Source organism: Burkholderiales bacterium (assembly GCA_035518095.1).
Lineage (GTDB): Bacteria > Pseudomonadota > Gammaproteobacteria > Burkholderiales > JAHFRG01 > JAHFRG01.
Map to the genome: position 1 here is coordinate 1 of DATIXX010000028.1, position 56,419 is coordinate 56,419.

Annotated in this window: 59 protein-coding genes and 1 other RNA gene (1 of these 60 cut by a window edge); 42 read left to right on the top strand and 18 right to left on the bottom strand. The window is 55.0% G+C overall.

The window, feature by feature from the left end; translation table 11 throughout:
• Window positions 1-555, top strand: a 555-nt coding sequence (locus VLV32_04990; GenBank protein HUL41244.1) for an indole-3-glycerol phosphate synthase TrpC, incomplete at its 5' end; no start/stop codon positions are given.
• Window positions 556-815: 260 nt separating this feature from the next.
• On the opposite strand, the gene VLV32_04995 is transcribed toward VLV32_04990, so the two are convergent.
• Window positions 816-1,019 (bottom strand): hypothetical protein, encoded by a 204-nt coding sequence (locus tag VLV32_04995; GenBank protein ID HUL41245.1) that lies wholly within the window; start codon window positions 1,017-1,019, stop codon window positions 816-818.
• Between the two features lie 55 nt (window positions 1,020-1,074).
• Here VLV32_04995 and VLV32_05000 point away from each other — a divergent pair, with 55 nt between their 5' ends.
• The 3 genes from VLV32_05000 (at window position 1,075) to coq7 (ending at window position 4,357) form a co-directional block, all read left to right on the top strand.
• Window positions 1,075-2,391 (top strand): porin, encoded by a 1,317-nt coding sequence (locus tag VLV32_05000; GenBank protein ID HUL41246.1) that lies wholly within the window; start codon window positions 1,075-1,077, stop codon window positions 2,389-2,391.
• 78 nt (window positions 2,392-2,469) lie between these two features.
• Window positions 2,470-3,744: a (Fe-S)-binding protein gene (locus tag VLV32_05005; protein HUL41247.1), complete on the top strand. Its 1,275-nt coding sequence runs from the start codon at window positions 2,470-2,472 to the stop codon at window positions 3,742-3,744.
• A complete protein-coding gene (coq7, locus tag VLV32_05010) occupies window positions 3,734-4,357 on the top strand; it encodes a 2-polyprenyl-3-methyl-6-methoxy-1,4-benzoquinone monooxygenase (protein HUL41248.1) in 624 nt (207 codons plus the stop codon). The genes VLV32_05005 and coq7 overlap by 11 nt, the downstream gene beginning before the upstream one ends.
• Before the next feature lie 19 nt (window positions 4,358-4,376).
• On the opposite strand, the gene VLV32_05015 is transcribed toward coq7, so the two are convergent.
• From VLV32_05015 to VLV32_05025, 3 genes are read right to left on the bottom strand one after another with little or no spacing between them, the layout of a single operon-like run.
• Complete coding sequence (locus VLV32_05015) at window positions 4,377-5,030, bottom strand: hypothetical protein (protein ID HUL41249.1); 654 nt, start codon at window positions 5,028-5,030, stop codon at window positions 4,377-4,379.
• A 44-nt stretch (window positions 5,031-5,074) separates the two neighbouring features.
• Window positions 5,075-5,494: an OsmC family protein gene (locus VLV32_05020; protein HUL41250.1), complete on the bottom strand. Its 420-nt coding sequence runs from the start codon at window positions 5,492-5,494 to the stop codon at window positions 5,075-5,077.
• A 29-nt stretch (window positions 5,495-5,523) separates the two neighbouring features.
• Window positions 5,524-6,108: a YdcF family protein gene (locus VLV32_05025; GenBank protein ID HUL41251.1), complete on the bottom strand. Its 585-nt coding sequence runs from the start codon at window positions 6,106-6,108 to the stop codon at window positions 5,524-5,526.
• A gap of 622 nt (window positions 6,109-6,730) precedes the next feature.
• On the opposite strand from VLV32_05025, the gene rplM reads away from it, so the two are divergent.
• The 6 genes from rplM to erpA all read left to right on the top strand — a co-directional run bounded on the left by rplM (window position 6,731) and on the right by erpA (window position 10,291).
• On the top strand, window positions 6,731-7,159 hold the full coding sequence (rplM, locus tag VLV32_05030; protein HUL41252.1) for a 50S ribosomal protein L13: 429 nt from the start codon (window positions 6,731-6,733) through the stop codon (window positions 7,157-7,159).
• A 12-nt stretch (window positions 7,160-7,171) separates the two neighbouring features.
• Entirely contained in the window at window positions 7,172-7,570 is a 399-nt protein-coding gene (rpsI, locus tag VLV32_05035; protein ID HUL41253.1) for a 30S ribosomal protein S9, read from the top strand.
• A gap of 111 nt (window positions 7,571-7,681) precedes the next feature.
• Window positions 7,682-8,710, top strand: coding sequence for an N-acetyl-gamma-glutamyl-phosphate reductase (gene argC, locus VLV32_05040; GenBank protein HUL41254.1), 1,029 nt, complete (start codon window positions 7,682-7,684; stop codon window positions 8,708-8,710).
• 2 nt (window positions 8,711-8,712) lie between these two features.
• Complete coding sequence (locus tag VLV32_05045; protein HUL41255.1) at window positions 8,713-9,450, top strand: DUF6776 family protein; 738 nt, start codon at window positions 8,713-8,715, stop codon at window positions 9,448-9,450.
• Between the two features lie 14 nt (window positions 9,451-9,464).
• Window positions 9,465-9,872 (top strand): polymer-forming cytoskeletal protein, encoded by a 408-nt coding sequence (locus VLV32_05050; protein ID HUL41256.1) that lies wholly within the window; start codon window positions 9,465-9,467, stop codon window positions 9,870-9,872.
• Window positions 9,873-9,940: 68 nt separating this feature from the next.
• Window positions 9,941-10,291 (top strand): iron-sulfur cluster insertion protein ErpA, encoded by a 351-nt coding sequence (gene erpA / locus VLV32_05055; protein ID HUL41257.1) that lies wholly within the window; start codon window positions 9,941-9,943, stop codon window positions 10,289-10,291.
• A gap of 48 nt (window positions 10,292-10,339) precedes the next feature.
• On the opposite strand, the gene VLV32_05060 is transcribed toward erpA, so the two are convergent.
• Window positions 10,340-11,437 (bottom strand): anhydro-N-acetylmuramic acid kinase, encoded by a 1,098-nt coding sequence (locus VLV32_05060; protein HUL41258.1) that lies wholly within the window; start codon window positions 11,435-11,437, stop codon window positions 10,340-10,342.
• Window positions 11,438-11,455: 18 nt separating this feature from the next.
• Window positions 11,456-12,775: a peptidoglycan DD-metalloendopeptidase family protein gene (locus VLV32_05065; protein HUL41259.1), complete on the bottom strand. Its 1,320-nt coding sequence runs from the start codon at window positions 12,773-12,775 to the stop codon at window positions 11,456-11,458.
• 102 nt (window positions 12,776-12,877) lie between these two features.
• Here VLV32_05065 and tyrS point away from each other — a divergent pair, with 102 nt between their 5' ends.
• From tyrS to VLV32_05085, 4 genes are all read left to right on the top strand, one after another.
• Window positions 12,878-14,077: a tyrosine--tRNA ligase gene (gene tyrS, locus VLV32_05070; protein HUL41260.1), complete on the top strand. Its 1,200-nt coding sequence runs from the start codon at window positions 12,878-12,880 to the stop codon at window positions 14,075-14,077.
• 77 nt (window positions 14,078-14,154) lie between these two features.
• The gene (birA, locus tag VLV32_05075; GenBank protein ID HUL41261.1) at window positions 14,155-15,135 is read left to right on the top strand and encodes a bifunctional biotin--[acetyl-CoA-carboxylase] ligase/biotin operon repressor BirA; all 981 of its coding nucleotides are present in this window, start codon (window positions 14,155-14,157) and stop codon (window positions 15,133-15,135) included.
• Window positions 15,132-15,857, top strand: coding sequence for a type III pantothenate kinase (locus VLV32_05080; protein HUL41262.1), 726 nt, complete (start codon window positions 15,132-15,134; stop codon window positions 15,855-15,857). The genes birA and VLV32_05080 overlap by 4 nt, the downstream gene beginning before the upstream one ends.
• On the top strand, window positions 15,854-16,552 hold the full coding sequence (locus tag VLV32_05085; GenBank protein ID HUL41263.1) for an SPOR domain-containing protein: 699 nt from the start codon (window positions 15,854-15,856) through the stop codon (window positions 16,550-16,552). The genes VLV32_05080 and VLV32_05085 overlap by 4 nt, the downstream gene beginning before the upstream one ends.
• Window positions 16,553-16,561: 9 nt before the next feature.
• Here the strand turns inward: VLV32_05085 and VLV32_05090 are convergent, their stop codons facing one another.
• Window positions 16,562-17,929 (bottom strand): FAD-linked oxidase C-terminal domain-containing protein, encoded by a 1,368-nt coding sequence (locus tag VLV32_05090; protein ID HUL41264.1) that lies wholly within the window; start codon window positions 17,927-17,929, stop codon window positions 16,562-16,564.
• 154 nt (window positions 17,930-18,083) lie between these two features.
• Here VLV32_05090 and VLV32_05095 point away from each other — a divergent pair, with 154 nt between their 5' ends.
• The gene (locus tag VLV32_05095) at window positions 18,084-18,221 is read left to right on the top strand and encodes a hypothetical protein (protein HUL41265.1); all 138 of its coding nucleotides are present in this window, start codon (window positions 18,084-18,086) and stop codon (window positions 18,219-18,221) included.
• A gap of 20 nt (window positions 18,222-18,241) precedes the next feature.
• On the opposite strand, the gene VLV32_05100 is transcribed toward VLV32_05095, so the two are convergent.
• The 5 genes from VLV32_05100 to VLV32_05120 all read right to left on the bottom strand — a co-directional run bounded on the left by VLV32_05100 (window position 18,242) and on the right by VLV32_05120 (window position 21,561).
• Entirely contained in the window at window positions 18,242-18,727 is a 486-nt protein-coding gene (locus tag VLV32_05100) for an adenylyltransferase/cytidyltransferase family protein (protein HUL41266.1), read from the bottom strand.
• A gap of 126 nt (window positions 18,728-18,853) precedes the next feature.
• On the bottom strand, window positions 18,854-19,453 hold the full coding sequence (locus VLV32_05105) for a BON domain-containing protein (protein HUL41267.1): 600 nt from the start codon (window positions 19,451-19,453) through the stop codon (window positions 18,854-18,856).
• The gene (locus VLV32_05110) at window positions 19,453-20,043 is read right to left on the bottom strand and encodes a phosphoheptose isomerase (protein HUL41268.1); all 591 of its coding nucleotides are present in this window, start codon (window positions 20,041-20,043) and stop codon (window positions 19,453-19,455) included. The genes VLV32_05105 and VLV32_05110 overlap by 1 nt, the downstream gene beginning before the upstream one ends.
• 50 nt (window positions 20,044-20,093) lie before the next feature.
• Entirely contained in the window at window positions 20,094-20,444 is a 351-nt protein-coding gene (locus VLV32_05115) for a YraN family protein (GenBank protein HUL41269.1), read from the bottom strand.
• Window positions 20,428-21,561 (bottom strand): penicillin-binding protein activator, encoded by a 1,134-nt coding sequence (locus VLV32_05120; protein HUL41270.1) that lies wholly within the window; start codon window positions 21,559-21,561, stop codon window positions 20,428-20,430. The genes VLV32_05115 and VLV32_05120 overlap by 17 nt, the downstream gene beginning before the upstream one ends.
• On the opposite strand from VLV32_05120, the gene rsmI reads away from it, so the two are divergent.
• Together rsmI and pyrC are read left to right on the top strand one after the other, a co-directional pair.
• Entirely contained in the window at window positions 21,556-22,416 is an 861-nt protein-coding gene (gene rsmI / locus VLV32_05125; GenBank protein ID HUL41271.1) for a 16S rRNA (cytidine(1402)-2'-O)-methyltransferase, read from the top strand. The genes VLV32_05120 and rsmI overlap by 6 nt on opposite strands.
• A gap of 32 nt (window positions 22,417-22,448) precedes the next feature.
• Window positions 22,449-23,480 carry a dihydroorotase gene (pyrC, locus tag VLV32_05130; protein HUL41272.1) on the top strand — a complete coding sequence of 344 codons (1,032 nt, stop codon included), beginning with the start codon at window positions 22,449-22,451 and terminating at the stop codon, window positions 23,478-23,480.
• A 121-nt stretch (window positions 23,481-23,601) separates the two neighbouring features.
• Here pyrC and VLV32_05135 read toward each other — a convergent pair whose 3' ends face one another.
• Window positions 23,602-24,114: a DUF1269 domain-containing protein gene (locus VLV32_05135; protein ID HUL41273.1), complete on the bottom strand. Its 513-nt coding sequence runs from the start codon at window positions 24,112-24,114 to the stop codon at window positions 23,602-23,604.
• 209 nt (window positions 24,115-24,323) lie between these two features.
• On the opposite strand from VLV32_05135, the gene rnpB reads away from it, so the two are divergent.
• From rnpB to secA, 21 genes are all read left to right on the top strand, one after another.
• Window positions 24,324-24,647: RNase P RNA component class A (rnpB, locus tag VLV32_05140), an RNA gene on the top strand.
• Window positions 24,648-24,906: 259 nt separating this feature from the next.
• Complete coding sequence (gene mraZ, locus VLV32_05145) at window positions 24,907-25,353, top strand: division/cell wall cluster transcriptional repressor MraZ (GenBank protein ID HUL41274.1); 447 nt, start codon at window positions 24,907-24,909, stop codon at window positions 25,351-25,353.
• An 8-nt stretch (window positions 25,354-25,361) separates the two neighbouring features.
• On the top strand, window positions 25,362-26,327 hold the full coding sequence (gene rsmH, locus VLV32_05150) for a 16S rRNA (cytosine(1402)-N(4))-methyltransferase RsmH (protein ID HUL41275.1): 966 nt from the start codon (window positions 25,362-25,364) through the stop codon (window positions 26,325-26,327).
• A gap of 11 nt (window positions 26,328-26,338) precedes the next feature.
• Window positions 26,339-26,629, top strand: a complete 291-nt coding sequence (ftsL, locus tag VLV32_05155) for a cell division protein FtsL (protein HUL41276.1) — start codon at window positions 26,339-26,341, stop codon at window positions 26,627-26,629.
• Window positions 26,622-28,352 (top strand): penicillin-binding protein 2, encoded by a 1,731-nt coding sequence (locus VLV32_05160; protein HUL41277.1) that lies wholly within the window; start codon window positions 26,622-26,624, stop codon window positions 28,350-28,352. Before ftsL ends, VLV32_05160 begins: the two co-directional genes overlap by 8 nt.
• On the top strand, window positions 28,349-29,821 hold the full coding sequence (locus VLV32_05165) for a UDP-N-acetylmuramoyl-L-alanyl-D-glutamate--2,6-diaminopimelate ligase (GenBank protein ID HUL41278.1): 1,473 nt from the start codon (window positions 28,349-28,351) through the stop codon (window positions 29,819-29,821). The genes VLV32_05160 and VLV32_05165 overlap by 4 nt, the downstream gene beginning before the upstream one ends.
• 8 nt (window positions 29,822-29,829) lie before the next feature.
• Window positions 29,830-31,185 (top strand): UDP-N-acetylmuramoyl-tripeptide--D-alanyl-D-alanine ligase, encoded by a 1,356-nt coding sequence (murF, locus tag VLV32_05170; GenBank protein ID HUL41279.1) that lies wholly within the window; start codon window positions 29,830-29,832, stop codon window positions 31,183-31,185.
• A 43-nt stretch (window positions 31,186-31,228) separates the two neighbouring features.
• Window positions 31,229-32,314 (top strand): phospho-N-acetylmuramoyl-pentapeptide-transferase, encoded by a 1,086-nt coding sequence (gene mraY / locus VLV32_05175; GenBank protein HUL41280.1) that lies wholly within the window; start codon window positions 31,229-31,231, stop codon window positions 32,312-32,314.
• Between the two features lie 5 nt (window positions 32,315-32,319).
• A complete protein-coding gene (gene murD / locus VLV32_05180; GenBank protein HUL41281.1) occupies window positions 32,320-33,726 on the top strand; it encodes a UDP-N-acetylmuramoyl-L-alanine--D-glutamate ligase in 1,407 nt (468 codons plus the stop codon).
• Window positions 33,727-34,881 (top strand): putative lipid II flippase FtsW, encoded by a 1,155-nt coding sequence (gene ftsW / locus VLV32_05185; protein HUL41282.1) that lies wholly within the window; start codon window positions 33,727-33,729, stop codon window positions 34,879-34,881.
• A complete protein-coding gene (gene murG / locus VLV32_05190; GenBank protein HUL41283.1) occupies window positions 34,882-35,964 on the top strand; it encodes an undecaprenyldiphospho-muramoylpentapeptide beta-N-acetylglucosaminyltransferase in 1,083 nt (360 codons plus the stop codon).
• A gap of 147 nt (window positions 35,965-36,111) precedes the next feature.
• Window positions 36,112-37,521, top strand: a complete 1,410-nt coding sequence (murC, locus tag VLV32_05195) for a UDP-N-acetylmuramate--L-alanine ligase (protein ID HUL41284.1) — start codon at window positions 36,112-36,114, stop codon at window positions 37,519-37,521.
• Between the two features lie 5 nt (window positions 37,522-37,526).
• A complete protein-coding gene (gene murB / locus VLV32_05200) occupies window positions 37,527-38,447 on the top strand; it encodes a UDP-N-acetylmuramate dehydrogenase (GenBank protein HUL41285.1) in 921 nt (306 codons plus the stop codon).
• Between the two features lie 155 nt (window positions 38,448-38,602).
• On the top strand, window positions 38,603-39,511 hold the full coding sequence (locus VLV32_05205) for a D-alanine--D-alanine ligase (protein HUL41286.1): 909 nt from the start codon (window positions 38,603-38,605) through the stop codon (window positions 39,509-39,511).
• Entirely contained in the window at window positions 39,501-40,256 is a 756-nt protein-coding gene (locus VLV32_05210; protein HUL41287.1) for a cell division protein FtsQ/DivIB, read from the top strand. Before VLV32_05205 ends, VLV32_05210 begins: the two co-directional genes overlap by 11 nt.
• A 3-nt stretch (window positions 40,257-40,259) precedes the next feature.
• The gene (ftsA, locus tag VLV32_05215) at window positions 40,260-41,504 is read left to right on the top strand and encodes a cell division protein FtsA (protein HUL41288.1); all 1,245 of its coding nucleotides are present in this window, start codon (window positions 40,260-40,262) and stop codon (window positions 41,502-41,504) included.
• A gap of 99 nt (window positions 41,505-41,603) precedes the next feature.
• Window positions 41,604-42,755 carry a cell division protein FtsZ gene (gene ftsZ, locus VLV32_05220; protein ID HUL41289.1) on the top strand — a complete coding sequence of 384 codons (1,152 nt, stop codon included), beginning with the start codon at window positions 41,604-41,606 and terminating at the stop codon, window positions 42,753-42,755.
• A 105-nt stretch (window positions 42,756-42,860) separates the two neighbouring features.
• Complete coding sequence (gene lpxC, locus VLV32_05225) at window positions 42,861-43,772, top strand: UDP-3-O-acyl-N-acetylglucosamine deacetylase (protein ID HUL41290.1); 912 nt, start codon at window positions 42,861-42,863, stop codon at window positions 43,770-43,772.
• 74 nt (window positions 43,773-43,846) lie between these two features.
• Window positions 43,847-44,032, top strand: a complete 186-nt coding sequence (locus VLV32_05230; GenBank protein HUL41291.1) for a hypothetical protein — start codon at window positions 43,847-43,849, stop codon at window positions 44,030-44,032.
• A 448-nt stretch (window positions 44,033-44,480) separates the two neighbouring features.
• A complete protein-coding gene (locus tag VLV32_05235) occupies window positions 44,481-45,398 on the top strand; it encodes a M23 family metallopeptidase (GenBank protein HUL41292.1) in 918 nt (305 codons plus the stop codon).
• Window positions 45,399-45,489: 91 nt separating this feature from the next.
• Window positions 45,490-48,291, top strand: coding sequence for a preprotein translocase subunit SecA (secA, locus tag VLV32_05240; GenBank protein ID HUL41293.1), 2,802 nt, complete (start codon window positions 45,490-45,492; stop codon window positions 48,289-48,291).
• Between the two features lie 196 nt (window positions 48,292-48,487).
• On the opposite strand, the gene VLV32_05245 is transcribed toward secA, so the two are convergent.
• Window positions 48,488-49,612 carry an acyltransferase gene (locus VLV32_05245; GenBank protein ID HUL41294.1) on the bottom strand — a complete coding sequence of 375 codons (1,125 nt, stop codon included), beginning with the start codon at window positions 49,610-49,612 and terminating at the stop codon, window positions 48,488-48,490.
• A gap of 281 nt (window positions 49,613-49,893) precedes the next feature.
• Between VLV32_05245 and VLV32_05250 the strand changes: the two genes are divergently transcribed.
• The 4 genes from VLV32_05250 to VLV32_05265 are packed head-to-tail and all read left to right on the top strand — an operon-like array spanning window position 49,894 to window position 54,012.
• Entirely contained in the window at window positions 49,894-50,799 is a 906-nt protein-coding gene (locus VLV32_05250; protein HUL41295.1) for a diguanylate cyclase, read from the top strand.
• A gap of 33 nt (window positions 50,800-50,832) precedes the next feature.
• Complete coding sequence (gene argJ, locus VLV32_05255; GenBank protein ID HUL41296.1) at window positions 50,833-52,062, top strand: bifunctional glutamate N-acetyltransferase/amino-acid acetyltransferase ArgJ; 1,230 nt, start codon at window positions 50,833-50,835, stop codon at window positions 52,060-52,062.
• Window positions 52,063-52,069: 7 nt separating this feature from the next.
• Window positions 52,070-53,008 (top strand): ATP-binding protein, encoded by a 939-nt coding sequence (locus tag VLV32_05260; protein ID HUL41297.1) that lies wholly within the window; start codon window positions 52,070-52,072, stop codon window positions 53,006-53,008.
• Window positions 53,005-54,012, top strand: a complete 1,008-nt coding sequence (locus VLV32_05265; protein HUL41298.1) for a Nudix family hydrolase — start codon at window positions 53,005-53,007, stop codon at window positions 54,010-54,012. Before VLV32_05260 ends, VLV32_05265 begins: the two co-directional genes overlap by 4 nt.
• Here VLV32_05265 and yacG read toward each other — a convergent pair.
• The 4 genes in view from yacG to VLV32_05285 are tightly spaced (at most 46 nt apart) and all read right to left on the bottom strand, a layout consistent with a single transcriptional unit that may run on beyond the window.
• Complete coding sequence (yacG, locus tag VLV32_05270) at window positions 54,009-54,188, bottom strand: DNA gyrase inhibitor YacG (protein HUL41299.1); 180 nt, start codon at window positions 54,186-54,188, stop codon at window positions 54,009-54,011. The genes VLV32_05265 and yacG overlap by 4 nt on opposite strands.
• Window positions 54,185-54,943, bottom strand: a complete 759-nt coding sequence (gene zapD / locus VLV32_05275; protein HUL41300.1) for a cell division protein ZapD — start codon at window positions 54,941-54,943, stop codon at window positions 54,185-54,187. The genes yacG and zapD overlap by 4 nt, the downstream gene beginning before the upstream one ends.
• Window positions 54,944-54,989: 46 nt before the next feature.
• Window positions 54,990-55,610: a dephospho-CoA kinase gene (gene coaE, locus VLV32_05280; GenBank protein HUL41301.1), complete on the bottom strand. Its 621-nt coding sequence runs from the start codon at window positions 55,608-55,610 to the stop codon at window positions 54,990-54,992.
• On the bottom strand, window positions 55,595-56,419 hold the 3' portion of the coding sequence (locus tag VLV32_05285; GenBank protein ID HUL41302.1) for an A24 family peptidase. It continues 54 nt past the right edge of the window; 825 of the gene's 879 nt are visible here — the last part of the coding sequence; the start codon falls outside the window, past its right edge; the stop codon is at window positions 55,595-55,597. The genes coaE and VLV32_05285 overlap by 16 nt, the downstream gene beginning before the upstream one ends.

The window sequence follows — 56,419 nt, forward strand, 5'->3', positions numbered from 1 at the left end:
ATTGCGCGAAGTTATGCCGAACACGGCGCGGCATGCCTATCGGTGCTCACCGACCAGGAGTTTTTCAGTGGGGATGATGAATACCTGAGACAGGCGCGAGCCGCGTGCACGCTTCCGGTTTTACGCAAGGATTTTACGCTCGATGCGTACCAGGTGTATCAAGCACGGGCAATCGGGTCCGATTGCTTGCTGCTCATCGTGGCGTTGCTGGATTTAGCGCGCATGAAGGAACTGGAAACACTGGCGCACAGTCTGGGCATGGCCGTTCTGGTTGAAGCGCATGATGCCAGAGAACTGGAGTTCGCGCTTCAGCTCAAAACCCCGCTGGTCGGCATTAATAACCGTGATTTGCGCACATTTGAAACCAATCTAGATACAACTTTAAGACTTATTAAACTGATTCCGGAGGGGCGCATCGCGGTTACCGAGAGTGGAATCGTTGAAGCGGAGAATGTGCAGTTGCTGCGCGAAAATGGCGTTCAATGCTTTCTCGTCGGTGAAGTTTTGATGCGTGCGGTGGACCCCGGCGCTGAACTGGCCAGGATTTTTGCTTGAACGCAGCCTAGCGCACGCTGCAAATGTCACTTGGTACTTGGGGTACTCCAGGCTTTTTTGTTGGAGCGCGAAGCCGGAAACGGTGAATTCTGCGCCCATAACACGAGTCTCGATCGTCAAATTCCTGTAATAAAGAGCCTTTAGGATCTGTTAAAGGCCATTCAAAATTTGCAGGCGGTCGAGCATAATCAATCGGTATATCTTTGCATATAGCGCAAATTTTGCTCAATCTCACGACGTAGCTCCAGTCAGGCAGTTCATCATTTATCAGTCCTGGCTTCGATTGCACGATCAAAGCCCGAAAAAATGAGGTTTGTAATTTGTAAGCTAACTGAAAGTATTGTAACGACAATTAAACGAAGTGTTTCTTTTTTACAACACTCACCAGAAGATGTTACCTTGGTTCTTGACATTTTGGCTTTACCTGTAGGAGTATTACTTTGTAATTTCTCTTTTTGCGACATGTTTCCGTCCCGCTCAAATTTTAAGCCAGAAAAAAATTCTTCGAGGAGGAACCCAATGAAAAAGACCCTGCTTTACTTTACGGCTGCTTCCGCATTGGTATTGATTTCGGGCGCAGCACTCGCAGACAGTGGTAATGTCGAGATTTACGGCACGTTGAACGCCGACTTCGAGAATATGAAAGCGACCGGTGGAAATCAGATTGTGGCTTTTCCAGCGGTACCCGGTGTAACTTTTGTCGGGGTGGCGAATCCGGTAGGCGCTGCCCAGCCCTCCAGGAACAAAGTGACTTCGAACTCTTCAAATGTTGGTTTCAGGGGGTATGAAGATTTGGGGCTGGGGTTGCAGGCATGGTTCCAGGTCGAGTCTCAAGCCAACATCGATTCGGGTTCAACGTTCTGGTCTTCGCGCAACACGGCGATAGGTCTTAAGAGCAATAAACTCGGGACGATCTTTTATGGGCAATGGGACCTTCCGGCTAAATACTATGCGAATTCAATCGATGCGTGGTGGGCAACTTCGGATGCCGCAAGCAATGCAATTCTGGGCACACCCGGTTTTAACGTAGCCACTACAACGCAAGGCGGCCGTGCAGGTGGCGTTGGCCCGGCGGGTGCCCCTAACGCAGCAGACGCTTCATTCGACCGCAGGCAAGGCAACAGCGTGCAATATTGGACTCCTGACATTTTTGGCTTCACTGCCAGGCTCGCCTATTCCGCGAATGAGCAGCGAGCGGCTGAACCTTCAACTGCTGCGAACCCGAATATTAACCCCACCATTTATGGGCTGGGTCTACAGTACCAGCTCAAAGGGTTGCGCGTAATGTACACGTTTGAACAGCACCGCGATTACTTCGGGCTCTCCGCGATAGCCGGTGCAACCGCGTTACCAACCAATGGCACCGACACGACGTCGCGGGACAATGAAAATAAGGCCATAGTCAGCTACAAGTTTGCTTGGGAGCACTTTGGCAGCACGACACTAAGTGGCGCATGGGAAAGACTGTCTTACAACAACAGTGACAGCGTGGCGGCCCACGTGAATCATTTTGGCCGCGATGCAATTTACGTCACGTTACTGCATGAGATAGGCCCGTGGACCCTGCGCGGAGGCGTCGGTGATGCGCATAGCGGCAGTTGCACGTTAGCCGGCGGGGCCGGGTGTTCGGCAGGCGATACCGGGGCGCTGAATTTCACCTTTGGTGGCAGCTACGACTTCAGCAAGCGCACCCAAGTGTACTTGTTTTATGCCCGCATGAACAACGGGACCTACGCGGATTATGCATTGGGTAACGGCAATACGCCGACCAGCACCGCTGTTCCGGGTGGTTCGCATATTCAATCGATCGCGCTGGGAATGCGGCATTCGTTCTAATAAAAAAGATTTAGGCAATTATCTGCGGGCGCTGCGGCGCCCGTTTTTATTTCCTGCGCAAGGAGGTATGCTGGCGGGATGAGGCCAGATGATTTACCATCCCAAGCGCTGCTTCAGCTCGCGGACCGCTGCGTCGCCTGCGGATTGTGCCTGCCGCATTGCCCAACCTACCGAAAGACGCTTTCAGAAGCGGATTCACCTCGCGGTCGCATTCAGCTCATGAAAGGCGTTCTTGAAGCGCGCATTCCGCTGAATGAGCGCTTTATCGAGCACATCGATTTATGCTTGACGTGCCGCGCCTGCGAAAACATCTGCCCCAACAGTGTTGCCTATGGCGAGTTGGTTGACAGTGTGCGCGTTGCCATCGAAGCTGCTCGGCCTCGCGGCGGGATCGGAAAAATCCTGCTCAAGTTGGCGTGGGGCGGGCTGATCGCTAAACCGTCCCGTCTGCAAAAGCTTGCGCCGCTTTTGCGCTTTTATCAGCGCAGCCCAGTGCAGCGGTTAGTGCGGCGCTTCAATTTGCTGCGCTGGATCGGGCTTGGTGAATTTGAGCGGCATTTGCCGCCGATTTCCGGCAATTTCAACTGGCGTGAAGTCTATCCCGCAAGCGTGACAGTCCGTGGCGAAGTGGTACTGTTTCTGGGTTGTATCGCGCGAATTACCGACGATACTACGCTCAAAGCCGCAATTTTCGTTTTGAACCGCTTGGGATACACCGTGCGCGTGCCCAAAAATCAAGCCTGTTGCGGCGCTATACACCTGCACTCAGGCGCGGCTTCCGCAGCACGGCAATTGGCTGCGCAAAACCTCAAGGCGCTTGGCTCACCCGGGTCGGACGCGATCATCAGCACTGCCTCGGGCTGTGGCGCGATGCTGGCTGAGTATCATCTGATACTGGGCAAAGAGGCTGAAACCTTTACTGCGAAAGTTGCTGATGTTGCCGCATTTCTCGAGGTAGCCAAGGGTTGGGACGACGTCGCGGTTGCGCCGCTTGCTGAGAAAATCGCAGTGCATGACCCCTGCACCTTGCGCAATGTCATGCGCAAAGAGAAAGCACCTCATGTCTTGCTGCAGCGTATACCGCAAGCGCGGGTCGAGGCACTTGCGGGCAATGACCAATGCTGCGGAGCTGCCGGCAGTTATTTTCTTTCCCAACCGCAAATGGCGCAAGTTTTGTTGGATGATAAAATCAGTGCGATGCGGGATACGGGCGCCAATTGGCTTGCCACGTCCAACGTAGGCTGCGCCATGCATTTTGCCGAAGCGTTGGGCAAAGAAAGGCTGAACGCGAAGATCGCGCACCCGGTAACTATTGTTGCGCGACAAATGGGATTCAAAGACGATGACGCTTGATGATTTGATAATTCAGTTCGACAAGGCCCTGCGCACATTGGCGGTGACCGCACAAAGCGCGCGCCCCATGCCGGGGGAAAATCTTGAGGAAGCAGAGCTCAGCGACGCCGAAACCCGTTTCTCAGCAGCATTGATGCGCGTCAATCACAGTGGCGAGATTTGCGCACAGGCGCTGTACGAAGGACAGGCGCTTACTGCGCGCAACCTGACGCTGCAGCAAGCGCTGAGAAAAGCGGCAACCGAAGAAACCGAGCACTTGGCCTGGACCGAACGTCGCATTGAGGAACTGGGCGGGCGCAAGAGTCTTTTAAACCCATTGTGGTACTGCGGCTCGTTTGCTTTGGGTGGGCTCGCTGGGCTGCTGGGCGACCAATGGAACCTGGGCTTTCTTGCGGAAACGGAACGTCAGGTGGAACGGCATCTCGAAAAGCACCTGCGGCAATTGCCGCCACTGGATTATAAAAGCAGGGCAATCCTTGAACAGATGAAAAGCGATGAAGCGAGTCACGCCACTACCGCCGTCTCGTACGGCGCTGCTGAACTGCCCCGGCCTCTGAAGTTGGCGATGCGTCTCGTGTCCAGGGTAATGACCAAAACTGCGTTCCGGTTTTGAATTTATTCTTCGTTCGAGGCTATTTCGGGCCGGGGTTTGCTTCGCGGATAAGCAAGCCCGTGGTGGAAACAAGCAATTGCAGCTTGGCGGGCTGTGTTACGGGCACGAAAGTCGCCGAGCCGTACTCTGCGTCGAAAAGCGGTGCAAGAAACGCGTAACGTTGCCTCAAGCCAAAAAGATCCACCGGCTTTTCCTCGCTCAACGAGTAAACGGTCCGAACGGCCGCGCGTTCCTGCTCAATGGCGCGGTAGCGCCCCGCCACGCGGTCGAGTTCAAAAACGGTATGCAAGCCCAGCAGATTACCTAGCGGTTTCCACTTGAGTATATGCGCGTCGACGTAGATCTCGTCGCCGGCGAGCGAAAAAACCGCTTTGCGGCCATCGGGGAAACGAAAGGCCGCCTCAAACCGCTGCGGGCCTGTGGGGCGCACCGATATTTGCGCAGCAAGCTCCTCGCGTGTAAGCGCGCGATAGCCCTGCATGCCGAGCGCGATCGTGCCGATGAGTGCGCCGAGCGCTAGGAAAAGCAAGCCGCTCAGTGTGCGCAAAGCGAACCGCAGCGGGCGAGCCCTGGACAACGCGACCAGCGCAGCAATGATCGAAATTGCGCCGAGCGCCCCGAGAACAACGGCAAAGATGAAAAACGACGAAGATGCCAGAATCGATGACATCATTGCTTAACCAGAACGCGCGGCGTCCAAAGAATGAATTTTGTCTATCAGCCGGTTTCCACGATTTCATAATCGTGAGTGATTTTGGCCGTTTTCCCCAGCATGATCGAGGCCGAGCAATATTTTTCCGCCGAGAGGTGAATGGCCTGTTGCACCCGCTGCGGGTTAAGGCTCTTGCCGCTTACGATGAAATGAAATTGGATTCGGGTAAATACCTTCGGGTCCTGCGCCGCACGCTCGGCATCAATTTCGACTACGCAGTCGCTGACTGACTGGCCGCTCTTTTTGAGTATGAATACCACATCGTAGGCGGTACAGCCGCCGGTTCCGAGCAATACTGTTTCCATGGGGCGCGGACCCAGATTGCGCCCCCCTCCTTCTGGCGCTCCGTCCATTAGGATGGCATGGCCGCTTTCCGACTCCCCGAGGAAACTCACTTGCTCAACCCATTTGATTCGCGCTTTCATGCGGCTCCCCTCAAATGCCTGTCTCGCGATTATCTCATGAACTTTTTAACAGAGATCCTGATTTGGTACCAAAGCAATCCAACGACTTCATGGATGAACAGATAGCCCTCAAACAGCCCTTGCGGGTTAGGCACGTAAAGTTGCAGCGGATCCGGACCCAGCGTGGTGTAGCCAGTGGCCGCAGGTACGACGTCGAACCCGGCGGCTTTAAAGACAAGTTCGGCGCGGCGCATATGCCATGCGTGAGTCACCAGATAAATACGGCTGATTCCGGCAGGCTTGAGAATGCTGCGGCAATCTAATGCGCTTTCGAACGTGGTTTCGGACGCTGGCTCTTCCCACGTAACCGGAACGCCGAATTCATTTTCCAGCACAGATTTCATTTGAGCCGCCTCGGAAACGATACTGCCTTGCGCTTTGCCACCGGAAACAAGGACGGGTTTTGCGGTCACCCGATACAGGCGTGCGGCGTAACGCAAGCGTTCCAGCGCCAGACGATTTACCGTATCCGATCCGTAATCCGGCGCATGAAAATAGGTTCCGGCTCCAAGTACAACGATGGCCTGCGCCATATCCCGCGTACCAGACGGGTGCAACGGGGGAGTTTCGAGCACATTTAACCCCCGAGCTGTAAAAAAAGGCGTGGATAGCAAATAAAGCAATAGCAACGACAATGCCATGAGTAGCTTGCCGACTCGCGGCGAATTTTTTAGCAATAGCAAGCCTGCTGTGCCGAGCAGCAATGCGTTCAATGGAGGCAGCAAGAAAATAGCTAATAATTTGGAGCCAGACCAGTCCACGATAGCGTAACCATATGTTTATAAGCTGTAATAATTGATTTATGACGAAGTTTAATTGCGTTGCACAAAAAAACTTGTGGAAATCGCAAAAAAAGAGGAAAATGCTTATACGTAAGTCGTCTTCCTAGGCACTTACGTGTTGTCTCTTCCATCCTCCTCCTTTGATGGAACTAAAGCGCAGTCCTCGTGATTGCGCTTTTTTTTGCCCTTTATCGGTGAAGCTTCGTTGTCCTACGAATGGACAAGGTCGAGCGGAAGCTGTGTTGGTGCGGCGCAATAGAGCCTTCCTGATAATGCTTTCTTGCTGCTGAGCTTTGAATGGCTGATTTGCCCGCTTGGTATTATCAGCTCGATCCTTTTCGCTGTTTGACGCGGTCCTCAATCTAGCATAAAATGCGCGACTTTCTCTGGCTTATCAATCAACCGGGCTTGCATCATGAATACATTTTCGGCCAAACCGCTTGAAGTCAAACGCGGTTGGTACCTGGTAGATGCAAACGGCAAAGTGTTGGGTCGACTCGCGAGTGAAATTGCGCGCCGTTTACGTGGCAAACACAAACCCGAGTACACGCCCAATGTAGATACCGGCGATTATATTGTCGTCATTAATGCCGACAAGTTGCGCGTTACGGGTAACAAGGCTGAAGCCAAGGTGTATTACCGCTATAGCGGATATCCGAGCGGGATGTACAGCATTAATTTTGCGAAGCTTCATGCGCGTTTCCCGCGCAGAGTCCTCGAGCAAGCGGTAAAGGGGATGCTACCCAAAGGACGGCTGGGCTACGCTATGTTGCGCAAACTCAAGGTGTACAGTGGAACGAGCCACCCGCACGGCCCGCAGCAGCCGCAAAAACTGGAAGTATAATTGATACCAAGGATGCACTCAGTGGCAAACTATAATTACGGCACAGGCAGGCGCAAAAGCGCGGTCGCCAGGGTATTCCTGAAACCGGGCAAGGGTATCATTACTGTCAACGATAAACTGGCGGACGAGTTTTTTTCTCGTGAGACGGGACGCATGATTGTACGGCAGCCGCTGCAGGTGACGGGTCATATGTCTACTTTTGACATAATGGTGAACGTGCAGGGTGGCGGTGAGTCGGGTCAGGCGGGAGCGGTGAGACATGGAATTACGCGAGCATTGATTGATTTCGACGGTACCCTGAAGCCCGTCTTAAGCAAAGCAGGATTGGTTACGCGCGATGCCCGCGAAGTGGAGCGCAAAAAAGTGGGACTGCACAAGGCCCGGCGGCGCAAGCAGTATTCCAAACGCTGATAGATAGAATCTCTCGATTGATAAAAAGCCGCTGCGAGCGGCTTTTTTCATTGCCTAATCTGGCAGGCCTGTTTACCATCATTAGGTCTGCCGCGGGTCGCAAAGGAAATTATGTTGAAAGTCGGGGTTGTCGGGGGCACCGGATATACCGGAGTTGAGCTGCTGCGCTTGCTTGCGCATCATCCCAAGGTCAGCTTGAGCTCAATCACTTCGCGTAGCGAAGCCGGCATGGAAGTAAGTGAACTGTTCCCCAGCCTGCGCGGGACGATCGATCTGAAATTTGTGAATCCTTCGGAATCGGAACTCGATTCCTGTGATGTGGTATTTTTCGCCACGCCGCATGGCGTCGCCATGCAACAGGTACAGGCTTTGCTGAATGCCGGGGTGCGGGTGATAGATTTAGCAGCGGATTTCCGCCTCAAAGATGCTGCGACATGGGAAAAATGGTATGGTATGCCGCATGCATGCCCGCAACTGCTGAGTGAAGCGGTATATGGATTGCCGGAAATCAACCGCGATAAAATTAGACAGGCACAGTTGGTCGCAAACCCTGGTTGTTATCCGACCGCAGTGCTGCTTGGTTTTCTGCCATTTGTCGAGTCGGGTGTGACCGATGCTGGGCATCTGATCGCCGATGCCAAATCGGGGGTTTCTGGTGCGGGGCGCAAAGCTGAAATTGAAACGTTGTTTAGCGAAGCATCGGATAATTTCAAGGCCTACGGTGCGGGTGCCCACCGTCATTGGCCTGAAATACGCCAGGTGTTGACTGAAGTTGCCGGGAAGGAAGTGGGATTGACATTTGTTCCGCACCTGGCGCCAATGATCCGCGGTATCCACGCGTCTCTTTACGCACGTCTCACGCGCGAAGCCGACGTGCAAGCGCTGTATGAGAAACGTTACGCGGCGGAAGAGTTTGTGGATGTGCTTCCTCCCGGAAGCTATCCGGATACGCGTTCGGTGCGTGGAGCAAATTATTGCCGAATTGCCATACATCGACCGCAAAACGGAGATACCGTGGTTGTACTGTCGGTAATCGATAATCTCGTTAAAGGAGCGGCCGGACAGGCGGTGCAGAACATGAACATCATGTTTGAATTTCCTGAATCCGCAGGTTTGCATCATGTGGCGTTGCTACCCTAATTATGATCAAAACGCTGAGAACTAGGTCGGGCATCGCCACGCGCAGAGTGGCGGTGCGCACGCAAGTCGCCTGGTATTGGCGCTGGCTTGCGATCATTGCCGTAATCACCATGGTTATTGCTCTGGCATGGTGGATGTACGATAACGGCAGAAAATTCGCCGGGTTTGATAGCGATCAAGCGGCGCATGAAATGGCGCGCCAAGCTGAACTCAATGCGCGCCTGCAAACTGAAAACGCGGCTCTGAGGCAAGAAGTTGCTGCTAGCGAGCGCCAACTTCAGATCGAGCGCTCGACCTATGGGGATTTGGCAAAACAGGTTAAAGACCTGAGCGACGAGAACACCAGTCTCAAGGAAGACCTGGCTTTTTTTCAAAGCCTGCTTTCCACAGGCAGCAGGGAAGCCGTGAGCATTTACCGCTTTAACGTCGAGCCTGACTCTTTACCGGGCGAATATCGCTACCGCCTGTTGCTGCTGCAGATGGGACCCAGACAAAAGGAGTTTCAGGGTAAATTGCAATTCATCGTCGATGTACTCCAAAACGGCCAAAAAAGCGTGATGACGATCCCGGAACAAAATGATTCGGATCTTAAGGCGTATAATGTTAACTTCAAGTATTACCAACGAGTTGAAGGCAGTTTCCGGGTTGAACCGGGTGCAGTAGCAACAAGTGTACAGGTGCGGGTGTTTGAGAATGGTACGGGCGACGCGAAACTCACGCAAACCGTAAACCTGTCTTGAATGGAGAATGCCACATGTTTGGTAAAAGACCGAGCAAACCGCAGAATCGAATAGATTGCCTGATAGGCGCGGGGACCAGCATTGAAGGCAACGTAAATTTCACCGGTGGATTGCGCGTGGATGGGCATATCCGCGGTAATGTGGTATCGAATAGTGATACTGCAAGCACGTTGGTACTGAGCGAGCAGGCGCGGATCGAAGGCGAAATCCGCGTCTCGCACGTAGTGATCAACGGCAGCGTGGTTGGTCCAATACACGCAAGCGATTACATCGAGTTGCAGGCAAAATCGAATGTCACGGGCGATATATACTATAAAACCATGGAAATCCAGCTGGGGGCGGTGGTACAAGGCCGGTTGGTCTATCAGGACGGTGAGGCCGCGGACAAAGTTCTGGTGTTCAAGCCGGCAACTAGCGATTGACCGGGACGGAAACCACGACGCATAATAGAACTCTTATGTTTTTTTATTTGGCGCATTAGGAGCTTAAAATGAACACGATGACTGAAATCCCGACGCCCCTTATTTTTACCGAGAGCGCGGCGAGCAAGGTCAAGCAGTTAATTGACGAAGAAGGCAACCCGGATTTGAAGTTGCGCGTATTCGTGACTGGGGGCGGTTGCTCCGGTTTCCAGTACGGCTTTACGTTTGACGAAGTTAGGAACGAGGACGACACGTCAATGGAAAAAAACGGTGTGACGCTGTTGATCGATCCTATGAGCTTTCAGTACCTAGCGGGAGCGGAAATTGATTACCAGGAAGGAGTGGAAGGAGCGCAATTTGTGATCAAGAATCCAAATGCTACGTCCACGTGCGGGTGCGGCTCTTCTTTCTCGGCTTAAATCAATCGCGGCGTGCATGGAAGGGCGCATGCCCGCACTAGGCTCACGTTATTTTTTGTAAATTGCTCCCAGTACACGCTCGCCTTTAGCGCCGGTAGTTTGCGGAAGATTTCCAGGCTTTCCTTGCAAAGTCTGCCAGGCAAGCCATGCGAATGCATAGGCTTCAAGCGCCTGCGGATTAATTCCCAATGCGTCTGTAACACCGGTCTTAATAGCCGGCAGAGCTTGCCGCAATTTCTCAACCAGTACCCGGTTGCGTGCTCCACCTCCACACAAATAAATTTCCTCTGCGCCTGGACAGTGCTCTGAAACGGCTTGAGCGATACTTTGCACAGTCAGATCCAGCAACGTTGCTTGGACGTCCCGAGCTGCTTCCTTTCCTGACAAAAAACCGTTCAACCATTGCAGGTTGAATTGTTCGCGACCGCAGCTTTTCGGCGGCTGCTGCCTGAAAAAAGGGTGGCCAAGCAACTGCTTCAATAAATCAGGAATGATGTTTCCGCTTGCCGCCCACGCGCCGTCCGCGTCAAAGCGCTGGCCGGTTTGGACTTCGCACCAGGCATCCAAGAGCATGTTGCCGGGGCCGCAGTCGAAGCCGAAATACGCACCTTTGCGCGGCAGCGTGGTGAGATTACTGATGCCCCCAACATTCACGATTACCCGGTGAGCAGTCCGGCTGGGAAAAAGCGCGCGGTGAAAAGCCGGTACCAGCGGCGCGCCACTTCCTCCTGCTGCAATATCACGGCTGCGGAAATCAGACACTACGCTGATTTTGCACAATTCAGCGAGTAGGGCGGCATTGCATAGCTGCACGCTGTAACCTTGTTGCGGATTGTGGCGCACCGTCTGCCCATGGCAGCCGATGGCGCGGATTTGTTCGGCCTTGCGGCGCGTCTGCGCGAGCAATTCGTTGACGGTCGTGGCATAGCAACGCGCAACTTCGTTTGCAGCGAGCATGGCACGATGCAATTCATTCTCGTTCGGGTGCTGCAACGACAACATTTGGCCGCGCAGTGTGTTGCTATAAGGCTGGTAGAAATGGTGAAGTAGCCGCCATGGGTGACGGCTGAAGTCGGCGAGCACCGCGTCTACCCCATCGAGACTGGTGCCGGACATAATCCCGACAAGTAGTTCTGACGCTTTCAAGGAATGGTGTGACGGTGCTTAATCGAGCTTGGCGAAGTGAGTGCCACGCGCCAACGCAAGTCGTGTGATCAACGGGCTGACGGCAGCGTAAAAAGCCGGCATAAGCTGCGGCGTGATTGGCCGCCCTTCCGGTATCGCAACCTGCGCCGGATTCCGCTGTACGCCGTTGATGCGGAATTCGTAATGCAAATGCGGACCGGTGGCAAGTCCCGTCATCCCGACATAGCCGATGACATCACCCTGCTTTACTTTCTGACCGCGATGCAATCCGACTGCAAAACGCGAAAGATGACCGTAAACCGTGTCGTATATCCGCTGGTGTTTAAGTATTACCACATTCCCGTATCCGTTCTGCTCGCCGACAAAGCTGACGGTCCCGTCAGCGGTGGCTTTGACTCGCGTTCCAATAGGCGCCGCGTAATCTATGCCCTTATGAGCGCGCCATTCCTTGAGCAGGGGATGATAGCGCATATTGCTGAAACCGGACGTCACGCGCGAAAATTCCAGTGGTGAGCGCAGGAACGTCTTGCGCATATTTTTCCCATCGGGTGTGTAATAGCCACCATACCCGCGGCCATCGTTGAAGTACAGCGCCTGGTAGCGTTTGCCCTGGTTGACAAACTCAGCAGCTAACACGCGTCCGCTTTTGACCGGTTTTCCAGCCGCAAAAAACATTTCGTAGACTACGCTGAAGCTGTCGCCTTCCCGGATGTCACGGTGGAAATCTATGTCCGAAGAAAAGATATCGGCAATTTGCAAGGAGACGCTGTCAGGTAGATTCACCGCATCGGTCGCGGCAAACAGCGAGCTGCTGATTTTTGCCGATTTCATCACGATTAGCCGCTCTAACGCCAACGGCTGCTCACTGAACATGAAGCCGCCTACTTTTTTTTCCGCGACGAATATACTCCCATTACTTTCTATATAACGCAGCGACAGCAACTCGCCCGAATTCCCGGTAACGATCTGCACGGTCTTGCCCGGCACGAGTTGACGCAGCGGCTTGAGTTGCTTGACATTGCGCGTTAGAAAAATTACCTCTGACCGTCTTACTCCCAGTCTTGCCAGCAGGCTGATAATGGTATCCCCGCGCTGGATGCGTTCTTCACGCCAGAATTCGCCAGGCATTGCGCCATCGACCGTGTGCGGCGGCAAATCCAGTTCTTCAACGACTGTTTCCATGGGAACCGAGCGGGTCGGGGCGTAGGCGGCAATGCCAAAAGCGGCCACCATGCTGAACAATGGAATCGTGAGCAACGCCAACACCCAGCGCCGCCTGATTTTCGGTGTGAGCCGTATTACCTTTTGCGCTAGAATTATTATTTTATTGCCGGTCATCGGCTTTTTGGGGATTGCATGGTAGGCAAGTTTAGCAAAAAACAAAGCAACGGCAAAACGAACTCCTCCCAGCCCAGACTTCACCACGAATTTGTAACCGGAATGGACCTAATTGCACAAGCCATGCAGATCATCAAACGCGGCTGCGATGAGCTGCTGGTCGAAAGCGAATTGATAGAAAAATTAAAATCGGCCAAACCATTGCGCGTTAAAGCCGGTTTTGATCCGACCGCGCCTGATTTGCATCTCGGTCATACTGTGCTGCTCAACAAAATGCGCCAGTTGCAGGACCTCGGTCATCAGGCGTTGTTTTTAATTGGCGATTTCACCGGCATGATCGGTGATCCGAGCGGGAAAAATGCCACTCGGCCACCGCTTTCGCGCAAGGAGATCGCCGAAAACGCGCAGACCTATGCCGGCCAGGTTTTCAAAATCCTGAGAAAGGAACAAACGGAGGTCGTATTTAACTCCACTTGGATGGACAAATTCAGCGCAGCCGACATGATAAGACTGGCCGCGACTTATACTGTAGCGCGAATGTTGGAGCGAGACGATTTTGGCAAGCGCTATAAAAGCAATCTGCCTATTGCGATTCACGAATTCCTTTACCCGCTGGTGCAGGGCTATGACTCAGTGGCGCTTAAAGCCGACCTGGAACTGGGCGGCACGGACCAGAAATTCAATTTGCTGATGGGTCGCGAAATGCAGAAGCAGTTTGGGCAGGTACCGCAGTGCGTATTAACCATGCCGCTGCTGGAAGGATTGGACGGCGTCAACAAAATGTCCAAGTCACTTGGCAACTATGTGGGAATCACCGAATCACCCCAGGAGATCTTCGGCAAATTGATGTCGATTTCAGACGAGCTAATGTGGCGTTACGTAGACTTGCTTTCTTTCGAGCCGCTCGTTTCGATTGCACGCTGGAAAGAGCAGGTGCAGGAGGGCCGCAACCCACGCGAAATTAAGGTCATCTTTGCGCAGGAAATCGTGACGCGGTTTCACGGTAAGAAGGCGGCAGACAAGGCTGCCGTCGATTTTGAAGCGCGTTTCAAAAACGGTGCGCTTCCCGACGTGCTTCCGCAATATACATTGCAAGCCGGCGAATCAGGCATTGGAATTGCACAGATGATGAAGCAGGCAGGATTGACCGCAAGCACGTCCGCAGCCTTGCGCATGCTCGAACAGGGTGGAGTAAGGCTGGACGGTGCCAAAGTAAGCAATAAATCACTTAATCTGCCTAAAGGGAAAACCATTATCTTGCAGGTCGGCAAACGGAAATTCGCGAGAATCAAGCTAATCTGAATCAAGCGTTAAGTCCGCACACAAGCTCATGTTTGACACCTTTACATCCCCGTTGTGGATGCTATTCTAATTAACCCATGAAACCCTTGACCTTCGCGGTATTGCGGCTACTCGCGGATGGCGAGTTCCACTCCGGCGAAGATCTGGCAAACATGCTCGGTGTCTCCCGCGCCAGCATTTGGAACGCGTTAAAAGAGGCGGATGCAATGGGTTTGACGCTGTACAGAATCCGCGGGCGCGGCTACCGTTTGGCCGAACCCGTGCAATGGTTGGATAAGTCCAGGATTATTTCAGCGCTGGGCGCGCATGCAAACCGGTTTAAACTTGAACTTATTGATTGCATCGATTCGACAAATACTTTGCTAATGCAAAAGGCTTCTGGCGCAGTAGATGGCAGCGTGCTGGCGGCGGAACTGCAAACGCGCGGGCGTGGCAGACGCGGACGACACTGGCACGCGAATTTGGGTGGAGCGCTGACTTTTTCGTTGCTGTGGCGCATTGACCAGGGCGTCGGTTTTCTGACCGGCTTAAGTCTGGCAGTAGGGGTGGCGCTACTGCGCGCGCTAAAGTCACTCGGCGTAAGCGGCGCAGCATTGAAATGGCCGAATGACGTCGTGCATCATAATTGCAAACTTGCGGGCATCCTGATCGAAGTACAGGGAGATGTGCTGGGGCCGAGCCTTGCGGTCATCGGCATCGGAATGAATCTCAAGCTCTCGGAACGAACAAAGGCTGTTATTGGACAGCAGACAACAGACTTATATTCGGTTACCGGCCTAGTCCCGGAGCGCAACCATGCGCTAGCATGCATATTGCGGCACCTGGCCCAAGTACTGGATATTTTCGCGGTGCACGGATTCAGCGGTTTGCGGAAAGAATGGGTTGAGCACCACGCGTACCAAAATAAAAATGTCAGAATTCTGCTTCCAGAAAATGGCACCGATGAAGGCATTGTGACGGGCGTCGACACTGCGGGCGCGTTACTGATCAAGACAAGTGACGGAGAGCGCCGTTACAACACGGGAGAGATTAGCCTGCGTGCGGGGCATGTCCTGTGATTCTTGCAGTAGACGCGGGCAACAGCCGCATCAAATGGGGCTTACATAATGGCACCTGGATCAGTCTGGGAACAGCCGATCACGGCGATGTTTCGGGTTTGCGTGAAGCGTGGCATAACCAGCCTTCCCCTAATCGCGTCGTAATCGCCAATGTTGCCGGGAAGAAGATCGGGTCCGCTTTGCAAAAATTGATCAATGGCTTCCATGCCAAGACTCATTGGGTTAACGCGCGGGCGTTTCAATGTGGGGTGCATAATACCTATGCGGTTCCTTCGCAACTGGGCGCAGACCGTTGGGCCGCGGCGATTGCAGCATGGCACGTCTGTCGTGAGGCGTGTGTGGTGGTAAATGCCGGCACCGCGGTGACAGTGGACGCCTTGTCCGGCGAGGGTGTTTTTTTGGGAGGTTTGATTATTCCCGGAATGTCGCTAATGCGCGAGTCACTGGCAGAAAATACCGCGGTACTCGAACTTGAACGCGGAGCATTCAAGCCGTTTCCTGTCAATACTGCGGACGCGATTCAAAGCGGGGTTGTGCTGGCATTGTGTGGTGCTATCGAAAGCATAAGAAATTCTCTGCACCCAAGCGAAGTTCCACTGTGTATATTGAGCGGAGGCAACGCCAGGGATCTTCATCCGCATCTCAGGCCGCCTGCCAAAATCATCGATAATCTGGTGCTGGAGGGTTTGGTGATCATCGCTACGGAAGGCGCCGCAAAGTGAAGTGGTTTTTCTACCTTTTGTTGCTCGCCAATGTGGGATACCTTGCCTATACGCAGTTGCTTGCCGGAGGGCGCGACGAAGAGTCAGTCGCCTATCGTCAACTGTATCCTGAAAAAATAAAACTGATCAAACCCAAAGAAGTGCCCATGGCCCCGGCGACGAAACCGGCGCAAAAACCGGAAACCGCCCCGTCTGCGAGCAGGCCTTTGGGGTGTCTTGAATGGGGAGCATTCAGCGGCAATGAACAGGCACGAGTCCAGGAGGCGCTGGAAAAACTACAACTCGGCGACAAGGTAACCCTGCGTAGTGGTGAAGAAACGGTGGATTACTGGGTTTATATTCCGCCGTTGAAGAGCAAGAAAGACGCCGAAAAAAAAATCGGTGAACTCAAGGCGCGCGGAATTGCGGAGTACTTCCTCGTGCAGGACAACAGCCAGTGGCATAACGCTATTTCACTTGGGATATTCAAAAGTGAGGATTTGGCGCGAAGTTATCTCGCCAAACTTCAGGCAAAAGGGGTCAAATCGGCGGTCATCGGGGAGCGCAATCAAAAAGTCAAGCGAATTTTTTTCCAGATCCGCGGCGTTGGCGACGCCCAGGCGAGCAAACTTGCCGAACTACAGAGCAAGTTTTCGGGTAGCGAGCTTAAAACGGTAGACTGCGCCAAATTTGAGAGCGCCAGCGCCGTGCACTGATTTGCCGTTTTAAGGAAACAACTTCCCGGGATTAAGTATATTGCTGGGGTCAAATACACGCTTGATGCCCCGCATCACTGCCATTGTTGGAGCGTCGATTTCCCTGGAAACGAAAGCGCGTTTCTCGCTTCCCACGCCATGTTCACCGGAGAGCGTGCCACGAAGCTTCAGCACCAGGTCGAATATGTCGCTCAAGCAGGTTTCGGCACGCCGCATCTGATCAACATCCGCTGGGTCCACCAACAGGTTGACGTGTATGTTGCCATTGCCTGCATGTCCGAAATTGACGTTGGCGACTTTATATCGTTCGCTCAACCCAGATAATTCCTCAAGTAGTTCAGGAAGTTTTGATACCGGCACAACGATGTCTTCGTTGATTTTTTTCGGCGCGATAGCACGCAGCAGCGGCGCGAGGGCCTTGCGCGCTTCCCAGAGTGCGCGGGCATCACTTACCGATTGCGCTTTCAGCAGTCCGGGATTGCGGCAGCCAGGAAGTATCGCTTCCCGTGTTTCCGTGATTTCATTTTTCGAGCCGTCCACTTCGATCATGAGCATTGCACGGGCGTCATCCGGCAACATGCGCGGATGATGGGCGCGTATCAGGTTAAGGGATCCGTGATCCAGGAACTCCAATGCGCTTGGCACCTTGGGCTGGGACATAATTGCGATGATCGCTTGCGCGCAGCTCGCTGCGTCACGGTAATAGGCCGTGATACCTTCCGCGAACGGGGGCAACGGGCTCAACTTCAACGTGGCTTCGGTAATGACTGCCAGCGTACCCTCGGAGCCGATGATAAGTCGCGTGAGATCATAGCCCACCACGCCCTTGGTGGTATAGCAGCCGGTTTTAATTATTGCGCCAGTGCCGGTTACCGCTTTTAATCCGAGTACATGGTCGCGAGTCGTGCCGTATTTCACCGCATGCGGACCGCCCGCGCCGGTGGCAAGATTGCCGCCAATGCTACAATACGCGGCACTGGATGGATCGGGTGGCCAGAAAAATCCAATTGCTTTTGCAGCGTCCTGGACTTCCTGATTGAGCACGCCCGGTTCAGCGACGATTACACGGTTTGCGGAATCAATGGACAGAATACGGCGCATGCGTTCCAGCGAAAGCGCGACGCCGCCCTGCTCGGGAAGGCTGCCCCCAGACGTGCCCGTGCCGCGCCCGCGCGCAGTAACCGGGATCTTGAATTCGTTGCACATCTCAACGATAACTTGCACTTGCGTCGCGTCCGTGGGAAATGCCACCATTTCGGGCGGGTAGGTCTTGCGCGTGTTATCGTAGGAATACGCATAACAATCCACGGGATCGGTGAATAGATTTTGCACGGGGAGGACCTGTTGCAGACGGCGTGAAAATTCTCTGGAAAGCATGAGAAACAGTCAGAAACCGGTTGACAAACGAAGATTATAACATTAGGGAAGATTTACCCGGACGGTTCGCGGCGAGCCCGGCTAGCCCTTCCGGCATATCATTTGGCGGCGGAAATGTTTTATACTTGGCCTAAATTCATCGAGGAAAAATGTTATGTTACTCGCGGCATTCTATGTTTTAGCAATCACGCTGGTTATCATGCACTACACCGGGTGGCTGGCAAGGCATAACCTGGAATGGCTGCTGTATGTGCTGGCGCTGACCGTGTTCCCGGCGGTAATTTGGCTGTAGCAGGATTGGACTAAGCGGATTTACATACCGCGAATTTTCGCTAGCAGCGCCGTCGTCGACCTGTTATGTAGGAAGGGTATCGAAAGCACTTTACCGCCCCAGCCTGAGACTTCTTTCGCTCCTACAATATTTTCCACGTTCCAGTCCCCGCCTTTAACCAAGATATCCGGCCTGCACGCGAGAATCAGTGTCAGCGGCGTATCTTCATCGAACCAGGTGACTAGGCTTACGGACGCCAGCGCCGCGACCACCGCCGTCCGGTCAACCAGGGTCGTCACCGGCCGGCCGTTTCCCTTATTGAGGCGCTGGGCAGAAGCGTCCGTGTTGACACCCACGATCAGACTTGCGCCTAGTGCTCTGGCTTGGGCAAGGTAGGTGACGTGACCGCGATGCAGAAGTTCGAAACAGCCATTGGTGAATACCCGCGGCCGCGGCAGAGATTCGAGGCGCGTTGCGAGGAGGCCCGGCTCGCACAGCTTATGTTCAAAGTCCGGGGCGGGATACATGGCTTAAGAATAGTTAGGTCTATCCCGCCCCGGCGGGTATACCGGGGTTGGCAATAAATTCGTAGGCTGAGTTTGAAATGCCGTCCAACGGATAAATCAAAAAATACGCTCTATTTGAGCAGCCGGTTAAGAACTCTTGGCGTTGGCATCATCTGTGTACTCAAACACCTTCACCACTTTGTCGACGCCGCTGGTGGTGCTGGCAATTTCCGCGGCAGCGCTGGCTTCAGTGTGGTTCACGATGCCCATCAGGTAGACCACCTTGTTTTCCGTCACCACCTTGACCCAGTTCGGCTGGAATTTCTTGGCTTCGATGATGCGCGTTTTTACTTTGGAAGTAATCAAGGTGTCGTCCGTGCGCGAACTGAACGAAGTGGGCTCAGCGATAACCAATTCGTCAACCACATTTCGCACATTTGGAATATCTTTTACCAGATTTTCGATTCCCGATCTAACTTCTTCGGACGGTACTTCCCCGGTGAGCAGCACAATGCGGTTGTAGCTGGTGACATTAACGTGAATGGTGTCACTGTACTGCTTGAATTTCTCGGAAATTCGACTCTGCGCTTTCAGTTCAATGCCCTCGTCGTCGAGCATTGCCGCATTGGAGCGGCGATCTTCTGCAACCACCACCCCACCCCCTGCGGCAGTGCCGGCGACTAAAGCTACGCAGCCGTGCAGCATGGGAACGCTTACGACCAGGATAACAAACGTCAAGTGGCGCATCAATCGACTCCCAGCAGTAAACAATCAATAGCATCGCACAGACAATGCAGGGTCAACAAATGAACTTCCTGAATGCGCGCCGTACTGTTTGCCGGTACGCAGATATGTATGTCTTCAGAGGCAAGTATGTCGGCCAACTGCCCTCCGGACTTTCCCGTGAGCGCGACCACCCCCATTTGCCGCTCGTGGGCGGCGCGCACTGCCTCCAGAATGTTCCGTGAATTTCCACTCGTGGTGATTGCCAGCAGCATGTCGTTCGCTTGTCCCAGAGCCAGCACCTGCTTGGAGAATACCTGGTCATAGGTGTAATCATTGGCAATCGACGTGAGCGTTGAGGTGTCAGTGGTAAGCGCGATCGCCGCAAGTCCGGGACGTTCCATTTCGAAGCGATTTAACATTTCGGCTGCAAAGTGCTGAGAGTCGGCAGCCGAGCCACCATTGCCGCAACTAAGAATTTTTCCATCACGCATGAGGCATTGCGTCATGCGCTCGGCGGCTCCCGCAATGGGTACCGCCAAGGCGTCCATTGCCTGCAACTTGAGGTGCGCGCTGTCGGAAAAATGTCCGCTGATTCTGGCGATTAAATCCATTTGCTTATCCCGATTGGCTTCGCGGTATCATATTGTGCGATATTTTGCGGCTATTCTCCAAACGCGTTTTTTATCCACTCTATTTCCTGCTTGCTTACTCCGCTTAGCAATACCGCATCAAATCGGCAACGCGGGGTGTTTTTGCTGGATGCAAGGTAGTGGCGCGCGGCTCTGAGCAGCTTCTCCCGCTTTTTGGCGGTAATGCTTGCTGCGGCACCGCCGAAATTGCCGCTGGTCCGCAACCGTACTTCTGCGAACACCAGCGTATCACCATCCCGAAGAACAAGATCTATTTCGCCGAAGCGGCAACGGTAGTTAGCTTCGAGCAACTCAAGACCCTGCTTTTGCAGAAATATCGCGGCAACGCGTTCTGCTGCTATGCCGTCAGTGTTTCGGTTCATTTAGCACAACGGCTTGACCCCGATAAAATATCGCAGGGGTGAGTTTGCGTACGAACTGATGGTCGGGGTTGAGGCTAATCTTGCCGGTGACGCCATCCAGGGTATAGCGCGAATTCGGGTCAATTGTGGATAAGTCTTGGGAAATGCGGAAAGCATCTATGCCCAAAGCATAAAGCCGTTCCAAATCCACGATCACAGCATTCTTCGGACGAGGGTAGATCATTACCGCTGGATGATCGGATTGCAGAAGCCACGGCATATCGACAAAGCGTATACCATTAAGGTCCAGATTCAAAGTTCCCAAACCGTTTCCACTGAAGATCTGTGAGGTGCCGTAGATGTTTACGTCCAAATCGATGTAAGGCCGTACCAGCCGCGCATTTTTCGCTTCAAGCGCAAGGAAAATCATGTCGGCGTCGCTCGTTTCCGCTGCCTGCTTGAGCGCCAACAAGCTGTCCTGCTCACCGTTGAATACGAGCTGTCCCGCAACAACACCACCCAGTTTCTGCCATTCGTCTGCGAATGCCTCCTGCATGCGTTTGTCCAGCGGCGTGTCGGCGCAAATGATGAGCGCTTTGCGCCCGCCATCGTGCCAGGCCAAGTTGGCAACTTGCCGAGCCTCGCTTTCAACCTGCAAGCTGAGAGTAAACATATCGGGTGGCAGCACCGGAGAATCTTCCGGCACATTGAGTGCAAGTGTCGGAACGCGCACCAACCCGCTGTTGGCCAGAGCAGAAACACCGTCTCGGGTGAGCGGACCCACTACGACTTGCGCTCCGGCGGTGAGCGCGAGCTGATAGGTTGCCAGGATCTCATCGCTTTGCGCGGTTGTTGCATAGACTCGCACCGGCAGACGGCTGCCACCCTGGCCGTTGGCAGCCGCCATGAAGCCCTGGCGGACAATCTCTGCAGCGGCGCCGAACGAGTCTGATTTAAGGGGCAGGATTAAAGCAACATGCGGACTAGGCGGATTGGCTTGAGGGTTTATATCAGGAGACTTAACAGGCGCAGTTTGCCCTGCTTGCGGCACTGCATTTTCAGCGCGGGTGGCAAATGTTATGGCGCATCCGTATAGTATCGCCAACAGCGTCAGCAGAAAGGCCGGCAAGCGTTGCATTCAATACATGACAAGGCGGGTAAGCCGTTATTATATGTAGTTGCTACCCCGATTGGAAATTTGCAGGACATCACGCTGCGCGCGCTCGAGGTATTGAAACAGGTGGACATTGTGGCCGCGGAAGACACACGTGTCACTTCGCGCCTGCTAAAGCATTTTCAAATCCCCGCGAAAATGATGGCGTTGCAAGAACATAACGAAAAGCGCGCGTCTGAAAGGGTGATTGCGCTGTTACAGCAGGGAAAATCTGTCGCTCTGGTCAGCGATGCGGGGACACCCACAATCAGCGATCCCGGTGCCATCGTCGTAAGCCGCGTGCGCCAGGCCGGATTCCGCGTGGTTCCGGTGCCCGGCGCAAATGCCGCAGTGAGCGCACTGTCGGTTTCAGGGCAGGACGTGTCGCATTATCTATTTTACGGATTTTTACCCAGCAAGCCGTCGGCACGGCGCCGCGAGTTGGGAGATCTTGTGACCCTGCCTTTTATGCTAATTTTTTACGAAGCGCCGCACCGCATTGTGGAAAGCATCACCGATATGCAAGCCGTATTTGGCGGCGAACGCGGCATTACCATTGCAAGGGAGCTCACCAAATTGTTCGAGAATATTTACACCGGAACACTGAATACGGCACTCGAATGGTTAAGACGGGATCAAGATCATCAGAAAGGTGAATTCGTTTTGTTGGTTTCAGGGACCGGGAAGCCCGCGGCATCTCGCAACGATGCGACGCGCATGTTGACGATCCTGTTGCAAGAGCTATCGGTCAAGCAGGCGGTGAAACTCGCTTCCCAAATTTGCGGCGAGAGCCGCAAAACACTTTACGCAGCGGCCCTGGAAATCAAGGGTAAGCCTTGACGGCATAGCGAGACAATAAAAGGATCAGGCGATTGCAGAAAATAACTTTCACCCGTCCGGACGATTGGCACGTGCATTTGCGCGATGGCGATGCGATGCGCGCCGTGGTCGCGCACACTGCACGGCGCTTTGCGCGCGCCATTATCATGCCCAATCTTGAACCGCCGATTACGACTACTAAATTGGCAAAGGCATACCACAGACGGATTCTTGCCGCGCTTCCCAAGCGATTAACTTTCGAGCCCTTGATGACCTTGTATTTGACTGCCAAAACCGAACCGGGTGAGGTTGTCAAAGCCAAACAAAGCGGAATTATTCATGGCCTGAAGCTTTATCCTGCCGGCGCGACGTTCCATTCAAGCTCCGGTGTCACCGATCCGGGTGGTTGTTTCGCAGTGCTGGAGCAAATGGAGAAGCAAGACATGCCTCTACTGGTGCATGGTGAAGTAACGGACCCAAGAGTGGATATTTTCGACCGCGAGAAAGTGTTCATCGAGCGCGTTTTGTCACAGATCACGCAACGCTTTCCTCGGCTGCGAATCGTATTCGAACATATCACTACGAGCGAGGCGGTGGAGTATGTAACACGTGCGTCAGATAATGTCGCGGCAACGATTACCGCTCACCATTTGCTGCTCAATCGCAACGCGATGTTTTTCGGCGGCCTGCGTCCGCACCATTATTGTTTGCCGCTGTTAAAGAGGGAAACACACCGGCAATCGCTCATCAAAGCGGCGACCAGCGGTAATCCTAAATTTTTCTTGGGAAGCGACAGCGCTCCGCATTCAAAAAACGCCAAACAAGCAGCGTGCGGCTGTGCGGGAATTTATTCCGCGCATGCGGCAATCGAACTTTATGCCGAAGCCTTTGAACAAGCCGGCGCACTGGACAAGCTTGAGGCATTCGCAAGCTTGCACGGCGCCGATTTTTACCGGCTGCCGCGAAATAGTCAGAAAACTGTACTTGTCAGGCGCAGATGGAAAGTACCCGACTCCCTGCGTTTCGGGAAACAAAGCCTGGTGCCGTTGCGCGCTGGTGAATTTGTCGACTGGCGCCTGGTTTAGCAACGCATGTAGTTAGGCAGTTGAAAGCTGCGTACACCGCGGCATTCGTCGCGCCAATATCAAGCAACGGACAAGTTCTGTGAGCAGAGGGTTATTCCAACCCGCGAACATGCACACGATTTCATGGAAACGCTGGAATAGTTGGTTCCACACCGCGCGACGCTGCTTCCGGATGGCCCTTTTCAACGAGTTCGTGTATTTGTTCAACTTTGCGCGCAGGAACGTCTATCATCATGAGAATCTTTCCATCCGCGATGTCTTTTTCAAACATCTGGAGCTTCGAATTCGGAACCGCGCTAGCCACCAGGCTGGAAATCCAGGCGCCTATAAGAGCGCCAATTAAAGTCGCGATCAACACCGTTATCAATTGCAGGGTTTCACCTTCGGGCGGCGCAAATATAATCAAAATACCGACCGCCGCGCCCCCGACACCGCCCAGGATGAGTCCCAATTCCGCACCGTGCACAATGTCGGTCTTTTGCAAGGCGTTCGCCTCGTGCAGATCTCCCATTGGAGTGCCGCGTCGCGCCAGACAGTGGATATGGGTTTCTTGGATGCGTGCCAGCAAAAGATCATTCATCGTTTGCTGGGCACTCGCAACATCCGGAAGGATAAAATACAGTCTTCTTCTCATATGAACCTCCGTTGCAGTCAAGCTGGAAATTTCTTAACCACACTCACATTCGAGCGCTCAATTCGACGAAAAGTTGCGCGCTGTCGTGCTCTTTTAAGTTGTAAGATGATTTTAGTACTCTAGAAGTGGTGCGCGGATCCGATTATGTCGCATTCACAATCGCGCATTTTGCCACCCTGTGAAACTTTCCCCGTGTTAACATTAAATTTGAAGCTGGCCAGACAGTCGCTGTACGTATGTTCCATATGTATAGAGGAAAGTCCGGGCTCCGCAGAGCAGGATGCCGGCTAACGGCCGGACGCCGCAAGGCGATGAAAAGGGCCACAGAGACGAGTCGCAGCCGACGCGATCCGCGCCGCTGCGGGTGAAACGAGGTAACCTCCATCCGGGGCAAGACCAAGTAGGGAAGCGATGACGTGGCTCGCGTAGCTTCCGGGTAGGTTGCTTGAGCGTGCGAGCAATTACACGCCTAGAGAAATGACTGTCGAGGGAGCCATCCCTAACAGAACCCGGCTTATCGGCCAGCTTCTTCCAATTTCCCCAGTTTTCCCTTTAATTCTCATCGGCGCTCGACATTGCGCAGCTGTTCCCCGGTTTTCGTGCAATTCTCACCCATCTAATTATTTATAAAGGGGAATTGCGCAAGTTAGACGAAACATCACTTAAGTATTTGTCGCAAAAAAGAAAAGGCTTGATCTTATGCTTGACCTCTTGTTTTTTTTAATCTAGAGTGGGAAATAGTAGTAAAAGATGGGTTTCACAGCAAAATCCGAATCATATTTTGGGGGGAGTATGTTTCAGGGAGCGTCAACGATCAATTTGGACGCGAAAGGCCGCCTCGCCGTCCCGACGCGACATCGTGACGCTCTGCAAAATCAAAGCACGGGAAAACTCGTGCTAACTGCGCACCCCGACAGCTGCCTCCTCCTTTATCCCTACGCAGCTTGGGAACCGATTCGAGTAAAAGTTATGGGCTTCCCAAGCCTGGACCGCCAGGCAAGCCTCTGGAAGCGCTTATTGGTTGGATTTGCCGAAGAGGTGGAGCTTGACGCAGCGGGACGCGTGCTGATTTCTCCCGAGCTTCGAACTTTTGCGGCTCTCGAGAAACGCGTGATGATGGTCGGCCAAGGCAGCCATTTTGAAATATGGAACCTGGAAGCCTGGAATAAACAACTGGAGCAACTTACAACGCAAAACAACAACACGCTGCCACCAGGCATGGAGAATTTTTCGCTCTGAGTTCGTAAATGAACTCACAGCATATAGCAGTTCTGTTGGATGAAGCGATCAGGGCGCTTAACGTACGGCCTGACGGAGTTTACGTGGATTGTACTTTCGGACAGGGCGGCCATAGCCGTGCAGTTCTGGGAAAACTCGCGGCTAACGGACGCCTGATTGCGCTGGATAGAGATATGACGGCGGTTGCCGCAGGGCGCGCGATTACCGATGCTCGTTTTTGCATTGTGCACGGCGCGTTTGGCGCATTGCGCCAAACGCTTCGGGAACTGAATGTACATCAGGTGGACGGAGTGTTGTTGGATCTTGGGGTGTCTGCACCGCAGCTACAACAAGCGGCGCGCGGCTTCAGCTTCCGCATTGACGGGCCGCTCGATATGCGCATGGATACCACTCGCGGGCAAACGGTCGCGCAGTGGCTGGCTCGCGCGTCCGAAGAGGAGATCAGGGAGGTCATAGAAGAATATGGCGAGGAACGGTTTGCTAAACAGATTGCAAGAAAGATTGTTGCGGATCGAGCGCGGGGACCTATTAGTACCACACGGCAGCTTGCCCAGATCGTGGCAAAAGCCGTTCGCACGCGCGAGCCAAACCAGGACCCGGCGACGCGCACATTTCAAGCTCTACGGATTTACATCAATCAGGAGCTCGAGGAATTGTCGATAGCATTGCCGCAGGTGGTGCAAGTGCTTCGACCATTCGGCAGGTTGGTTGTCATCAGCTTTCACTCGCTTGAAGACCGGTTAGTGAAGCGTTTTATGCGTGACATGGCGAAATCCGATTCTTTACCCGAGAAGTTGCCAATACGAGCCTCGGATATGGAGCAACCCCAATTGCGCGTGATCGGGAGGCCGATCAGACCCAGCACGCAGGAAATTCGGGCTAATCCTCGCGCGCGCAGCGCGGTAATGCGCATTGCCGAGCGTACGCAAACAACAAGAAATCCGGGCGCGGCAAGCCTGGGTGAAACTCTTTAACAATCTCAGCCGTGACCAGACTGAACCTCTTATTGGCGCTTATAACCATAGCCTGTGCGCTGGGTGTCGTGACATCGCAGCACAAAGCGCGCAACTTGTTTGCGGAACTGCAGAAGCAACAAGAATTATCGAGTCAACTTGACGTGGAATGGGGACAACTTCAGCTTGAGCAGAGCACTTGGGCGACGCACGCGCGCATTGAAAAGATCGCCAGTCGAATTTTGCAAATGCACGTGCCCGATGCCAAGCATACCCAAGTGATCACGCGCGAGCCTATTCCAGCGGGGAGATCGCATGAATAGCCACGCCAACCCCGCCCTGAGGCTAAGACTGCCGGCGTGGCGGGCGCGCATGGTTCTGCTTGCGGTAATGGCCTGGTTTTGCGTCCTCGCCGGACGCGCATTTTACCTGCAAGGTATGCATAACGATTTTCTGCAGCAAGAAGGAGACGCCCGCTACAGCCGCGTAATCGAAATCACGGCCCACCGCGGGATGATTACTGATCGCTCCGGCGAGCCGCTGGCGATCAGTACGCCAGTGGAATCAGTATGGGCGAGCCCGGCCGACGTCGAGATCACGCCCCAAAAACAGAAGCAGTTGGCAAGATTGCTCGGAATCGACAACACCGAGATCAGCAAACGCCTGCATGAACGTGACCGGGAATTCGTGTACCTGAAGCGCCAGCTTTCCCCGGAAGATGCAGCCAAAATCGTGCAGCTGGGAATTCCCGGCGTGTTTTTGCAGCGCGAGTATCGACGTTATTACCCGGCAGGCGAGGTCATGGCGCATTTGTTGGGATTCACCGATATAGATGACAACGGCCAGGAAGGGCTGGAGCTTGCGTATCAGGATTGGCTTGCCGGCAAGCCGGGCAGCCGCCGCGTCATCAAGGACCGGCTCGGACACATCGTCGAAGACGTGGAGAGCATCAAAGTCCCACAGGAAGGGCACGCGCTCACGCTCAGCATAGACGGCAAAATTCAGTATCTCGCCTACCGCGAGATTAAGCAGGCGGTGGAAATGCAGCGCGCCAGGGCCGGTGGAATTGTGGTGCTGGATGCTAGGACCGGCGAAGTGCTGGCGCTGGCTAGCGTGCCTTCTTACAACCCCAACAACCGCACTAAGTTTAATCCGCGGCGCACACGCAACCGGGTTATCACTGATTTATTCGAGCCGGGTTCCACCCTCAAGCCGTTTACCATTGCGGCTGCGCTGGAAGCGGGAGTAGTCACGCCAAACAGCGTGATTGAAACTGCCCCTGGGGAATTCAACGTGGGCAACGCGACCATTCACGATGCGCACCGCGAAGGGGCGCTGACGGTGGCGCAAATCATACAGAAATCAAGCAATATCGGCGCGGCGAAAATTGCGCTGTCGTTGACGTCGCAATCACTGTGGAACATTTTCAACCGCGTCGGGTTCGGTACGACGCCGCGCTCGGGGTTTCCGGGGGAGGCGTCCGGAAAACTGCGTTCCTATAAAACCTGGCGACCGATTGAGCAGGCAACCATGTCCTACGGCCATGGCATTTCGGTGAGCCTCATACAGTTGGCACGAGCCTATACGATTTTCGCAACCGACGGCAAATTGCTTCCCCTATCCCTGTTGAAGCTGAACTCGGCGCCGAGCGGCAACCGGGTCATTTCGGCGGCAACTGCGCGCGCGGTGCGCAACATGCTGGAACTGGTCGTGGAACCGGGTGGCACCGCACCGCGCGCGCAGATACTCGGTTATCGCGTCGCCGGGAAGACCGGAACTGCTCACAAACTCGAAGATGGAAGCTATGTTGGTGATCGCTACGTGTCTTCGTTTGTTGGAATGGCACCTGCTTCAGCCCCGCGCTTGATCGTTGCCGTGATGCTGGATGAACCCTCGGCTGGCGAATATTACGGCGGGATTGTCGCCGCGCCGGTATTCAGCCGAGTTACGGCGGGAGCCCTGCGTTCGCTGGATATTCCGCCCGATGCGCCAGCCAACACCGTTTTACCGCCTGCTGATCTGCCTGTGGTGAAGGAGGAAGTATGAGTTGCGGACCGGCAGACGCCACGGACGTGGAAGCCAACGTCTTTCAGCGCTTGGGCGTAAAAGTGCAGCGTCTGGCCACCGACAGCCGCAAAGTGCAAGCAGGGGATACGTTTTTGGCGTATCCGGGCGAAACGTTAGACGGGCGCAAATTCATTGCGCAAGCGATCGCGGAGGGCGCGAATTCAGTGCTGTGGGAAAGCGAAAGTTTTGACTGGAAACCTGAATGGCATGTGGCGAATCTGGGCGTCAGGGGGTTGCGCAACAAGATTGGCGGACTTGCAAGTTACATATACGGTCAGCCGTCGCAGAAACTCTGGGTCATTGGGGTCACCGGCACCAACGGTAAAACCTCATGCAGCCACTGGATTGCGCAATGCTTGACACAACTCGGAAAAAAAACCGCAGTGCTGGGAACACTCGGTAATGGTTTTCTCGACACGCTGGAGCCTAGTCTCAATGCGACGCCCGATGCGGTGTTATTGCAGGCGCAGTTGGCAAATTTCGTGGAACAGGGGGCGCAGTGCGTGGCCATTGAGGTTTCTTCGCACAGCCTGGTGCAGGGACGGGTCAACGGCGTGGAATTTGATATCGCGTTGTTCACCAATCTTTCGCGCGACCATCTGGACTATCACGGCAACATGAAGGCTTATGCCGCGGCCAAAGCCAGGCTATTTCATTGGCCCAGTCTGCAGTACGCCATCATCAACATCGACGATCGTTTTGGCGAGGAGCTCGCCGGCGACCTGAAGCAAGCACCGGTAACGGTTCTCGGTTACGGCCTGGGGAAAGGCCAAATTTCCGGTCACCACTTAAATTTGAGCAAGCACGGGCTGAACCTGGAAATTGTTACGTCGTGGGGCCAGGCGAAGTTGCAAAGTCGCATGCTCGGCGCCTTTAACGCAAGCAATTTGTTGGGCGTGCTTGCGACACTGCTCGCGAGCGAAGTACCTCTGGTGGATGCGGTACGGGTGTTGGGCGAAGTGCGGGCAGTTCGCGGGCGCCTGCAAATGTTGAGCGAGAAGGGCAAGCCGACGGTAGTCGTGGATTACGCGCACACCCCCGATGCGCTGGAAAAGGTGCTGCACGTGCTGCGTGGAATTTTAAACGGCGGGGGAAAGGCGAAATTAATCTGCGTGTTTGGCTGCGGCGGTGAACGCGACCGCGGCAAACGCGCGCTGATGGGGGAAGTGGCGTCGCGTTTAGCGGACTTTTCGATTGTTACCAACGATAACCCGCGTGGCGAAGCGCCGAGCGCGATTATTGAGGACATCGTGAGCGGCATGCAGCCTAATCACCGTGTAATCGAAGACCGGGCCGTGGCGATCGAGCGCGCGATAGCTGAGGCGAACGAACGCGACCTCGTGCTGATCGCCGGCAAGGGACACGAAATGCATCAGGAGATCAACGGAGTGAAATTGCCGTTCAACGACCTCGAGGTGGCGAAAAACGCGCTGCATCAGAAAGCTTAATAAGCTCCATGCTTGATTTGCAGCAAGCGGCGGCGGCGATAAGCGCAGTTGTAAAAGGAGAAAATGTGACATTTTCTGCAGTGAGCTCGGATACGCGTACCCTGAAAAGCGGAGAGCTTTTCGTCGCGCTCAAAGGCGAGCACTACGATGGTCGCGATTTTCTGGTTCAGGCGCGTCAAAAAGGCGCCGTCGCCGCGCTGGTCGCCGAAGCAGAACCTGCAAATATTAGCGGATTGCCGCTGCTCGTTGTAAAAGATACGCGCGCATCGCTGGGAATGCTCGCGGCGTATTGGCGCAGCCGCTTTGACATTCCCGTTGTCGGGTTGACCGGCAGCAACGGCAAGACCACGGTTAAAGAGATGCTTGCAAGCATCTTGCGCATGGCCGCGGGATCACCGCATGCGGTACTCGCGACCCGCGGCAACCTCAACAACGACATCGGCGTACCACTTACCTTGCTGGAAATGCGCAGCCACCATCGTTATGCCGTCATTGAAATGGGTACCAACCATCCCGGAGAAATTTCCTATTTGACCCGCCTGACGAAACCTGATGTCGCGCTGGTAAATAATGCCGCGCGTGCCCATCTTTCAGGTTTGATTTCAGTGGAGCAGGTGGCGCGCGCCAAGGGCGAGATATTTGAAGGATTGTCCAAAAACGGCGTGGCGGTGATCAACGCCGACGATCAATACGCGGAATTGTGGCGCAGGTCTTGTGCGGACAGACGCGTTCTCGATTTCGGCTTCGACCGTCCTGCGGCGATCAGTGCGCGCTGCGCGCTGCGCGGCAGTGGAGCGGATCTCGAAGTGGAAACCGGCGCGGGTGAAATTCATATCAAGTTGCAAGTCGCCGGACAGCATAACGCCAGGAACGCTCTTGCTGCAGCCACTTGCGCGCTGGCTCTGGGTATCAAGCGCGAAGCAATCAGCGCCGGACTTTCCGCATTCGCCGGAGTCAAAGGAAGGCTGCAGCGCAAGCGCGGCAAAAGCGGCGCGCTGTTAATTGACGACACCTACAACGCCAACCCCGAGTCGGTGCGCGCCGCGGTAGACGTATTAAGCGCAGAAGCAGGGAAAAAAGTTCTGGTGCTGGGGGATATGGGGGAACTCGGCACACAGGGTCCGGCTTTGCATGAAGAAATTGGAACGCAGGCAAAAGACGCCGGTATCGACGTGCTGTATACGCTGGGCGAACTTGCGGCTGGCGCGGCACTGCAATTCGGCAAAGGGGGAAGGCATTTTACACAGATCGAGGAACTGCTCGCCGAAGTTGAGAAACTGCTAGCCCCGGATGTCGCGGTGCTGGTCAAAGGCTCACGCTTCATGCGAATGGAAAGAATAGTGGAAAGGTTGGCCGCTGAATGATTGGCTGTGATCCGGGTTTAACGCCCAAAAACGGAGTTGGAGTATGTTGCTTGCGTTAGCACAATGGCTTGCCCAGGACATGCGCGCATTCAACGTGTTCAATTACATCACGTTGCGCGCCGTGCTGGCGACGCTGACGGCATTGCTGATTTCTTTCGTCGTCGGTCCGGCGATGATTAAAAAGCTCACCGCCTATAAAATCGGGCAAGCGGTGCGTGACGATGGCCCAAGCTCGCATCTGAGCAAAGTCGGCACGCCGACCATGGGCGGCGCCTTGATTCTGGTGTCCATCGCATCGACTAGTTTGTTGTGGGCGGATTTGCGCAACCGTTTTATTTGGGTGACGCTGCTGGTCACGCTGGGCTTCGGCCTGATTGGCTGGGTCGACGATTATCGAAAAGTCGTGCGGCGCGATCCGCATGGGCTATCGGCGCGGAGCAAGTTTTTCTGGCAGTCGTTGATCGGTCTTGCCGCCGCGCTGTTTCTTGCTTTTAGCGCCACCTTGCCGGCGCAAACGATTTTCATTGTGCCGTTCTTCAAGCATGTCGCCTACCCGCTCGGCACCATCGGGTTTGTCTTCATGACATATTTGGTTATCGTGGGGTCAAGCAATGCGGTGAACCTCACCGACGGACTGGATGGTCTGGCCATCATGCCAACGGTGATGGTCGGCAGTGCACTCGGTGTGTTCGCTTATGTGGCCGGTCACGCGATATTTTCCAAATATCTCGGCTTTCCCTACATCCCCGGTGCCGGAGAGTTAACGGTATTTTGCGCCGCTCTCGCCGGCGCGGGATTGGCTTTCCTGTGGTTTAACGTCTATCCGGCGGAAGTGTTCATGGGCGATGTGGGTGCCCTGGGGCTCGGCGCCGCTCTCGGCGTGGTGGCGGTGATCGTGCGCCAGGAAATTGTCCTATTCATCATGGGCGGCGTGTTTGTGGTGGAAACGCTTTCTGTGGTGCTGCAGGTGGCCTCATTTAAATTGACCGGGAAACGCATATTCCGCATGGCACCGCTGCACCACCACTATGAATTAAAGGGCTGGAAAGAAAACCAGGTGGTGGTGCGCTTCTGGATCATCACCATGATGCTGGTTTTAATCGGTCTTTCCACGCTCAAACTGCGCTAACGGAAATGAATATTGAACTTTCGGGAAAAAGGATTTTAGTGCTGGGACTGGGCGACAGTGGCTTGTCCATGACGCGCTGGCTTCACCGTCACGGCGCGCAGGTGCGTGTGGCTGACAGTCGCAAATATCCCCCGCATGCGGAACAACTCGCCCGCGAAATGCCGCTCGTGGCGCTGGAGACGGGCACCTTCCGCAGCACCAGTTTCAATGGAATAGACGTGATTGCAATCAGCCCCGGCGTTGCCCTCCGGGAGCCTCGGGTTTCTGAGGCTCTTAACGCCGGGGTTTTTGTTGTGGGGGATGTGGAGCTATTTGCGCAGGCTCTCAAATCGCATGCTGAGACCAAGGTGATTGCTATAACGGGCTCCAACGGCAAGAGCACCGTGACCAGCATGGTGGGCGCGATGAGCCGGTCTGCCGGAATCAACACCGTGGTTGCGGGCAACATCGGTCTTCCGGTGCTGGATGCGTTGGCGCAGGTGGAAACGGCACTTAGCCACGGGAAAACTGCGCCCGATCTGTTCGTACTGGAGCTGTCCAGCTTCCAGCTGGAAACAACTTATAGCCTCGATGCCAGCGCAGCAACGGTATTGAACCTGTGTCAGGACCATCTGGACCGTTATGACAGCATGCACGAATACGCGGCAGCGAAGGCGCGCATTTTCTCGGGTCACGGGGTGCAGGTTGTGAACCGCGACGACGAAATCAGCGGGCGCCTTGCCGATCCCGCGCGAACTGTTCTGAATTTTGGTCTGGGGGAACCCGGTGGCGACCGGGAGTGGGGCATGGTTGTTTCCGGTGGAGAACCGTGGCTTGCGCAGGGCGAAATGAAACTAATGCCGCTTGGAGAATTGCCGCTCGCCGGTTCGCACAACGCAGCCAACGCGTTAGCCGCACTGGCGCTGTGTCGGGCGTGCGACATGGAATATGCGCCGCTGCTTGTGGCGCTCAAGAAATTTACAGGATTGCCGCATCGTATGCAAAAGGTGGCTGAAATCCGCGGCGTGGCGTTTTACGACGATTCGAAAGGCACCAATGTTGGCGCTACCGTCGCAGCGCTTTCGGGTATTGAGAAAAAAGCTGTGCTGGTTGCCGGCGGAGACGGCAAGGGTCAGGACTTTTCTCCGCTTAAATCGGCTATCGCCGCTCATGCCCGCGCGGTGGTGCTCATCGGTCGCGATGCGGACAAGATCGCCAAAGCCATTGCCGGCTGCGGCATACCGCTGCTGCGCGCCGCCGACATGGAAGACGCGGTGCTACTGGCTTTCAGCAAAGCGCAGCCGGGCGATGCGGTGCTGCTTTCGCCCGCTTGCGCGAGTTTTGACATGTTCCGCGATTATGAGCATCGAGCCGAAGTTTTCTCGCGCGCAGTCCAGGGTTTGCAAACTCAGCTCAAGGTTGGAGCGAATTAGATGGCCTACCAGCTGCAGAAAAAGCGCGCACCGCTCCAAGCATATGACGAATCGCTCGTTTGGGTGACGCTGTCGCTGCTGGGCCTAGGGCTGGTGATGGTGTATTCCGCATCGATTGCGATTGCCGAGGCCGGCAAATGGCATCAGCCGACATATTTTCTGATACGCCACGCGCTGTTTATCGGAGTCGGCGTCGCCCTGGGAGGGATGGCATATCAATTGCCGATGCGCCTTTGGCAACGCATGTCTCGTTACCTGTTCTTGCTAGGCGCGAGCCTGCTGGTACTGGTGCTGATACCCGGTATTGGTCGGGAAGTCAACGGCGGGCAACGATGGCTGCCGCTGTTTTTCGTTAACCTGCAGCCATCCGAATTCATGAAACTGGTAGTGGTGATTTATGCGGCCGATTACACGGTTCGCAAGGCTGCCTACATGCACAGCTTGCGCCGCGGTTTCCTGCCCATGTTGCTGGTGATGCTGCTGATCGGAGGGCTCTTGCTGCAGGAGCCGGATTTTGGCGCATTCGCAGTTATTGCCGCGATCGCAATGGCAATCCTGTTTCTGGGTGGAATGAACTGGAAGCTTTTTGCCGGATTGATCGTCATGCTTGTAATCGGTTTCCTGCTGTTAATCTGGACTTCGCCTTACCGCATGCAGCGCGTTGTCGGCTTCATGGATCCTTGGGCCGATCCTTTTGGCACCGGATACCAATTGAGCCATGCGTTGATTGCTTTCGGACGCGGTGAATGGTTGGGCGTCGGGCTTGGGGGCAGCGTTGAAAAACTGCTTTACCTGCCGGAGGCGTATACCGATTTTCTGCTCGCTGTGATCGCGGAAGAACTTGGATTCGCTGGCGTCATTGCAGTCATCGCATTGTTTGCGTGGCTGGTGATGCGGGCATTCGCCGTTGGCCGTCAGGCGACTTACTTGGAACGCTATTTTCCCGCGCTGGTGGCGCAAGGCATCGGCGTATGGATCGCTGTGCAGGCGATCATCAATATAGGAGTCAACATGGGCGTGCTGCCGACCAAAGGTTTGACTTTGCCACTCATGAGCTTTGGCGGCAGCGGAATGGTTGCAAACTGTATTGCAATTGCATTGTTACTGCGAGTGGATTGGGAGAATCGCCAGCTGATGCGGGGGAAACCGGTATAGATGAGCCGCACGATCTTAATCATGGCGGGAGGCACCGGCGGCCATGTGTTTCCCGCGTTGGCCGTGGCGGAGTATTTGAAGCAGCAGGGATGGCGCGTGGTATGGCTGGGCACGCGCAAAGGCATGGAGGCAAAGTTGGTTGCGCAGCAAGGATATGACATGGCATGGGTGAATTTCTCGGGAGTGAGAGGAAAGGGCGCGTTGCGCTTTTTGTTGCTGCCGATTGAGCTTTTGGTTGCGCTCTGGCAGTCGGCCCGCGTGATTTTCAGGCAGCGGCCGGATGTGGTTCTGGGCATGGGCGGTTACGTCGCTTTCCCCGGGGGAATGACGGCTTCCCTGTTGAACAGGCCGCTGTTGATTCACGAGCAGAATTCGATCGCGGGGTTGGCTAACAAAGTGCTGGCAAAACTCGCAGACCGAGTTTTAGTGGCGTTCCCTGGCGCATTCGGTGCCGCAAAACCCGCCAATCAAATAGTCACTGGCAATCCGGTGCGTAGCAGTATCGTTGCTCTTGCGCCGCCTCAAGCGCGCTATGCCGATCGTACCGGGAATTTGCGCTTGCTGGTCATTGGAGGAAGCTTGGGGGCGGAGGTTCTCAATACAACCGTGCCGCCTGCGCTGGCGCTTCTGCCGGCGCAGTCCCGGCCGATCGTTACGCATCAATCAGGCGCACGGCATCTGGCCGCGCTCAAGGAGGGCTATGCCCGCGCGGGCGTCGAGGCCCGCGTTGAGCCCTTCATCGACGACATGGCGCGCTGCTATGCGAAATCCGATTTGGTGATCTGCCGCGCGGGTGCGATCACAGTTTCTGAAATTGCCGCTGCGGGCATCGCCAGCATCCTGGTGCCCTTTCCGTACGCGGCAGACGATCACCAGACGCACAACGCTCGCTTCCTATCGGAGCGCGGCGCGGCGTGGCTGCTGCCGCAAAGCGAGTTGAGCCCGAGCTCGCTCGCCGACCTATTGCGGGGGATTAGCCGCGAGCAATTGCTGCAAGCCGCGAGCCGTGCTCGGGAGCTTGGGAAACCGGATGCCACCCAGTCGGTGGCACGGCAGTGCATGGAGTTGGCGCATGAGGCATGACCTCAGGTACATGCATTTCACCTGCGGAAGCGGGCCTGCCATGAATAGGAAGCTGGGGCCCGTCGACGTTGGTTCGACCGGATGCGACCGACCGCGAACGGCACGGACCTCCGACGCCGTGATGCAGATTCACTCGGACGGTCTGCGATGAAACACAAGGTAAAACACGTGCATTTCATCGGCATCGGGGGCTCCGGCATGAGTGGCATCGCCGAGGTCTTGCTCAATCTGGGGTTTCGGGTAAGCGGATCGGATCTTGTTGAAAATGCGGCGACCCACCGCCTGAAAATGTTGGGCGCGAAAATCCATCAGGGGCACGCGCAAGCGAATGTTGAGGGTTCTGATGTGGTGGTTTTGTCGACGGCGGTGAATGCGGACAATCCTGAAGTCACCGCGGCGCGCGCACGCGGCATTCCGGTGATTCCGCGCGCGGAAATGCTGGCGGAACTGATGCGTCTGCGCCAGGGCATTGCAGTTGCCGGAACGCACGGCAAGACCACAACCACCAGCCTGGTTGCCAGCGTACTGGCGGAAGCAGGGATGGATCCGACCTTTGTCATTGGTGGGCGGCTCGAAGCGGCGGGGTCGCATGCCAAGCTTGGCAGCGGCGAATTCATCGTGGTCGAAGCGGACGAATCGGATGCCTCATTCCTCTATCTGCAGCCGATAGTGGCGGTGGTGACCAATATTGATGCCGACCATATGGAGACTTACCACCACGATTTCGCAAAACTCAAGCAAGCGTTCGTGGATTTCATTCAGCACCTCCCGTTCTACGGAACCGCGGTGCTGTGCATCGACGATGCCAGAGTTCGAGAGATTATTCCGGCGATCAGCAAACCCGTCATCACGTATGGGCTTTCCGAGCGCGCACAAGTGCGCGCCGTGGACGTCGCCCATTGCGACGGGAAAATGCAGTTCCGGGTTACACGTCGGAATACCAAGGATTTGCCCGTCACGTTGAATATGGCTGGGGTGCACAACGTGCAGAATGCGCTTGCTGCCATCGTTGTCGGGATGGAACTGGGCGTTACAGATTACGCCATGGTCAAGGCGCTCGCCGAGTTCAAAGGTGTGGGACGGCGTCTTCAGCGCTACGGCGAGATTCGGCTGGAGCGCGGCGGCAGCTATACGCTGCTGGACGATTACGCACACCACCCGGCGGAAATTGCAGCGACACTTGACGCAGTGCACGGCGCTTTTCCCGGCAGACGCATCGTGCTGGCGTTTCAGCCCCACCGTTACAGCCGCACGCGCGACTTGTTCGATGACTTCGTCAAAGTATTGTCCTCGGTGGACGTCCTGTTGTTGTGCGAGGTGTATCCCGCCGGGGAAAAGCCGATCATCGGAGCCGATGGCAAGGCTTTAACGGAAGCGATCCGGCTGCGCGGCAAGAAGCCGATGTTCTTGGAGAAGATAGCCGAGCTTCCCCAGGCGATTCGCAACAACGCGCAGTCCGCGGATCTGGTGTTGACGATGGGGGCGGGCTCCATTGGCGGAGTGCCGGCAATGCTCGCGCAGAGTGCTGCAGAGATACAGCATGCGAACCAGAGCTGAAATTCATGAGGATGATTCAACAAGACAACTTTAAAGAACTGCGCGGGAGTCTGCGGCTCAATGAGCCGATGGCGGACCATGTCAGTTGGCGCGCCGGAGGCAAGGCGGATCGCGTGTATATACCTGCCGACCTCGACGACTTAGCTGTTTTTTTGGAAACTTGCAGCGACGATGAGGCCATACATATGGTCGGACTCGGCAGCAATCTTCTGGTGCGCGATGGCGGCGTGCGCGGCACGATTATTCTGCTGCACGGGGCCGTGCAGCAATTGCGCCTGGAGCCCGGCGCACAGGAACACGGAATGATCTACGCCGAAGCCGGCGTGGCCAGTCCCAAGGTAGCGCGTTTCAGCGCGGTAAACGGCTTTCAAGGTGCCGAATTTCTCGCTGGAATCCCCGGCACAATAGGCGGCGCCCTGGCGATGAACGCGGGCTGTTATGGAAGCGAAATCTGGGAAATTGTGGCGCAGGTGTTGAGCATCAGCCGCGACGGAGCGCTGAATCTGCGCCGCCCAGCAGATTACGAAACCGGTTACCGCTCTGTGGCGCTGCGTTCGAGAGCTGAGGAGTGGTTTGCCGCAGTGTGGCTGAAATTGGCGCGTGGGAACAGCGTTGCCGCGCAGGAAAAAGTCAGGGAGCTGCTTAAGCGCCGCATTATGAGCCAGCCACTGAATGAGCCAAACGCGGGATCGGTATTCCGCAACCCGCCCGGGGTGTTTGCCGCGCAGTTGATCGAACAATGCGGGCTAAAAGGCGCGCGGGTCGGCGATGCGGTGGTATCGAACAAGCACGCCAACTTCATTGTTAACACCGGTGCGGCCACGGCTGCAGATATTGAGGCGTTGATTGAGAACGTGCGGATCGCCGTGCGGCAGAAATGTGGAATTGAACTGGAAACCGAAGTGCGAATCATTGGCGATGCGTGAGGGCCAGGACGCGTGGAGCAAAGAATTAGCAGCGTGACATTCGGAATAGTCGCGGCGCTTGCCAGTGGGCGCGCCGGACTCGGACTCGCGAAGCGTGGGGCGGGAAGGCGAAGCGCTGGCCACCCGGGGCGAATTCTTACTCAAGGTGGGACCGTATGAGCCCATTTGGCAAGGTTGCAGTGCTCATGGGTGGCCGTTCAGCGGAAAGAGAAATTTCGCTCATAAGCGGCAACGCGGTGCTCGCTGCACTCAAACGCCGCGGAATTGACGCAAATGCTTTCGATCCCAAGGAACGGCCACTGGAACAACTGCGAAACGACGGTTTCAAGCGCGTCTTCATCGCGCTGCACGGCCGCCTGGGCGAAGACGGCACAGTGCAGGGAGCATTGCAAATGATGGACATCGCCTATACCGGCAGCGGCGTGATGGCGAGCGCGCTGGCGATGGATAAATGGCGCACCAAGCTGGTATGGCGGGCGGCAGGGATTACGACCCCGCGCTGGGAATTGATGAGTGCGGATAGCGACTTTAAAAAAATTGCGCAGAAACTTGGATTGCCGTTAATGGTGAAGCCCTCGCGCGAGGGTTCAAGCATCGGTATGAGCAAAGTGGTAAAGCGGGAGCGGTTGCGCGCAGCGTACCGCCTGGCCGCAAGGCTCGACAATGTAGTAATCGCAGAGGAATTCATCAAAGGCATCGAATTGACCGCTTCCATTCTGGACGGTCAGGCGCTGCCCCTAATACGGGTGGAAACACCGCGCCCGTTTTACGATTACCGTGCGAAATATTTTGCCAGCAGCACACGCTATATCTGCCCATCCGGGATCAGTGCACAGCAGGAAAAAAAAATTCAGGAGAAGGCGCTGCAGGCATTTCGGATATTGGGCTGTACAGGCTGGGGCAGGGTAGACCTGATGCTGGACGGGCGGACACCTTATTTCATCGAGGTGAATACGGTGCCGGGTATGACTGACCACAGTCTGGTACCGATGGCGGCGCGTGCCGCTGGAATAAGCTTCGATGATCTGGTGATGAGGATTTTGGAGTCGGCGCATGTGGAATAAGCCTTACATGATGCTATGGACCGCCAATTTGCTTTATGCGCTTGCCGGTGTACTTGCGCTTTTCGCGGCGTTTAGCGTTGCGATCCGGCTTCCGTGGTTTGAACTTCGAGAAGTGGTCGTGAGTGGAGAGCTTGACCACGTTACGCGCGGGCAGCTGCAGCAGGCAGCGAGGCAGCTCCGCGGGAATTTTTTCACACTGGACCTGAATCAGGCGATGAGCAGCTTCGAAAAACTGCCGTGGGTGCGCAGTGTTAGCTTGCGCCGCCATTGGCCGGATAGTTTAGAAGTTGTGTTGCAAGAGCAAGTGCCTTTGGCGCGCTGGGACGGCGGTGGCCTGGTCAACACGTACGGCGAAGTCTTTACGGGCGAGAGCGGCCGAAGTCTGCCACTTTTTTCCGGTCCTGAAGGAAGTGCGCCGGATATCACCAGACAATACTTGTTATTCAGCCACGTTCTCGCGCCCCTCAAGCTGCAGCCCGTGGAGGTTCAGCTGTCGCAGCGGGGCGCCTGGCAGATCTTGCTGGACAACGGTTTGCTGCTGGTGCTGGGCAGAGAACGCACCGAAGCGCGACTCGAGAGGTTCATCGCCGTTTACCACGACACCATAGGTAAGCTTCCATGGCAGCCGTCATATGTGGATTTGCGCTACGACAATGGCTTCGCGCTGCGCGAGCCTCAGGCGGTGCGACAACAGAATGAGCCCGTCAAGCAAGACAAAAGCGGGCCCGAACGAGACAAGTCATAAGAGATGCCGATAAGCCGGGCGAAAGATAACAAAAACCTAATAGTGGGCCTTGATATCGGGACCACGAAAATCGCTGCGATTGTCGCCGAAATTTGTCCGGAGGGCGGACTGGAGATCATCGGCATGGGCAGCGCGCCATCGCGCGGACTGAAGAAAGGCGTGGTCGTAAATATCGAATCCACTGTGAATGCTATCCAGCGCGCGCTGGAAGAAGCGGAGTTGATGGCCGATTGCAAGATTCGTGAGGTCTACACCGGGATCGCCGGCAGCCATATCAAAAGTTTCAATTCGCACGGCATGGTGGGAATCAAGGATAAAGAGGTTGCGCAGATCGACGTGGAGCGCGTTGTGGAAACAGCCAAGGCGGTGAACATACCGACCGATCAGCAAATTCTTCACATCCTCAATCAGGAATTCATTATCGACGGTCAGGAAGATGTGCGCGAACCGCTTGGCATGAGCGGAGTGCGCCTGGAGGTAAAGGTACACATCGTGACCGGGGCGGTTTCCGCCGCGCAGAACATCATGAAGTGCGTACGGCGCTGTGGCCTTTCGGTGTGCGATTTGATATTGCAGCCCCTGGCTTCGGCCACGGCGGTGCTGTCTGAAGACGAAAAGGATCTGGGCGTATGTCTAGCCGATATCGGCGGCGGCACTGCGGATATCGCCGTGTTCACTCACGGAGCAATCCGCCATACCGCGGTGATCCCGATCGCCGGCGATCAAATCACGAACGATATTGCGATGGCGTTAAGGACGCCGACCAAGGACGCAGAGGACATCAAACGACGCTTTGGCTGTGCGCTGCGGCAGCTGGCTGATCCTCACGAAATGGTAGAGGTTCCCGGTGTCGGAGACCGCGGTCCTCGCCAATTATCCCGGCAGACATTGGCAGAAGTCATTGAGCCCCGCGTCGAGGAACTTTATTCGCTGGTGCAGGCGGAGCTGCGCAGAAGCGGCTTTGAGGAACTGCTTTCATCAGGAATTGTAATCACCGGCGGTAGTAGTGCCATGCAGGGCATGGTGGAGCTGGGCGAAGAGGTATTCCACATGCCGGTCCGGCTCGGCATGCCGCACTATCTGGGCGGGCTTGCCGAGGTGATACGTCATCCGCGTTTTTCCACGGCGGTGGGCTTGCTGCTGCTCGGCATGCAGCAGCGTGCGCGTCAGGAGCTGGTGAAGCTGCAAAGCGGATCTTTGCGCCCGGTATTCGACCGCATGAAGCATTGGTTCCAAGGGAACTTCTGATTATCGAAATCAGGGAAGACACCGATGAAATGACAAAGGCTATCGGTAACCAGGGTCAGTTTTACTGTAGTTGAGATCATCGTCATAAAGGAGATGTACATGATTGAGATTGTTGATACACAATCGCATGAAGCGGTAATCAAGGTAATAGGAGTTGGTGGCTGCGGAGGTAATGCCGTTGATCACATGATCAACCAGGGGGTAAAAGGCGTGGAATTTATAAGCGCCAACACCGATGTGCAAGCGTTGAAGCGCAACCAAGCGAAAGTCCAGCTGCAGATGGGTTCTTCGGTTACCAAGGGTCTTGGAGCAGGAGCCAATCCCGAAATCGGGCGCGAAGCCGCGCTGGAAGATCGCGAGCGAATCGCGGAGCTGATACAGGGTACCGACATGCTGTTCCTGACTGCGGGCATGGGCGGAGGCACCGGTACGGGTGCCGCGCCTGTGGTCGCGGAAATCGCCAAGGATCTGGGCATCCTCACCGTGGCGGTGGTGACCAAACCGTTCGCATTTGAAGGCAAGCGCATGCGGATCGCGCAGCAGGGTATTGAGGCCCTGTCTCAGTACGTGGATTCATTGATCGTGATTCCCAACGACAAACTGATGCAAGTGCTGGGCAACAAAATAACCCTGGATGCTGCTTTCCAAGCGGCCAACGATGTGCTGCACGGCGCAGTGGCCGGCATAGCGGAAATCATAAGTTGCCCGGGCATGATTAACGTCGACTTTTCCGACGTGCGAACGGTGATGGCGGAAATGGGCATGGCGATGATGGGTTCTGCCAAGGCTTCGGGCGCCGACCGCGCTGAGCTGGCCGCGGAACAAGCGATTGCCTGCCCGCTGCTCGAAGGGGTCAATATATCCGACGCGCGCGGAGTACTGGTCAACATCTCCGCCAGCAAAGCGAGCTTCGAGTTGCAGGAAATGTATGACGTGATGGACGCGATCAAGGCCTTTACGGCCGAGAGTGCGACCGTGATTGTCGGAGCGGTCTACGACAATGAACTGAAAGACGACATTCGGGTCACAATCGTTGCGACCGGCCTTAATTCCCCGAGCAGCAATAAGCAGGACAAGCCTTTGAGCGTCGTGAAAACAGGGACCGACGCGGCAGACATGGTGAATTATGCGGAGCTTGAGACGCCGGCGGTGGTAAGAAGGCGCAATCGTGATGCCACCATCGAAGCAATGCGGCAATCGGGTGTAGAGATGCTCGACATCCCCGCATTCTTACGCAAGCAGGCGGATTAACAGCAAAAAGCCAGGCTGGCGGGAGTGGCATATTGCAGCGCATCGTGATACGATTGCAATTCCTGCTGTATGAGTAACTGTTTATTTAGAAAGCGTTCTTGACAAATGATAAAGCAGCGCACGCTCAAAAACATCATACGTGCAACCGGTGTCGGTCTGCACACCGGAGAAAAAGTCTATCTAACCTTGCGTCCCGCAGCGCCCAATACCGGAATAATATTTCGCCGCGTTGATCTTCCACAGCCGGTGGAGATCAAGGCAGATCCGCACCAAGTGGGCGATACGCGCCTATCGTCGTGTCTGGAGAAGAGCGGCGTCAAAGTATTCACCGTAGAACATCTGATGTCGGCTTTTGCCGGATTGGGAGTTGACAATGCCTACGTCGACCTCTCCGCGCCGGAAGTGCCGATCATGGACGGCAGCGCCGGCCCATTCGTGTTCCTGCTCCAGTCCGCGGGAATCGAAGAGCAGAATGTACCCAAGAAATTTATCCGCATTAAAAAGTCCGTCGAGCTGATAGATGGCGATAAATGGGTGCGCTTTGAACCGTATAATGGTTTTCGCGTTCATTTCAGCATTGATTTCGACCACCCGCTTTTTGAAAGCTCAAACCAGTCGGTCACAGTGGATTTCGCAACCACGTCCTATATAAAGGAAGTCAGCCGCGCCCGTACTTTCGGGTTCATGCAGGATGTTGAAAATCTGCGCTCGATGGGGCTCGCATTGGGCGGTAGCCTGGATAATGCAGTGGTCATGGACGAGTTCCGAGTGCTCAACAGTGACGGTTTGCGCTACGACAACGAGTTCGTCAAACACAAGGTGCTGGATGCCATCGGCGATCTATATCTGCTCGGGCATCCGTTAATCGGCTCTTTCAGCGGCCATAAGTCCGGGCATACCCAGAACAACGCTTTGTTGCGCCGCCTGCTCGCGGAGTCCCAAGCCTGGGAATTTGTGAGTTTTGAACGCAGCGAGGAAGCACCGGCGTTTCTCAGACTGCAAGCGCAGCTCGCCTGATCTTCCTGTTCTGATTTTCCAATCGCGGCCGAAGCCAACCGGTCGGAAGCGACGTTCGGCGAAACGGGTGCCGTTTGGTCATACTCAGATTCATGGCGTTCGTGGGGCTGATTACCATCGCGCTTTCCATAGCGATGTGGCTGTTCACTCGCAATCCCCGCTACCTGAATTTTACCTGGCAGTTAGTCAAATTTCTTGTAGTCTTCGCCGTGGTGGTAATGGCATTGTTTGTGCTAGAAAGGCTGATCTTGGTCATATGATGCCCGGGCCAGGAATCTCTCGAGTGAACTGCGCAGAGGTGATGGAGGGAGCCTCGCCGCAAGCTCCTGTAAATGGCCCAGGGCTTTACCGCTCAAGCCCACTTTGCGACGGGGTGGGGCCGGGGGGTGCGGGGGTTGCACTTCTACGCGAATTGCAGTAACCTTGTATCCCCGCTTCTGAAAATTAATTAATAAACTTGGGGTTAGCTGTTTCAGTTTCGCGGCCACGGCCCCATTGTCCGCGAACAATAGCAGCGAACTGTGCGCGAACCGGCCCACCCTTCCGGATAGCGCCAGCGGCTTCGGCGCAGACTCGGTAAACACTTGTTGCATTTCAATCAGGCATTGAGCTTGCTTCACGAGTGAATGCAGGGTAGGCGTGGCGTCCAAATAAGAACCGATTTTTCGCGTTGGCATCGGAGGAGGCTTAATAGGGAGAGACGGATTAGTGAACATTATTCTCGTTTCGGGTAGCTTAGGGAAGTCCAAAACGCTTACTCTGAGCCATGCGCAAATCGTATTTCTTGTAGTGCTGATGTTAGTGGGGATGCTGGTTTTCGCAGTCGTATTACATTATCTGACCTTGCGCCATGCCGCGACAATCAAAAGCCCTTATCTAAAGTCGCTATTACTCTCAGTGCAGGAGCAGGAAAACCACAAGCGGGAAGCCTACTTGCGCGAAAATTTGAGTGCCATGGCCATCAAACTAGGCCAAATGCAGGCGCAATTGCTGCGCCTCGAAGCTCTAGGCGACCGCCTGACCAAACAGGCCGGTTTTAAGCCCGAGGAATTCATGTTCAATCAACCTCCGGGCCGAGGCGGTGCACTTTCCGGCGTACCGCAGCATGAACTTACGCTTGGCGAATTCAGCGGTCAAATGGACAAATTGGCCAATGACCTTAACGACCGCGGCGACGAGTTGGCAATTCTCGAAACAACGCTCATGCGAGACCGCTTGAAGAAGAAACTGGTGCCGTCGACGCCGCCGGTTAATACCGGCTGGTTTTCTTCCAAATTTGGTTGGCGCATTGATCCGTTTACGGGGAATGAGGCTTTCCACGAGGGCGTGGACTTCGCGGCGCAAACGGGAAGCCCGGTGATTTCTGCCGCGGCCGGAGTGGTGATTTACTCGGATTTTCAGCCGGAGTATGGTAATCTGATTGAAATTGACCATGGCAATGGAATAACGACGCGCTACGCGCATTTATCCAAGCGCTTGGTCAAGGTCGGCGACGTGGTGCTGCGCGGAACGAAAATTGGCGAGGTGGGAAGCACAGGCCGCTCCACTGGCCCGCATCTGCACTTTGAGGTGCGCAACAAAGGAATTCCGCAAAACCCGGTAAGTTTTCTGCACATGCCGGGCTAGACTCTAGGTTTTTACCAGCGTAATGGCTGAGGGGCGAGGCGGAAGACTCCTCGCCCCTTGTGTTTTCTAATGTTGACCAATTTCCGTTTTCATGGTATCCGGCCTGCTTAAAAAAATATTCGGCAGCCGCAATGAGCGGCTGCTCAAACAATATCGCCGCACAGTGCGCGTAATCAATGCACTGGAGTCGGAGGTCGAAAAGTTCTCGGACGGGGAATTGCGCGCCAAGACAGACGAATTTCGTAACCGCGTCCAGCAGCATATTAAACAAGTCCCCAGCAAAACCGATACAGATGCCGCGCCGGGAGCCGCGCATGACGCCGACAGTGAAGCGGGCGGAACGATCCTGGACGAACTGTTGCCGGAGGCGTTCGCGGTGGTACGCGAAGCCAGCAAGCGCACGCTTGCCATGCGGCATTTTGACGTGCAGCTAATCGGCGGCATGGTGCTTCACGACGGCAAAATCGCCGAAATGCGAACCGGGGAGGGTAAAACTTTGGCCGCCACTCTGCCAGCCTATCTCAACGCGCTTACCGGGCGCGGGGTTCACGTGGTGACTGTCAACGACTACCTGGCACAGCGCGACGCCGACTGGATGGGAAAAATATACGGCTTTTTGGGTTTAAGCGTGGGCGTTAACCTCTCGCAAATGCCACACGAGGCCAAGCAAAAAGCCTATGCGGCGGACATCACCTACGGCACCAACAACGAATTCGGCTTTGATTACCTGCGAGACAACATGGTGTATCAGCCGTCGGAGCGCGTGCAGCGAGGCTTGTATTACGGCATCGTGGACGAAGTAGACTCGATTTTAATCGACGAGGCGCGCACCCCCCTCATCATTTCCGGGCAGGCGGAAGACACCACGGACCTCTATTATCGGATGAACGATTTGGTGCCCAAACTCACTCGCCAGCAGCAAGAGAATGGCCCGGGCGATTACAGCGTTGACGAAAAGAACAACCAGATATTACTTACTGAATCAGGGCATGAGCACGCTGAGAAGTTGCTGACCCGCGCGGGATTGCTGCCGCCAAGCGGCAGCCTGTACGATGCCTCACACATCAATCTGGTGCACCATTTATACGCTGCGCTCAGGGCGCACGCCCTGTTTCACAGGGACCAACATTACGTAGTGCAGGACGGCGAGGTAGTGATTGTGGACGAATTCACCGGGCGGCTAATGGCAGGACGGCGTTGGTCCGATGGCCTGCACCAGGCGGTGGAAGCAAAGGAAGGGGCGAAAATCCAGCGCGAGAACCAGACGCTCGCCTCGATCACTTTCCAGAATTATTTTCGCATGTACCAAAAGCTCGCCGGCATGACCGGTACCGCGGACACTGAGGCGTATGAATTTCAGCAGATTTACGGACTGGAAACCGTGGTGATCCCCACGCATATGCCGATGATCCGAGAAGACCGGCATGATCAGGTGTACCGCACCGCCGGTGAGAAATACCGCGCAGTGATCAACGATATAAAGGATTGTTATGCGCGCGGTCAGCCCGCTTTGGTCGGTACCACCTCGATTGAAAACTCCGAGCTGTTGTCCGGGCTGCTGGCCAAGGAAAAGCTGCCGCATCAGGTGTTGAATGCCAAGCAGCACGCGCGCGAAGCGGAGATCGTGGCACAGGCGGGACAACCGAAAGCCGTCACTATCGCCACCAACATGGCGGGCCGCGGCACCGATATCGTGCTGGGAGGTAATCCCGATCCGGAAATTAATCGTGTCCGTAACGATGAAGGCATTGATACGGCGTCAAAAGATGCCCGTATCTCGGAGATACGCAGACAATGGCAGAAGCTGCACGAACAAGTTGTGGCTGCGGGCGGTTTGCACATTGTTGGCACCGAACGCCATGAGTCGCGGCGCGTTGACAACCAGTTGCGCGGACGCTCGGGCCGTCAGGGTGATCCTGGATCCAGCCGTTTTTATCTGTCGCTGGAAGACCCGCTGCTCCGGATTTTCGCTTCTGACCGGGTGGCCGCTATTATGCAGCGGCTTAAGATGCCGGAAGGCGAGGCCATTGAACATCCATGGGTTACCCGTGCCATTGAGAACGCCCAGCGCAAGGTCGAAGCACGCAACTTCGACATCCGCAAGCAGCTGCTGGAATACGACGATGTCGCCAATGACCAGCGCCGGGTGATCTACCAGCAGCGCAGCGAGCTGCTTGAAACCAAGGATATTTCAGACACGATTCGCGCCATGCGTGAGGACGTGGTGAACGAAATCATCAGCCGCCATATCGTGCCGGAAAGCATGGAGGAAGAATGGGACGTGACGGGGCTCGAAAAAACACTTGTTGCCGAACTGCAGCTGCAGCTTCCGTTGCGCCAGTGGCTGGAGCAAGAACCCGACGTGCACGAGGAAACGCTGCGTAGCCGAATTATCGATGCGGCTCACGCGCAGTACCAGCGTAAGTTGGAGTTGGTCGGATCCGAAGTCATGCACATATACGAAAATGCGGTGATGCTGCAAAGCTTGGACAGTCATTGGCGCGAGCATCTTGCTGCGCTCGACCATTTGCGTCAAGGGATCCATTTGCGCGGTTACGCCGCGAAGAATCCCAAGCAGGAATACAAGCGCGAGGCCTTCGAATTGTTCGCCTATATGCTCGAGCTTATCAAGGCTGAAGTCACTAAAACAGTAATGACGGTGCAGATCAAGAGCCAGCAGGATGTGGAAACGGCGGAAACACCGTCGACCCCGGCAAACGTACAATACCATCATGCCGATTATGAGGAGGCGCTGGCGCAGACAGATAGCGGAACCGAAACCGAAACCAAGACCCGGCCGTTTGTACGTGGCTCGCAGAAAATCGGACGCAATGATCCCTGCCCGTGCGGCTCAGGAAAGAAATACAAGCACTGTCACGGCGCCATAAAATGATACATAAATTCCATAAATTCGATACCTGCTCACACGCTGACGCATGTATTTGTTATACATAATGCGTTAGCGAATTGTTGCGCGACGAATACGAATACATTTCGAAAGACAAAAAGGTTTTCGGTAAGCGTGCAGTAGCATTCATTGCGTACCCGTCAAGCAGGGAATTTGCACATACAGCAGACTTGGGGTTGGTTCAACTAAAAACGACTTGACGCGATTTTAAGCGTAATGGCTTTTCAATATATTCGTAGACAAGATTGCTGACAATGAGCACGATTGACACTATTAAAAAACAGGCTATTACGGCTTCCAGAAAAGATAATTGCGGTACATTCACTCCGTCAATAATTCCTTGCGGTTTTTTTAATACAAATCGGAAAAATTGGTTCGCCATCCAGACAATGGCAAAGTGGCTCATATACACGCTATAGGAAATAGTCCCGAGCCAAGTTAATGCTTTAACATTTAATAATCGTTTCAGGATGCCTTTGCTTGACGAAACCAAAGTAAAAATCAGCGCCGCCGTAAAAAAGTACGTTAAATAGTCAAATTCAAACTTTGGCTTGATCGATAGAAAAATCAGCAATCCTACAAATGAAACGATTGAAAAAATGGATGGTACATTTATTTTTGTAGTTTCCTTTAATTTTGCAGTAAGGCAGCCTAAAAAAAATCCAGTGTAGCAGTTCAGTAATGCATCAAAACCAAATGTGCTCTGGTTGATCAGCAGTAGGATCGAAATAAGAAATAAAGCGGAAAAGATGATATCTTTTAATTTCTTGAAGAAAAGTACGACGACAGCAAACAAAAGATAGGTATAAAACTCTACACTTATTGACCAAGAAGGAGCGTTAAACATTAAGGCGTGACCGGTGGGTCCGATTGCTTGTACTAAGAATATATTCTCGATTAGCGCGGGTAGAATATCACTTGTGCTGTACAGTTGGGTATTGGGACTGACAACGCCAAATTTATTAGCAACGTATTTCGCCATAACAATAACAACAAAAATGGACAAAAATAAAAGATGAACTGGATATAATCGTCCGAACCGTAAAAATTGAAAGCGCAAAAGTTGTTTGCCGTTTGTGATTTTCGTGGAGTAGGAGTAGTAAATTACGTAACCGGATAAAACAAAAAACAATTCCACCATCAAGTAGCCATTGCGAATAATTCCACAGTTATAGAAACTCGAGTTCCATTGCGACATATGAAGAATTACAACAAGCAGCGCGGCTAAACCCCTGATGCTCTCCAACTCCTGAACTTTCGTCTGACTTTGATTTGGTTTTTGCTGTGTCTGTGTCAGATTAATCATTTTGAATGGCAACAAAGCTTTTACAAGTTATGAAAACAGTGTGCGTTAAGCAGATAGGTTTAGCAAGCAACCAATATGTGCAAAGTATTGCCGACCTGCTCTGGAAAAATTGAATTTAAACTCGTTGCGTGTGAATGTTAGGCGACACAAGAATGTACTCGAGAACGCTAATTGAATACAGCCCCATAGGGTATCCGTGGCAAAATATACGGGTTGTCGTGGTATGCTGGCGTACGTGTTTACGGAATATGATTTGACAAGACCGGCGAGGGAGGCTGGTAATGTCTTTAAAAAATTTGCGCCTGTACCAATTCATGAGCCACTTAGGCTTATTGCGCCGCAGCTACCTGCTAAAGTTCATGCTGGTGGTGCTATTCGGCGCCTACCTGCCGCTTATCGCACTTGTGATGTACGTCGTCTTGTCCGAGCCTCACAGTCTGGCGGGGGTGGTGCCCGTTTTCGTGGCCGTTTTGCTGGTAATTGTCGTCGGAACAGCCGTTACCCTGTTGTTTCTAGAGGGCTTGCTTAGACCGGTGCGCCAGACTTCGCACAGCCTCAAACAGTACCTTGCCGAGCGCAGCCTGCCGAACCTGCCCACTGATTATGGGGATGAGGCGGGACAGCTTATGGCCGATGCCCAATACGTCATCACCCGGCTCGACAACACGTTGCGCGAACTTGAGAACATTTCGCTTACCGATCATTTAACCGGTATGTACAATCGGCGCGCCGGCGAACACCGCCTGTCGGAAGAAATTGCGCGGGCGGAACGGGAAAACAAGCGTTTCCTGCTCGCGTTTATTGACATCAATCTCCTGAAGCAGGTCAACGATCGGTATGGCCACGATGCAGGGGACGCCTGCCTTATCCATTTTGCTTCGCTGCTGGCGGATTGTGTGCGCAAGGGGGACTGGTGCGCGCGCTGGGGCGGTGATGAATTCCTGCTGACCGTGTACCAGCCGGACGTGGAAAATGCCCTGGTATTTAATCGTGTACTTACCGAGCTCGATTCCAAGCCTTGCCAGGTGCGCCATAATCTCACTATCCACCTGAGCGTGAGCATCGGGGTGGCCGTGTACCAGCGCGGCATGTCTGTTGAAACTCTGGTGCAGCAGGCCGACCGCGCCATGTACCAGGCCAAAGTGGAGGGTGGTGGGAAATCCAAGGTCGTTTTTTTTGGCAAATAGACGTCGCACCCCTGCCGTTCCCTAGGAACACGCATGCCGATTAACTTGATGTCGCCGGACCCGGAACAACTGTTGCCGGTGAAGGGCGTAGCATTGGGCACCGCCGAAGCCGGGATTAAAGCGCCGGGCCGCAAAGACCTGCTGGTGATGTCGCTTGCGCTGGGCTCGACAATTGCGGGGGTATTCACGCGGAACCGCTTTCGCGCGGCGCCCGTCCTGGTTAGTCTTGAACACCTGCACGCTAAACCCGAGGTGCGGGCGCTTGTTGTCAACACCGGTAACGCCAACGCCGGCACCGGCAACGAGGGCATTAACCGCGCACGCCAAACTTGCGCCGCGCTGGCAAAACTGCTGGGTTGTGAGGCGCAGGCCGTGCTTCCGTTTTCCACCGGGGTGATCATGGAACCCCTGCCGGTGGAACGTATTGTCGCCGGTTTGCCGCATTGCGTTGCCGGCTTGCGCGAAAATAACTGGCTTGACGCGGCACAGGCAATCATGACCACCGACACGCTCCCAAAAGCCCGGTCCCGGCGTGTGTCGATAAACGGAGCCGCGGTGACCATTACCGGCATCGCCAAGGGCGCCGGGATGATTCGCCCTGATATGGCAACGATGCTGGGATTCATCGCGAGCGATGCGCGCGTCAGCCAGCCCGTGCTTCAGACGGTGGTAAGCGATGCGGCTCGGGATTCGTTCAATTGTTGCACCGTGGACGGCGATACGTCGACCAACGACGCATTTATGCTGATTGCCAGCGGCCAGGCGCAGATGCAGGAAATTACACGCATCGAAAGCGGCGAAGCGACCGCTTACTGCGACGCCGTCACCGAAATAGCCCAGTGGTTGGCGCAAGCCATCGTGCGCGATGGGGAGGGCGCGACCAAATTCATCACCATCAGCGTCGAAGGCGGCAAGCACGGCGAAGAATGCAGCAAAGTGGCGTATGCCATCGCGCATTCACCTTTGGTCAAGACCGCTCTTTTTGCGTCCGACCCCAACCTTGGGCGAATTCTTGCCGCGATCGGATATGCCGGAATAGGTGATCTCGACGTGAGCAAAATCAGTCTCTATCTGGATGACGTCCTGGTGGCCGAAAAGGGCTGCCGGGCGACGCGCTATAATGAGGCGGACGGGCAGAAAGTAATGCGCAAGCAAGAAATTGGCATACGCGTACTGCTCGGACGCGGGTCGGCGAAAAGCAGAGTATGGACCTGCGATCTCTCACCCGAGTACGTGAAGATCAATTCTGAATACCGAACCTAGCGATTCCATGGTTGCAGCTAAGCGGATTAGAAACCCACAACGCGAAAGCGTTAGCACGCGGCCCGCGGCCAACGTTAAAGAGTTGAACCGAGTCCTGGAGCGCGTCAGTGCGTTCCTCGACAAACTTGAGCGCTGGTTGCCTGTACCTTCCGCGGAGCCGGACTGGAGTTCTTCAATCGCGTTCCGCTGGCGCAAACGCGATGGAAGCAGGTATCTTCAGCCGGTTTCCCACCCGCACCGCGTCCGCCTCAAGGATTTGCTGGGCATCGAGCGGCAGAAACAACTCATAGATCAAAATACCCGGCAATTTGTGCAGGGTTATCCCGCAAACAACGTGTTGCTGACTGGGGCGCGCGGCACCGGCAAATCATCACTGGCGAAAGCCGTGCTTAACAAATACGCGCCAAAAGGACTGCGCCTCATCGAGGTGGACAAACATGATCTAATTGATATGCCCGACATCGTCGAGCTGATCTACCGGCGGCCCGAGCGTTTTCTGCTGTTTTGCGATGATCTTTCTTTTGAGTCGGACGAACCGGGCTACAAAGCGCTCAAAGCAGTGCTCGACGGCTCAATCGCGGCGACTTCAGAAAACGTACTGATCTATGCGACTTCTAACCGGCGACACTTAATGCCGGAGTATATGCAGGAGAATCTGGCGACCCGCCTCGTCGGAGATGAAGTGCATCCAAGTGAGGCAGTGGAGGAAAAAATTTCATTTTCCGAACGCTTCGGGCTGTGGCTTTCGTTCTACCCGTTCAACCAGGACGACTATTTGCGAATTGTGGAGCATTGGCTGGATTACCTGGGTGTGCGCAATCCGGCTTCTACCGAAATTCGCGCAAGCGCCCTACAGTGGGCTTTATTGCGAGGCTCACGTTCGGGCCGTGCGGCATGGCAGTTCGCCTGCGACTGGGCGGGAAGGCATGGAATTAAGCCGGGATGATGAGCGCCTTCGCTGAACACGGGCAGCCGCCACTATCCGACAGCGACCTACATGGCGCTAGTCCGCTCAAAGTTGCAGCGGCAGTAATCCTTAAGCCGGACGGGCAGTTTCTCCTTGCGCAACGACCGGCCGGAAAACCCTACGCTGGCTACTGGGAATTTCCCGGCGGCAAGGTCAAAGCGCACGAATCGAGCGAGCAAGCGCTGCGCCGCGAGCTGCAGGAAGAACTGGGCATACGTGCTGAGCAAATCTACCCCTGGCTGACGCGAACCTTCTGCTACCCGCACGCGACGGTCAGGCTGTGTTTTCACCGTGTACTGCGCTGGAGCGGCGAGCCGCATGGCAGAGAAAATCAGCAGCTTTCTTGGCAACGCGCAGAGCAGGTTGTCGTTGCACCGCTATTGCCCGCAAACGGTCCGCTACTGCGCGCGCTGATACTGCCTCCGGTCTACGCCATCAGCAATGTTGCGGAACTGGGCAAGGATCATTTCATGCAGCGCCTGGAGTGGGCCTTGCAAAGCGGTTTGGGCTTGATCCAGGTTAGGGAAAGGCACCTGCCGCCGCATGAGCTCGAGAATTTTGCCGCCGCGGTGCTGCGCGCCGCGCGCCATTATCAGGCGAAAGTGCTGCTGAATGGCGATATCGGGCTTGCGCAGAAACTTGACGCGGACGGAGTGCATTTGACATCGAAGCAACTGATGGAACTTGAAGAACGTCCGCCGGTAAAATGGTGCGGCGCATCCTGTCATGACCGAGAGCAGTTGCAGCGCGCCGCACAGCTGCCGGTAGATTTCGTGGCGCTCGCGCCGGTATTACCGACGTTAAGCCACCCCGGTGCGTCCGGGATGGGGTGGGATTCGTTCGCGCAGCTCATTTCAGGATACAGTCTCCCGGTTTACGCCCTGGGAGGTATGCGCCGGGAATATTTGAACACAGCCTGGCTGCACGGGGCGCACGGAATAGCCATGATGCGCGCCGCGTGGCGCATTCCCGAAGCTCCCTAAGTCTCGTTGTCCTTTTTTTGCTGCGCAGGAATTCGGTATGATTCCGCAGCCCATTGCCCTAGATCAATAAGCTTGCAGCGTTCTGAGCAAAACGGACGGTAGCGGTTGATTGCATCCCACGGTACGATTTTCCCGCATTGTGGGCAGTTTACTGTAGGCTGTTGCGATCGTTTCACTGCAAGTTGCAGAACGTCAGCTCAAACTCTACATCAGATTCGCAAGGACGCGGCCGCTGCATTCCATCTTGGGTGGTGAACCGGATATTAAGCGCATAGCGGTTAGCACTGATTTCAGGGACGCAATGCAAAGCGTGTTGCAGCCTAATGCGCAGCAAGTGCGCCGGTTTTCCAGTGAGTACCTGCTGAAACATGCCCTGGTGTGCGACATGCATACTGGATTTCCCGCTCTCGCGCAAAAGCTTAAGCAAAATCGTGATGCAGTCGCGGATTGGCACAAACGGTGCGAGCCATTGCGCGAGATGCTGCCTGCGGCTGGCAGGGTCCTGATGCAGCCAAAAATGATAGGAAGGCAAATCGAATTCGCAGGCGCCGCCGGGGATAATGGTGCGCTGCTTAATGCTCATTAGCCATTCGTTGTCACGCATGTCCTGGCCAATCTTGCCAGACATGTCCCGCAGCTGCTTTGCGGCGTGCTCGATGTCACGCAGAACGCCGTCCAGCGCGCTCTCCGAAACGCCGGGATTGCCGTGCAATGTCTCCAGATTCTGCTTCTGCTTTTCCAGTTCCTGCAGCAGGTCCGATTTCAATTCCGAACGATTGGTCACCTCCAGCATTTCGAAAAGAAACAGCAGCGCCGTGTGATTTTCCATCGCCTCCGACTGGGCCGAGAAATATTCGACTTTACGATAAAGATCCTCCAGCCGCAGCAGGGTCCGAACGCGCTCGTTGAGTGGATATTCGTAGCTGATCACTGTCGTCTCATTTTCACTCATTAACCCGGGTTTGACAAACGGCCCATCATGACGACCGCGTCGTGTCGTGCTGCGCCAGCCCAAGGTATTTGCGGTGCAATGCTTCGACCTGCTGTTGCAGATGCTCCAGGCTGGAGTCATTCGACAAAACATCGTCGGCGAGCTCGAGCCTCGACTCGCGGCTCAATTGCGCAGCCATAATGGCGCGAACCTCGCCCTCGCCCAGCCCGCTGCGCGACAGGGCGCGCGCGATTTGCTGCTCTTCGTCGCAGTCCACGACCAACACCCGCTGTACCTGCCCGCGCAAACCGCCTGTTTCAAGCAGCAGCGGCACCACCAATACTGAATAAGGGCTCGTGCCACGCGCAAGCAGCTGCAATGCTTCCGCGCGAATCAGCGGGTGCAGTAACCCCTCAAGGTCTTTTCTTGCGCGTGGCTTGGAAAAAACGTGTTTGCGCAGCTGCGCGCGGTCCAACGAGCCGTCGCTTGTGAAAACATTATCACCGAAGTGACGGCGAATCGCCGCCAGAGCAGCCCCACCGGGTGCGGTTAGACGATGCGAAATGGCGTCAGTGTCCACGACTTGAACGCCGCGCTCGGCGAACATTCGTGCGGCACTGCTCTTGCCACAGCCGATACCTCCGGTCAAGCCTACCGTAAAGGGCATAGCAACGTGCCAATGTAGTCGACGTGGCACAGCTGATGTCCCCAGACCAACACAATCAGACCGGCTGCGGCGAGATACGGGCCGAATGGAATCGGAATATTGCGGCTTTGGTCTTTGACGAAAATGAGCACAATGCCAACGCTTGCGCCGACTAGAGACGAAATCAGAATCACGGGCAGCAGCATTTGCCAACCAAGCCACGCGCCTATTGCGGCTAGAAGTTTAAAATCTCCATACCCCATACCCTCCTTGCCGGTCGCCCATTTGAATAGCCAGTAAACGCACCATAACGCGAGATAGCCCGCGATGGCACCGATGACCGCTGATCTCAAATCATTAAATAACGCTCCCAAATTAACCAGCAAGCCACACCACAACAGCGGCAGGGTGATACTGTCAGGAAGCAACTGGGTGTCAATATCGATAAACGCCAGCGCAATCATGCACCAGGCAAATACCATGACCGCAAGCGCGGCTACGTCGTATCCGAACTGCCAGGCGATAACCGCGGTCACGACACCGCTTAACGCTTCTACCAGCGGATAGCGTTTGGCGATCCGAGTGCCGCAGCCTGAGCATTTCCCCTTTAGAAACAGATAGCTGATTACAGGTATATTTTCCAATGCCGTAATAAGCTTGCCGCAGTGTGGGCACGTCGACCGCGGGATAATGAGGTTGAAGCGTGGCGCGGCAGCCAGTGGCTCGCCTTTGAGCTCCGCGCACTGCTGGCGCCATTCCCGTTCCATCATCTTCGGCAGGCGGTACACGACCAGGTTTAAAAAGCTACCCACCATCAGGCCCAGGATCAG

Excerpts from the sequence above, each read along its gene's own strand:
- VLV32_04995 (HUL41245.1), bottom strand. The coding sequence starts at position 1,019 with ATGTCGCAAAAAGAGAAATTACAAAGTAATACTCCTACAGGTAAAGCC.
- VLV32_05000 (HUL41246.1), top strand. The coding sequence starts at position 1,075 with ATGAAAAAGACCCTGCTTTACTTTACGGCTGCTTCCGCATTGGTATTG.
- VLV32_05005 (HUL41247.1), top strand. The coding sequence starts at position 2,470 with ATGAGGCCAGATGATTTACCATCCCAAGCGCTGCTTCAGCTCGCGGAC.
- coq7 (HUL41248.1), top strand. The coding sequence starts at position 3,734 with ATGACGCTTGATGATTTGATAATTCAGTTCGACAAGGCCCTGCGCACA.
- VLV32_05015 (HUL41249.1), bottom strand. The coding sequence starts at position 5,030 with ATGATGTCATCGATTCTGGCATCTTCGTCGTTTTTCATCTTTGCCGTT.
- VLV32_05020 (HUL41250.1), bottom strand. The coding sequence starts at position 5,494 with ATGAAAGCGCGAATCAAATGGGTTGAGCAAGTGAGTTTCCTCGGGGAG.
- rplM (HUL41252.1), top strand. The coding sequence starts at position 6,731 with ATGAATACATTTTCGGCCAAACCGCTTGAAGTCAAACGCGGTTGGTAC.
- rpsI (HUL41253.1), top strand. The coding sequence starts at position 7,172 with ATGCACTCAGTGGCAAACTATAATTACGGCACAGGCAGGCGCAAAAGC.
- argC (HUL41254.1), top strand. The coding sequence starts at position 7,682 with ATGTTGAAAGTCGGGGTTGTCGGGGGCACCGGATATACCGGAGTTGAG.
- VLV32_05045 (HUL41255.1), top strand. The coding sequence starts at position 8,713 with ATGATCAAAACGCTGAGAACTAGGTCGGGCATCGCCACGCGCAGAGTG.
- VLV32_05050 (HUL41256.1), top strand. The coding sequence starts at position 9,465 with ATGTTTGGTAAAAGACCGAGCAAACCGCAGAATCGAATAGATTGCCTG.
- erpA (HUL41257.1), top strand. The coding sequence starts at position 9,941 with ATGAACACGATGACTGAAATCCCGACGCCCCTTATTTTTACCGAGAGC.
- VLV32_05065 (HUL41259.1), bottom strand. The coding sequence starts at position 12,775 with ATGACCGGCAATAAAATAATAATTCTAGCGCAAAAGGTAATACGGCTC.
- tyrS (HUL41260.1), top strand. The coding sequence starts at position 12,878 with ATGGACCTAATTGCACAAGCCATGCAGATCATCAAACGCGGCTGCGAT.
- birA (HUL41261.1), top strand. The coding sequence starts at position 14,155 with ATGAAACCCTTGACCTTCGCGGTATTGCGGCTACTCGCGGATGGCGAG.
- VLV32_05090 (HUL41264.1), bottom strand. The coding sequence starts at position 17,929 with ATGCTTTCCAGAGAATTTTCACGCCGTCTGCAACAGGTCCTCCCCGTG.
- VLV32_05095 (HUL41265.1), top strand. The coding sequence starts at position 18,084 with ATGTTACTCGCGGCATTCTATGTTTTAGCAATCACGCTGGTTATCATG.
- VLV32_05100 (HUL41266.1), bottom strand. The coding sequence starts at position 18,727 with ATGTATCCCGCCCCGGACTTTGAACATAAGCTGTGCGAGCCGGGCCTC.
- VLV32_05105 (HUL41267.1), bottom strand. The coding sequence starts at position 19,453 with ATGCGCCACTTGACGTTTGTTATCCTGGTCGTAAGCGTTCCCATGCTG.
- VLV32_05110 (HUL41268.1), bottom strand. The coding sequence starts at position 20,043 with ATGGATTTAATCGCCAGAATCAGCGGACATTTTTCCGACAGCGCGCAC.
- VLV32_05115 (HUL41269.1), bottom strand. The coding sequence starts at position 20,444 with ATGAACCGAAACACTGACGGCATAGCAGCAGAACGCGTTGCCGCGATA.
- VLV32_05120 (HUL41270.1), bottom strand. The coding sequence starts at position 21,561 with ATGCAACGCTTGCCGGCCTTTCTGCTGACGCTGTTGGCGATACTATAC.
- VLV32_05135 (HUL41273.1), bottom strand. The coding sequence starts at position 24,114 with ATGAGAAGAAGACTGTATTTTATCCTTCCGGATGTTGCGAGTGCCCAG.
- mraZ (HUL41274.1), top strand. The coding sequence starts at position 24,907 with ATGTTTCAGGGAGCGTCAACGATCAATTTGGACGCGAAAGGCCGCCTC.
- rsmH (HUL41275.1), top strand. The coding sequence starts at position 25,362 with ATGAACTCACAGCATATAGCAGTTCTGTTGGATGAAGCGATCAGGGCG.
- VLV32_05160 (HUL41277.1), top strand. The coding sequence starts at position 26,622 with ATGAATAGCCACGCCAACCCCGCCCTGAGGCTAAGACTGCCGGCGTGG.
- VLV32_05165 (HUL41278.1), top strand. The coding sequence starts at position 28,349 with ATGAGTTGCGGACCGGCAGACGCCACGGACGTGGAAGCCAACGTCTTT.
- murF (HUL41279.1), top strand. The coding sequence starts at position 29,830 with ATGCTTGATTTGCAGCAAGCGGCGGCGGCGATAAGCGCAGTTGTAAAA.
- mraY (HUL41280.1), top strand. The coding sequence starts at position 31,229 with ATGTTGCTTGCGTTAGCACAATGGCTTGCCCAGGACATGCGCGCATTC.
- murD (HUL41281.1), top strand. The coding sequence starts at position 32,320 with ATGAATATTGAACTTTCGGGAAAAAGGATTTTAGTGCTGGGACTGGGC.
- ftsW (HUL41282.1), top strand. The coding sequence starts at position 33,727 with ATGGCCTACCAGCTGCAGAAAAAGCGCGCACCGCTCCAAGCATATGAC.
- murG (HUL41283.1), top strand. The coding sequence starts at position 34,882 with ATGAGCCGCACGATCTTAATCATGGCGGGAGGCACCGGCGGCCATGTG.
- murC (HUL41284.1), top strand. The coding sequence starts at position 36,112 with ATGAAACACAAGGTAAAACACGTGCATTTCATCGGCATCGGGGGCTCC.
- murB (HUL41285.1), top strand. The coding sequence starts at position 37,527 with ATGAGGATGATTCAACAAGACAACTTTAAAGAACTGCGCGGGAGTCTG.
- VLV32_05205 (HUL41286.1), top strand. The coding sequence starts at position 38,603 with ATGAGCCCATTTGGCAAGGTTGCAGTGCTCATGGGTGGCCGTTCAGCG.
- VLV32_05210 (HUL41287.1), top strand. The coding sequence starts at position 39,501 with ATGTGGAATAAGCCTTACATGATGCTATGGACCGCCAATTTGCTTTAT.
- ftsA (HUL41288.1), top strand. The coding sequence starts at position 40,260 with ATGCCGATAAGCCGGGCGAAAGATAACAAAAACCTAATAGTGGGCCTT.
- ftsZ (HUL41289.1), top strand. The coding sequence starts at position 41,604 with ATGATTGAGATTGTTGATACACAATCGCATGAAGCGGTAATCAAGGTA.
- lpxC (HUL41290.1), top strand. The coding sequence starts at position 42,861 with ATGATAAAGCAGCGCACGCTCAAAAACATCATACGTGCAACCGGTGTC.
- secA (HUL41293.1), top strand. The coding sequence starts at position 45,490 with ATGGTATCCGGCCTGCTTAAAAAAATATTCGGCAGCCGCAATGAGCGG.
- VLV32_05245 (HUL41294.1), bottom strand. The coding sequence starts at position 49,612 with ATGATTAATCTGACACAGACACAGCAAAAACCAAATCAAAGTCAGACG.
- VLV32_05250 (HUL41295.1), top strand. The coding sequence starts at position 49,894 with ATGTCTTTAAAAAATTTGCGCCTGTACCAATTCATGAGCCACTTAGGC.
- argJ (HUL41296.1), top strand. The coding sequence starts at position 50,833 with ATGCCGATTAACTTGATGTCGCCGGACCCGGAACAACTGTTGCCGGTG.
- VLV32_05260 (HUL41297.1), top strand. The coding sequence starts at position 52,070 with ATGGTTGCAGCTAAGCGGATTAGAAACCCACAACGCGAAAGCGTTAGC.
- VLV32_05265 (HUL41298.1), top strand. The coding sequence starts at position 53,005 with ATGATGAGCGCCTTCGCTGAACACGGGCAGCCGCCACTATCCGACAGC.
- coaE (HUL41301.1), bottom strand. The coding sequence starts at position 55,610 with ATGCCCTTTACGGTAGGCTTGACCGGAGGTATCGGCTGTGGCAAGAGC.